Raw genomic sequence first — 57671 nt, forward strand, 5'->3', positions numbered from 1 at the left:
TTCCGCTTTGGCAAACTTTTACAAACCTTTTTTTGACATTTTTTTAACCTTTAGACTTAACTTGCTGATATAAGTAGTTTTGAAAGAAAAAGTTTTTTCAGGTTTTTTTACCACCCTTTTACCAAATCATGAAAAATCCGCAAAACAAGCGGCTATTTCTGTAGGGGATTTGAAAAATCAAAGGCAAACAGGGGATTTTGATACCGATTTTACCCTGATTTATCAATCCTATATATAAGTTATACCACAGAGATACGCTGAAATAACACAGAGACGCACAGTGTTTGCCTTATTTTTGACTTAAAGAGCCCGCAGAGCTTACTCTTGTTTTACTTTTTTACATTATATATGTAGCTCCTAGCCCCGATTGAAGCGGCATCCTGCCGACCCGCCGCGGCGAGGGAGGCAGATATAGCGGAAAGCGGGAAAATAGCTCCTTATATATAGATATAAAAAATCCCGCCGGAGCGGGATACTGTAAACCTATTATATAGATTATATTTTACTAAACTCTTCAATACACCGTTTTGCATAGGCTTTAATAATTGCTAAAACCTTCTTTTTAGCATCTGCATCTTTCTCAAGACCGTGTTTTTGCAAAAAAGAAACTGCGATACTCTCATATTCTTTTTGCAGTTCTGTTATAAAAGCTTCAAGCTTAGCACCACCTGCAGATATATAGGTATCATTATTAAATCTGGTTAAGAAATCTTTATGTACATCACGGCATGCTGCCTCTAAAAGGTCTTTTAGTTCGCTGAATTTTGAATTCATTATTGTTTACCCCTGTTTTGGTTAAATTGGAGGGCAAAATAAATTCACGATGTAAGAAAGAGAGTTATAAAATTCAACTTAATTTTAGCAAAATTCTTCACATAACCCTTTTAACAACGGAAATGTTACTTAAATAGAAATCCTACCATACTCATCCAGACAATTTCTAGCATACCCTTTAGCGATAGCTTTTATTCGTTTTAGTGCTTCAGGATTTGCATGAAGCTCATTTTCCCTAACAAAAGTAGCTTCAACCTGATCAAACTGTAATTGTATCAATTCAAGGAAAGTACCAAGCTTTCCCGGGCCTCCTTCGAGATAAACCGATTTGTATTGATTAGACAATTCATTAACCGCATTTTTACAAGCACAATCAAAACGCTTCTCTATATCTTCATAATCTAAAGCCATAATTCAAAATTTAACACCTTAAAGATACTATTTTAAGTAAATGTTAAAATAGCTCGTTAAGACATATTTAACAGGAAACCACAATGAATTCTTTTTTTATAAATTTATATAAACCAAATTAAGATGCTTGAACACTTCCCCTTCTACCTTATCATCATATTAATAATCATACTAATCATAATGCTAGCAAATCGCATTACGGTTGCCTACCCTGTATTATTAGTTATTACCGGCTTATTGATAAGTTTTGTACCAGGTATACCTGTATTAAAAATTGATCCGGAACTAATCTTTATTATTTTCCTTCCTCCTTTATTATACGAAGCCGCATGGGCAATATCATGGAAAGAACTATGGCGTTGGAGGAGGATAATATGCAGCTTTGCATTTGTAGTGGTGTTCCTGACCGCAATATCAGTCGCTGTAGTTGCCAACAGTTTCATACCGGGATTCTCACTAGCACTGGGATTCCTGCTTGGTGGTATCGTTTCGCCTCCCGATGCTGTCAGTGCCGGAGCTATACTTAAATTCATCAAAGGACCGAAAAGATTATCATCAATACTGGAAGGTGAAAGCCTGTTAAATGATGCTTCATCACTTATTATATTACGTTTTGCACTTATTGCTGTTGCTACTGGACAATTTATCTGGCAGGAAGCCGCGCTAAATTTTGTATGGATGGTAGTTGGGGGTACAGGAATTGGACTATTAACCGGACTAATCTTTAAAAAATTACATAAATACCTACCCACCGACGTAAACATGGATATCATATTAACGTTTGTTGCACCATATGCCATGTATATAGTTGCGGAAGAATTTCACTGTTCAGGAATTTTATCTGTCGTAAGCGGTGGATTGTTCCTCTCTTATTTCAGGCATCATTTCTTAACGGGATCGTCGAGGCTAAGTGCTGAAAATGTTTGGCAAAGCATAGTGTTTGTCTTAAACGGGCTGGTGTTTATGCTCATTGGACTTGACCTGCCTGAAATAGTTAACGCCTTAAAAACCGAAGGCATTGGTCTGTACCAAGCTACAGGTTACGGGCTGCTTATAACAGCAGTGTTGATTATTGGACGAATAATCGCCGCCTATGGAGCAGTTATTACAACCATAATTGCCAGCCACTTTATTACGGTTGCCGACAGGAATCCCGGATGGAAAGGTCCATTTATATTAGGATGGACAGGGATGCGCGGGGTAGTTTCGCTGGCAGCAGCATTATCAATACCATTGACACTAAGTGACGGATCTCCTTTTCCCCACAGGAACCTTATATTATATATAACCTTCGTAGTAATATTAGCAACCCTTTTAATACAAGGATTGACATTACCATATATCATAAAAAAACTTAGCCACACCGTTTACAACGACTATCGTCCGGAAGAAGAAACTGAAAATCATCTTCGCAAGGCCCTGGCAAAAATTTCTATGGAATATATAGAAGAGCATCATAAAGAAAAGCTTAATGATAGCCCGCATCTAAAACGTCTTAGCAGCCAGTGGGAAGTACAATTAAGCCTAAATGAAGAGGAATCTGCCATGCCGGAAGACATTAAAGCTATTTACACTAAAGTTCTTGACAAACAACGTAAGTTGTTATTAGAAAAGAACAAGAAGAAACAAGATATTGATGAGGAATTAATTCGAAAATACCTGCACTACATTGACCTGGAAGAAGAGAAGATGAAGTATAAGTAAGATTAGGCTTGTGAAACCTTTTCAAAGAATTCAATTTTCATGCCTCCCATCGATATAGAAGTAACCTTAGCAAGGATCTTACCTTTTTTCACTTTCTTATATAACTTTTCATCACGTGATATTGCTAGTTTTCCTTCTTCATTAATAACACCTTTTACAAACACCTGCACTTCAAAACGATTGACAGGTAAAACCATATCTAATTCGTCACCAACTTGTACTCCATAAATTTCTACCTTTTGTTGTAAATCTTTACTGTATTTGAGTTTAGACAAATCAGGCATCAAAACTCTTGCAAGTATCAGAATCGCCAGTACGATTATTACAGGAAATATCACAATTATAAGATTTGAAGATTTGAAGATTGTGAAAACAATCAAAAATAAAAAAGCCCTTCATTTCTGAAGGGCTCCTGACTTAGGGGTGAATGAGGGGTCTCGAACCCCCGACCTTCGGAACCACAATCCGACGCTCTAACCAACTGAGCTACAATCACCATCTGTTTTGCGAGTGCAAATATAGTACAGTCCTACGTTTTCAGCAAATTTATTTGCTACTTTTTTTTAAGATTTTTATATCAAATCCGCTAAACTGTTCACTGCCAAATACCTTTCAACCGTAAAACCTTCCGCATATTCTGTATTTATTAGTCTTCCAAGGTCGGCCGCACGGTAAAGAATGCTCTCTTTAAAGTTTTTTGTCGCTATCGGCGTAACCGGTTCGGTACTGTTTGGATCATAAAACTGGGACTTATATGCCATAAGCGATTCCACTTTTTTATCCATAAATCCGGTAACATCTACCACAAAATCGGGCGTAATGTTTTTCCACTGTATATAATGATACACCAATTTAGGCCTCCATTGCTCCTGCTTCTCCCCTTCAAGTTCGGTTTCAATTTTCCTCAATCCCGAAAGAAAACACGAATCACTTACAAGTTTACTGCCCTTACCATGATCAATATGACGATCATCAATCGCGTTGCATATCACAATTTCGGGGCGGTATTTACGTATCATCTTTATCACTTCAAGCTGATGCTTTTCATCATTAACGAAAAAGCCATCGCGCATACGAAGATTTTCCCTTATTGCAACACCCAAAACTTCTGCGGCATCAGCGGCTTCTTCATCCCTCAGTTCAGCAGAACCACGGGTTCCAAGTTCACCTCTGGTTAAATCCACAATCCCTATTTTTTTACCAAGGGATATTTCTTTGGCAATGGTGGCACCACAGCTTAACTCAACGTCGTCAGGATGTGCGCCAAATACAAGTATATCTAATTTCATTAATTTTAATTACTAAGTTTCAAAGTGGCAAAGTTACAAAGAATGTTTACCTGCTCCTTGAATTGTTACATTATTACATTAAAGTCATTGTTAAATTATCCTTCGCATTGTCATGCTCTTATTTACGGTCTCCATAAATTCTTTTTCAGGGTCGCTGTCTTTCGTTATACCGCAACCTACGAATAAATGAGCGGTATCGCCAACAACTTTCATACTGCGAAGATTTACAAACAGATCTGTTTTATGTTGTCCCGAATCAATATCTATATTTAATTCGCCCAAGTACCCTGAGTAATACTGCCTGTCATAACCTTCGTTCTCCAAAAGAAACGCTTTAGCCTCCTGTTTTGGTAGTCCGCATACAGCTGGCGTGGGATGCAGTGCTGAAATAATTCCCAGCAGGCTATCTGCATCTTTTACTTCAGCTGTGATATCGGTCTTAATGTGTACAATATTACCAGCCCTGAAAGTATAGGGCTCTGTTTTACGGATGTCACTGGTATAAGGCTGTACCGATTCCATTATATAGCCGGTAACAAACTGCTGTTCTTCCTTCTCCTTATTTTCCCATACTGCCTGCTCTCCTTCTTTGTAAAGCTGTGTTCCGGCAAGGGCAACAGTATGAAGCGTCCTGTTTTCTACTTTCAGCAATTGCTCGGGAGTTGCCCCCATCCATAATCCGCTTTCAGGATGAAAAAAACAATAGCGATATCCCATAGGGTACGCAGCTAATAGTTTTGAATAGACTGTGATTATATTATCTGTCATACCAATAGTTTCTGTTCTCGAAAGCACCAGTTTCTCAAAACTACCTGATTTGATTGCATCAACACTTTTGCTAACCAAAGCTTCAAAAGCAGCTTTAGCATTAGTATCGATTTCTGGTTGTTGAATTTCGCAAAGAACAAAACCTTCGGTTTTCAATTCAACTGAAAGCATATCAGATTCTGCCTCAGGAACAAAACATATTTTATCACCATCAAATGGTGCAAAAACAAATCCCTTCTGCGAATAATCGGTCAGGAAATGTGCGTTTGTATTATTCTGGAAAATTCCGGTTACGCTATTGCTACCGGGTTTGCAAAAAACAGCAAATGGATACCCTAATTCTAACTGGGACTTTATTTTTTGGAATAGATCGGTCATTAAAAGTGGATTTGTTATTTGTCAATTTGGTTATTCGAAACACAAATAACCAAATAACCGAATGAAACAAATTATCGCCTTCTCGGCATTATCATATTGGTCAGTTTACATAACGAAATCAGTCTTCCTTGTTCATCCGTTACTTTAATTTCCCATAAGTGAAGGCTTCTCCCCTGATGTATTATTCTTGCAGTTCCGGTAACAATTCCATCACGTTTGGCGCGAAGGTGATTGGCAGATATCTCAATCCCTCTAACTTCAGTTACTTCAGGATTTACGAACAATAGTGATGCGGCACTACCCACACTCTCCGCTAAGGCTACTGTAGCACCACCATGAAGCAATCCCATAGGCTGGTGCACACGTGAATTGACTGGCATTTTAGCTTCCAGAAATCCTTCCCCTGCATCAGTGAAAGTAATTTCAAGTGTTTCCATTAAGGTATTTTTACAGAAATCGTTGCACATTTTAAGTGCCTTTTCTTTATCGAATGACATAGTGTAGATTTAGATGCGTAAAATTACAAAAGAAGTCTGAAGTATGGAAGTCAGATGTCAGAAGCATTTTACATTCCGACTTCTACTACAAAAATAAATACTACATTCCTGCGTTAAGCTTACATTGCTTTTTAATATTTCAAATTAATGGCTACTTTTACCAAAAATTGTTAACGCTATGCGCTATTATTTACTTTTACTTTTTATTGGTTTTGGATTGTGTTTCACCTCTTGCCGTGAAGACTTCGAGTTTGAGCGAAGCAGTAACGCAAGTCTGGAATTTTCAAGGGATACAGTATATCTTGATACTGTGTTTACCAATATAGGGTCGAGCACCTACACCCTGAAAGTATATAACCGCAGCGATAAGGATATCAAGATACCTTCAATACACCTTGGTCAGAATAATGACTCCGACTACCGATTGATGGTTGATGGTGTTCCCGGAAAAGTCTTTAACGATGTAGAACTGCTTGCCAAAGACAGTATGTTCATTTTTGTTGAAACTACTATTGATTACAGTAAATATACTAACAGCGAAACTACTTTCCTTTATACTGACAACATTCAGTTTGAACACACTAACGGCACACAAAAAGTAGAACTTGTAACTTTAGTACAGGATGCGGTATTCATTAAACCTAACAGATCTCTGCCGGATAATATAAAAGAAAAGCTTAATCTTAGCGGATACTCAACCAACCTTGAAGGACATGAACTGACAACAGCAGATGAACTGCACTGGACAAATGAAAAGCCTTATGTTGTATATGGTTATGCGCTTGTACCAAATGGAAAAACCCTAACTGTCGACCCCGGAGCCAGAGTGCATTTTCATGCCGGTTCAGGACTTGTTGTAGACACTTCAGGAACCATAAACATTAATGGCGGACTTTCTTCGACAGAAGCATTGGAAAATGAAGTAATCTTTGAAGGAGACAGACTGGAACCTGAGTTCTCAGACGTCGCCGGACAATGGAATACACTTTGGATTTTTTCAGGAGAGAACAACTCCATTAACCATCTTACTCTTAAAAACGCTGCTGTAGGCATATTAATGGATGTACTGGATGATGTTCGTCCAAGGCTAACGATAAATAACTCCCAGATTTACAATTGTACAGATTTTGGAATATTAGCCAGACATGCCTATATCAACGGAGACAATCTTGTAGCAAACAACGCCGGACAGGCATCTGTAGCTTTAACACAAGGTGGAGATTACAATTTCAGGCAATGTACCTTTGCCAATTATTTTAACAGTTACAATCAGGTTCCTCTTCTTATCAATGACTACACCCAAACTGAAGATGCAGTACTTGTAAGTAATCTCGTTGCTAATTTTGATAATTGCATTCTTTATGGTTCCTCTAATCTTGGGCTATCTTTAGAACATAAATTCCCTCAGGATGTTACTTTTAAAACAAAATTCAATCACTGTTTGATTAAGGTAATAGATACATCCAACCAACTTAGAAGTAATCCGCTATACCCTTCTGATGGCAATGATCCGGAAAAAGCTTTATATACAGAATGTATCATTGCTAAAAGCTCAATCAACGATAAACCTGATTTCTTAGACCCTCAAAATAATATGCTTGGTATTGGTGAAGATTCAGCAGCAAATGGCACAGCTGATGCAGCAGTTGCAACAGTTGTAGGTACCGATATACTTGGGGTTTCAAGACAATCTCCTTATGACATAGGTGCTTACGAAAGTATTGTTTTCACAGAAGAATAATTTCGTACACTTTTTTTTCATATTTTTATGGTAACAAACAAAATACCAAACAATTATGAAAAAAATCTTACTCTCAATGTCAGTAATGGCATTATGCTTTACATCATGTAAAAAAGAAGTAAAAGTAGAAACAGAAATTACTACTACTGATACTGCAAAAGTAGTTACAGAAGAAGCTCCGGAAGCAGAAAAACCTATGGATTCGGTTGCAGAAATGGAAGCATGGCAAAAATACATGACTCCGGGCGAAGCGCATAAATTCCTTGCGGCAGATAACGGTTCATGGACTAACGAAATGACCTTTTGGCACGACGAAAACAGTAAACCCGAAAAAGCTACTTCAACTTCAGAAACTAAAATGATATTGGGTGGACGCTACCAGGAATCTAACTACAAAGGCAACATGATGGGAATGCCTTTTGAAGGCCGAAGCACTGTAGCCTACGATAATTCCACTAAAGAGTTTATCTCAACCTGGATCGACAACATGGGAACAGGTATGATGGTAATGAAAGGCGAAATGAGCCCTGACGGTAAATCGTTAGACTTTAAAGGAGAAATGGTAGACCCAACAAAAGAAAAAGCGGTTTGGTGCCGTGAACTGTTTACCGTTGTTGATGCCAACACTCGCAAGATGGAGATGTTCTGTATGAAAAATGGTAAACAACATAAGAACATGGAAATCATAATGAAGAGAAAATAATCTTCATCCATATAGTAAAAAAAATCCCGCAATTGCGGGATTTTTATTTTTTAATTGTCATGCGTAAGATTTTTTTGTATTTTAACCTTACTTAAACTTTACTAAACTATGAAAACAAATTTACGAATCTATGCATTGTGCATAGCCTACTCTGTATTGAGTAGTTTTGCCGTATCCTGCGACGGAGAAGATGGCATTAATGGTACAAACGGCAATAATGGTATTAATTCACTGGTTTCTACACAAATAGAATCAGCAGGATTAAATTGCGAAACCGGAGGACTTAAGGTCAATTACGGACTCGATAATAACAATAATGGTATACTCGACGATGCAGAAATCCAACACTTTGATTATGTATGTAATGGCGAAAACGCTACAGTTGATTTGGACAATCTTGTCCGATTACCTTTAGGATCGCCAGACATGAACGTATGCTCTACTACAGCATGGTATATCAGTCCCCACCAATCCTGGCATTTACAAAATTTCAACAAACATGACTATGCAAATGTTAAATCAATTTTATTCGTTCCATCATTGTCCACTCCTACTCCAGAAAATATAGTAACAGCCGAATTATATAATATTACCGATAATATTCCGATAGCTAATACTCAGCTTACTCATAATTCTGCTAATTATGTATTCAAGTATTCTGAAAACATTTATGACGCTTTGCCTGACCACACTATTACACTCGGCATCAGGTTAAAAAATAGTAAAAGTGGAGGAGCTACCTGTGGCACTACAGGAACATATTCTTACTTATACATACTTAGAGAATAAAAAAATCCCGCGATTGCGGGATTTTTTTTTAGCCTTATGTTCAAAACCATACTACTTAAACAGAAACAATCAAAATATTTAGACATTAAATTCAAAAAATGAACAATACAACCTTATTGTTACAAAATCAATATAAAACACATCATAATGTTATTTTATTTATAAAAATAGTTACTAATCAAATATATTATTTAAATACTGAATATCAGATATTTAACTAAAATTTAACAAAATATATCGTACTAAATTAAGCCCTTTTATTATACTTTTAAAGTAAACTAAATCTACTAAATTTATGAAAAAAAGACTTTTGCTTTTCATTATGCTACTAAGCATAGCAACATCAGCCTATAGCGCTGTTAATGCCGTAAATGACACCTTTACCGGAAACTTCTCATCTTTCGGATATTCATTTGCAACCACCGTAACTGCTAATGACATCTATAGTGGCACTGTAACAGTTACGCAGATATCTACTACACATCGGGGAATAAATCTTAGTGGTACTAATGTTACCGTAGCTGCCAACGTACCACCGGGTACCTACACGATTGTTTACCAACTTTGTGATAATGCTACCCCACAAAGTTGTGATACAGCAACAATAACAATAATTATAGAGCCAACTGTGGAGGCAGTGAATGATGAGACTGTAATAGCTTACAGCGTCTCATCTACCATTTTAGGAAATATTCATAGTAATGATATGCTTAATGGTTTACCTGCAACAACTTCAAATACTGACTTCACAGTATTAACCGCATTACCTGCAGGAATGACTTATAACGCTTCGGGAGTCTTTACATCAACAGGTGTTGCTCCGGGGAAATATGTGATCCAATATCAATTATGTGAAGCCGTAACGTTTCCGAATACTGCTATTAATTGTGATACTGCAACATTTACAATATATGTAACAACTCAGAACGGGCCATTAACAGCTACGAGAGCTAATAATACGGTAAAGTCTATAACAGTGCTAAATGATAACAGAATTGTGATTGCCGGTGATTTTACTTCATATGGAGGGACTGCAAAAAATAAAATTGCCGCACTAAATCATGCCGATTTATCACTTAATACTTCTTTTTCATCTACAGGTCCGGATTCTTCAACCGATAACATTCAGAGTATGGTAACCTTACCTTCAGGAGAGATTATAGTTGTAGGTAAATTTGCCGGATTTGGAGGTGTTACCTATGCAAGAGGAATTGCCCGAATAATGCCTAATGGCGCAACAGGGTCTATTATAGGAGTTGGTGTCGAAGCAGGTGCTACGATTTATGATATTGCATTACAATCTACCGGCCATATGATAATCGTAGGAGACTTCAACTTTTATGATGGCTTCCCGGCAAAAAACATCGCCAGGCTAAATCCTGATGGATCAATTGACACCAGTTTCTACGCGGGTTCTGTGAGTTTCAATGGCACTCCATATTCAGTAGCCGTACAAACCAGCACCAATAACATAATTGTTGGAGGAAGCTTTACAACTTACCAGGGTAATTCTGCTCCCGGCATTATCAGGCTGCTAGCAGGTGCCGTACAAGACCCATCATTTACTACTGGTCCGGGTATAGCCCCGGCTGGAAGTTACATAGATGAAGTTCTTGTAAGTGGTAATGATATTTTTATTGGAGGATCATTTGCCAGCTATGCCTCAATGCCTCGCAAAAACCTGGCTAAACTAACTTTTAATGGCGCTCCGGTAAGTTCTTTCGGATTTGCAACTGGTTTTTCAGCCCCAGTGAGAGCCTTGGCAATACAACAGGTTCCTTCATCATTTAGTGGTAACATTGGAAGTTATAATCTTTATGTAGGTGGTGAATTTACTTCATATAATGGTGTACCTGTTAATTACCTTACTTGCCTTAATGCCGTAAACGGACAGACAAATCCCCAATTCGACGGCGGATCTGAATTTAATAACTTTGTATATGCAATACAACCTGAAAAAAATGATTTAAAAATCCTTATCGGCGGTAGTTTTACAACCTACAATGGAACTTCTGCACAGCGTATTACAAGGATTTTCCCTGGCTATGGTGCTGGCAATACCGGTCAAAACCAAATGCGCCAGGCTTTGACCGATGAGCCCCTAACTACTAGCTCAATCACCATCTACCCTAACCCATCCGAAGGTTTATTTAATATTGACTTCAAAGGGTATGATGAGCAAAAATTTGATATAACTATCCATAATACTTTAGGTCAGTTGATATATCAGGGAACTGTAACCCCTGAAAATACAAACCAGATTGATCTTACCCGTTTTGAAAGCGGCAGTTATTATATAACACTGTTCAGCAGCAGCAAAACAATAAATAAGGTTGTTATAAAGAAATAATCTTTAATTTTAAAGTAAGAATCCCGCAATTGCGGGATTTTTTTTACCCCATACGTAATACAATTCCACTATCAAATAAGCAAATCTACAAATCACCAAATCAACCGTCATAAAGTTGCCTGTTTTAGAAAATTAGATTAATTTTGCACTCTCAACACGTAACTACAATTGTAATGATTCATTTCTTCGGAAACCAGACGAATACGGTTTTTGCAGTACAATCGCAAAACGAGCTTTCAACAGAAGACATTTCAAAACTAAACTGGCTTTTTGGCAACGCACATAAGATAGAAAAATCCGCCCTGACGGATTTTTTTGTTGGACCCCGCGCTACCATGATTACGCCATGGAGCACCAATGCCGTAGAGATCACCCAAAATATGGGAATCGCAGGTATTATCAGGATTGAGGAATTCATCAAATCAAGCGAAGAAGCTACTGATTTTGACCCGATGCTGTTCCAGAAATACAACGGCCTTAACCAGGATATTTACACTATCAACATACAGCCGGAGCCTATTATCGAGGTTACCGACATCGCTGCCTATAACGAAAAAGAAGGTTTGGCACTTAGCCCTGAAGAGGTTGAGTACCTTAACAACCTTTCGGCTAAACTTGGCAGAAAACTTACTGACTCTGAAGTATTCGGTTTCTCTCAGGTTAACTCTGAGCACTGCCGTCACAAGATCTTCAACGGTACGTTTGTAATTGACGGCGAAGAAAAACCATCTTCACTGTTCAAACTTATCAAAAAGACATCACAGGAAAATCCTAACGATATTGTTTCTGCTTACAAAGACAACGTAGCTTTCATCAAAGGGCCGCGTGTTAAGCAGTTCGCACCAAAATCGGCTGATAAGCCTGATTTTTACGAGGTAAAAGAATTTGATTCAGTTATCTCTATCAAAGCGGAAACACACAACTTCCCAACTACAGTTGAACCTTTCAATGGTGCTGCTACAGGTTCGGGAGGTGAGATCCGCGACAGGCTGGCTGGTGGACAGGGTTCACTTCCGTTAGCAGGTACAGCGGTGTACATGACATCATATTCAAGACTTGAAGAAAACCGTCCTTGGGAAAAAGGTATGGATGAGCGCAAATGGCTTTACCAAACCCCAATGGACATCCTTATAAAAGCATCTAACGGTGCTTCTGACTTTGGTAACAAATTCGGTCAACCGCTAATTACAGGTTCGGTACTTACTTTCGAGCACGAAGAAGATGCACGCAAACTTGGTTTCGACAAAGTGATCATGCTTGCCGGTGGTATCGGTTACGGTAAAGAGAGCCAATCGAAAAAACAAAAACCAAGCGTAGGCGACAAAGTTGTTATCCTTGGTGGAGAGAACTACCGTATTGGTATGGGTGGTGCTGCGGTATCATCTGCTGATACAGGAGCTTTCAGTTCGGGTATCGAGCTTAACGCAATTCAGCGTTCTAACCCTGAGATGCAGAAACGTGCTGCCAATGCCGTTCGCGGACTGGTAGAGAGCGACAACAACCCTATCGTTTCTATCCACGATCACGGTGCAGGAGGACATTTGAACTGTCTTTCTGAACTTGTAGAAGAAACAGGAGGAAAAATTGACTTAGACAAACTGCCGGTGGGTGACCCTACCCTTTCGGCTAAAGAAATAATAGGAAACGAGTCGCAGGAGCGTATGGGACTTGTGATTGGTCAGAAAGACATTGATACCCTTCAGCGTATTGCCGACCGTGAGCGTTCGCCAATGTATGCTGTAGGTGATGTTACAGGTGACCACAGGTTTACATTCGAATCGGCTACTACAGGTGCTAAACCAATGGATTTTGCCCTTGAAGATATGTTTGGCTCTTCGCCAAAAACTATCATGGCCGACAAAACCGTTGAGGCAAACTATGCTGATGCTGACTACTCTCAGCAAAACATTCACCAGTACCTAAATCAGGTTCTTCAGCTTGAAGCTGTTGCCTGTAAAGATTGGTTAACTAATAAAGTTGACCGTTGTGTGGGCGGACGTGTTGCGAAACAGCAAACTGCCGGACCTATCCAATTACCGCTAAACAACGTAGGTGTTATGGCGCTTGACTTTGAAGGTAAAGAAGGTATCGCAACTACTATAGGCCACTCGCCTGTTGCTGCCCTTGTTGATCCTGCTGCAGGTAGCCGTACCGCTATCGCAGAATCGTTAAGTAACATTATCTGGGCTCCGCTTAAAGATGGTCTGAAAAGCGTATCGCTTTCAGCTAACTGGATGTGGGCTTGTAAAAACGAAGGTGAGGACGCAAGACTTTACGAAGCTGTTGAAGCTTGTTCTGATTTCGCTATCGAGCTGGGTATTAACATCCCAACAGGTAAAGATTCCCTATCGATGAAACAGAAATACCCTAACGGCGATGTTATCGCTCCGGGTACTGTGATCATTTCGGCTGCAGGTAACTGTAACGACATTACTAAAGTAGTTGAGCCTGTTCTTAAAAAGAACGGCGGAAACATCTACCACATCAACCTTTCTGGTGATGCATACAAACTTGGTGGATCTTCTTTCAACCAGGTACTAAACAAAGTTGGTAATGACGTTCCGACAATTAAAGATGCGGCTTCATTCAAAAATACATTCAACGTTATCCAGGATCTTATCAAAGCTGGTAAAATTGCTGCAGGTCACGATATAGGCAGCGGTGGTCTTATCACTACCCTGCTTGAGATGAGTTTCCCTAACGTTAACCTTGGTGCTGAATACGACCTGACAGGTCTTAACGAGGCGGATACGGTTAAAGCTTTATTCGCAGAGAACATTGCTATCGTTATCCAGGCAGATGCTTCTATAGAGGCTGAGCTTACTAAAAACAATGTAGCATTCACTAAGATCGGTCAACCGAAAGAAGGCGCTGTGATCACTATCAAAAATGGTGATGCCAACCTTACTTTTGATGTTAACGAAACAAGAGATACATGGTTCAGGACTTCATACCTTCTTGACCAGAAACAATCAGGTAAACAAAAAGCACAGGAGCGTTACGACAACTATAAAAACCAACCGCTTCAGTACACTTTCCCAACTCATTTTGATGGTAAGAAAGTAGCAATTGACACCAGCAAGCCAAGGCCAAAAGCAGCAATCATCCGTGAGAAGGGTTCTAACTCTGAGCGTGAGATGGCAAACGCTATGTACCTTGCAGGTTTTGACGTAAAAGACGTTCACATGACCGACCTTATCTCAGGCCGTGAAACGCTTGAAGATATCCAGTTCATTGGTGCTGTTGGTGGTTTCTCTAACTCTGACGTACTTGGTTCGGCTAAAGGATGGGCTGGTGCTTTCCTTTACAACGAAAAAGCTAAGGCAGCACTTGAGAACTTCTTTAAACGTGAGGATACACTTTCAGTAGGTATCTGTAACGGATGTCAGCTGTTTGTTGAGCTTGAGCTTATCAACCCTGACCACGAAGTGAAACCTAAAATGCTTCACAACGACAGCCACAAACACGAGAGCGGATTTACTTCGGTAACTGTACAGGAGAACAACTCGGTAATGCTTTCTACATTAGCAGGCAGCACACTGGGTGTATGGATTTCTCACGGTGAAGGTAAATTCAACCTGCCATACAGCGAAGACAAATACAACGTAGTGGCTAAATACGGTTACACAGGCTATCCTGCAAACCCTAACGGTTCAAGCTTTGACATCGCTATGATGGCAAGCAACGACGGCCGCCATTTGGTTATGATGCCGCACATTGAGCGTTCTATGTTCCAGTGGAACTGGGCGTACTACCCTGAAGGACGTACTGACGAGGTTACCCCTTGGCATGAAGCCTTCGTTAATGCCCGTAAGTGGATTGAGAACAGATAATAGATTTTAGTATTGAGATACTAGATTTTAGATATAACGCCCCGCAGAGATGTGGGGCGTTTTTTGTTATATTTGATGAAAATTATTGTAAATGGCTGGAACAATTAAAACAAAAGACATTAAAATTCTTTGGTCTAGAGGGGCGGGGCGTTGCTCAATGAAAGAATGCAGACGTAAACTTACAATGGACAGTTCTAAAGAAACTGAAAGTTTTGCCCTAGGAGAAATGTGTCATATAATTGGCGAGACAAATTCAGACAAATCACCTCGAGGACTTAGTTCTATGCCTGAAGAGAATAGAAATAATTATTCTAACTTAATCCTTTTATGCTCACATCATCATACTGAAATAGATAAAAACATTAAGGATTGGCCTGTCGAAATTTTACATCAGATAAAAGATGAACATGAATTATGGGTTGAAGAAACCTTATCTCAAAAAAAAATTACCCCCTCTGAACTTGTCTATTCTAATATAATAGACAATATAAACATTAAACTTCAACTAGATTTATATAACTGGTTCATATCAAATGCTGTTAGAAATATTGTTTACACCAATTTTATAGAAACATCAGATTATTTTGAAGAAAGATTGATTGCAATAGATTGGCCAAATACAGATGTTAATCTTGAAACATCAATCATTGATCTAATGAAATCATTCACTGAATATATAACTCATTATTTGAAATACTCAACACCTATTGAACCTGACTTTAAGTTTTATAGAGAAGATACAACATATAAAAAAATATTTCCGAATCCTGACTATCACACAATTAGTGATAGAAATCAATTATGGATAAGAAAGAACTTTTTTCTACTACAGAAATTTGTTTATAATCTTAATCTTTTTACAAAAGAAGTAAGGAAAGAATTTAATCCATTTTTCCATCTAAAACGTGGTAAATTTTTAATTATAGACGAATTTGGCATGTATGGTGGTGGTGAGTCATATATGTTATTACCCAAACTAGAGACTATTAATAGCCATTTAGAAACCATTAATACTGAAATAAAGGATTTTGAAAATAATAATCCAAAGTTTATATAGCTACCACCTAACATTAGTTTCCATTAGTGCTTAGACCTAAAATACCTTTCCCCAATGAAAATAGCCATTACAGGAGCACACCGGGTAGGAAAAACAACTTTGGCAGAAAAGCTACTGGAACATTTTCCTGAGTATGAGTTAAGGCCTGAGCCCTATTATGAGTTGGAAGAATTAGGCTATGAATTTTCCGAAACTCCAAACATTGATGACTTTGCTGAACAACTCAACTATTCTATAAAGCAGATTACAGCTAGTAGTGATAATGTGATTTTTGACCGATGCCCTATTGATATTATGGCATACTTAGAGGCCCTTGATGGAATTCAGTACATCAATTCGATGTATGATAAGGCTGAAAGTGCTATGGAAGATATTGACCTTATCATCTTTGTTCCGATAGAGGAACCGGATATTATCACATATCAAAAATCAGATTACCCTGAACTAAGAGATACAGTAAATGAAATCCTCAAAGAGTCCGTTTATGATTTTGGAATTGAAGTTATAGAAGTCAAAGGATCTTTACCGGAACGAATTAGTCAGGTGCTGGCTAAAATAACTTAACCTGTATATAACAGAATGCCCCGCATTACAGCGGGGCGTTCTGTTTTGGATATTAGGATAAAAGCCTTCTGTTGTTTGGCAACCAATACATAATAAGAAATATAATGTAAACAAAGGTTACTATAACCGCACTGATCATCATTATTGACGATCCCGATATCATACCATTGTCAGGCATTAATGCATTCATATAACCTGACATTAATACTGCAGTATATATCTGAATAGCAATTAATGCTATTTGTGCCAATGTATACAGATAAAGCCCCTTAAGTTTTTTTCTTAACATTAGTATTCCGGCTGTCAGCTTTGCTATAGCTACAGCTAAACCTGAATATCCAATGACTTTCATTCCGTCAATTGGTAAATGTGAATCTTTAATAAGTGAAACAGTACCTGATATTATACTAAACACAGCCACTACTATAGTTATACCACACAATACCTTAAGGAAGGTGTCATTATACTTTGGCTTTGAATCAAACTCTTCAAAACCTACTGTTTGAGGTATATTACAGGCATAGCAGTAAGTCGCATCATTGGCCAGCATATTACCACAGTGGTTACATTGTTTCATTATAATTGTTTTAGTTAATAGGTTAAAAATAGAATTTCTATTTTGATAACGAAAATATTCTTACAGACAAATATTTTTATACAATTAACCTAAACATATTTACTGTAAATTCGCCATCGAAATTTACTAACCCAAAAAAAATGAAACTAAAAACACTACCAGGAATTATTATGCTTATAGCCTTATCCCTTACAATGGCTAATTGCAAAACTACCGTTCATACACACAAGACGACTCAAAAAACAAAAGTACCACCGGGAAAAGCTAAAAAAGCTGCCGGAGCAAAAAGCGCAAAAGCATATACTCCCGGACACAATAAACATTAAAATCAAAAGCCTGCAAATGCAGGCTTTTTAGTTTTGTTTTTCCCTGATATATTTTGCTACATCTACCATTGTAGCTACCCATATTTCTTTTTCTCTTTTCTTAAGGTATTCTAGTAATTTAGTGTGTTCTTCTTCGCTAACATTTAGAGGATGCTCCCCTCCCACTCCGTGAAACAGGAATACTATGAAAGAACCTTGTTTTTCAGCTTCCTCAATCTGACGGATCATTTGTGCCGCAGTAGTATCTGATTGTCCAAATGCTGTTATATTATTCAGGTTTACATCCTGTAACTTCACATAAGTAGAATTTACGCCCCTAGCCCCTGCAAAATCATCTTTAACCAAATCATAGAAATAGGTATCACCAATCTTCATATCCCCACAGGGAAAAGCAAATGTGCGTTCCTTTTTTCCGTCTATTGCATACAATAGCGCATTGGTAGCTTTAATTTCATTTACAGCCCTGCTTACGGTATATTTAGACAGGTCAGCTTCAGCCGGCACCCACTCCCTGCCAGTCATTGAACCATCACAAGGATGATTAAAAGTATGATTACCCAGTTCGTGCCCTTTTTTAGCTGCTTTTCGCCAATCATCTATCCTGTTTACTACATTTGGAGAACTGCCAATTAGGTAAAACGTACCTTTAAGGTTGTATTTATCAAGCATAGGGATAACTTTATCAAGATGAATATTAAGCGCATCATCATAAGTTAAAACAACGGCACATTTCTTTCCATTCCAATTTTTAGTCTGTTGGGCATTTACTGCACAAAAAATAAATAGAGCTATACTAGCGAATAAATGTTTAAAATTTTTAAAGAGCATATAACAGTATTAGATTTTAAAAGTAAATAATTTAAAAAATTAATGCTGATATTATTTGCTCAAAGTCAAATTGTAAATATCAAACAAACCTCCAAATATCTATCATTTAGTAAAATTCATACGATAGAAATTTAAAATTTAAGTATCTGTTATTAAGAGAAATCCTTAAATTTGCAGCGTTATTACTCTAATGCCGACAACTCCCTTATTGAATAATTTTGCTACAAATTATTTGATAGTCAGCTTGCCCCATATTCATTTCTGTAATGACAGAAAATAATTTTTAATACATCAATCAAAATCGTGAAACAACCGCTTTTAATGGTTGTACTATCTTTTTGTATTTTTTCACAGTACACCTTTGCCCAGGAAGTGGCAACAGAGCCTGAAAAATACACCGCACACAATAAAGGGAAGTTCTTCTTTTACTGGGGAGGAAACCGCGAAAGTTACACAAAATCCGATCTGCATTTTAAAGGCGATGGCTACAACTTTACAGTTGAGAACGCTGTTGCTGATGACAAACCTAAAGGATGGCATATAGACTATGTTAATCCGGGGAGAATGACAATCCCTCAGACCAATCTGAAAGTAGGTTACTTTATTAGCGACCATTACAACATTTCAATCGGAGTAGACCACATGAAATATGTAATGAGAACCGGACAGACAGCCAATATTAATGGTACAATCAATTTACCCGAAAGTCATCCGGGACACGTGTATAACGGAACTTACAACAATACTCCCACTCAACTTGCCGAAGATTTCCTAGATTTTGAACACACTGACGGTCTGAACTACATCAATGCAGAATTTGCACGTGTTGACGATATTTCTAAACTATTCCGAATAGGAAATACTGACAAATTTCAGGTTAATATTACCGAAGGCGTAGGTGGTGGTATACTGTACCCAAGAACAAACGCAAAAGTACTGGGAATGCCAAGAAATGATGAATTTCATGTTGCCGGTTATGGTTTCTCTGCCAAAGCCGGATTAAATCTTACTTTCTTCAAACACTTCTTTGTAACAGGTGAACTTAAAGGTGGGTATATTGATATGTATGATGTCCGTACTACTCATGACGGACCGGACAGAGCGCATCACCATTTTGGTTTTCTTCAAAGGATAATTGCTGTTGGTGGTATCTTTAGGGTATAACAAAACATATTATATAAGAAACGCCCCGCATTGCTGTGGGGCGTTTTGTTGTTATGCCATTTTTAATTATAGTTCTTGATCGCTTCAACCGGGGCAAGAATATTGTAATCTTTCCATATTGCCGGATCATATTTTGAGATGTAATTAATGTCGTATTTTTCGGTTTCGGTCACGCTTCCAAACTGATCACCGCTTAAAGACTCATTATTAATGATAAATAGTTCCTCAGTAGACTGTTGATCAACTTCTGCTAAAATATCTATCTTAAGCATCTTATCCTCCTCTTTCTTATCAACCTTATTTTTAGTAAGTTTCATAGGACGATTCATATACATGTAATTGTTCTTTTGCTCTTTAACAAAATTTACAGCATATTGACCTTTTTCATTTTTAGCAAAAGTTGTGTTTACCTTTAAACGGTCCTCCACTACTTTTACGCCCAAAATCAGTTTTAAATTTAGTTTACTTGAGGTCTTTCCATCTACAAGATTATATTGCATTTTTACCACAGCAAAATCCTCTGCATTTACATAAATTTTTCCATAGTAACGCGCAGAACCTTTTAAAGGTTTAAAGTCTATGATATAAACCGTTGCATCGTCAATAGGTGCATAACCTTCAATTGTATAGGTATAACGTTTAAATTCAGTTAGAAAATCAAGTTCATCATTTTCATAAAATCTGTTAAGCGTATTAGCCAGCGATTTAACCCTGTTTTTAAGAGATGAAGTCTTAATATCTTCCTTTTTATCTTTTGAAAGATCGCTAACCTTCATTGAATCATCAACTGTAAACCAACCGCTGACAACTTTATATGTAGAACTCGGATCAATATGCTTTTTTAGAACCTCCATTATTTTTTTGGTCTGTCCTCCCGAAACATCCTTTTCCTTATTCTTCAGCTCCACGGCTTTTTCTACTACAAGTTTTGAAGATTTATCCTGTTGGTATAAATAACCGTATGATTCTGAAAAATCCTGAGAACGTTTCCCTTTTGATTTTTCCATTGTAGTCTGAATATCTTTATTCAGGTCTTTTAAGGTAGACTTATCAATTAATGATGATTTAACCAGTTCAAACTCACTATTTATCAACTTATTATCATTGGAAGATCTAAGGAAGAAAGTTTGCTTTGTAGGACCCGATACATAATTATTTGGTGCATTTTTTATCACTTCAGTAAGTATCTGGGTTGCGGACATTTTTTTCACAACCACCTCGTCAAGTTCATTAATCTGAATTGGCATAGTATAAGTACCTCCCGTAAAATCAGATACAGCTACGGCAATGGTTTTATAACCTATGGAAGAAAATACTACCTTATCGGCAGTACCTTTTTTAGACAAATCAATGGTAAAGGCTCCTTCGGCATTACTTACTACGCCATAGTCGGGACCAAGCTGAATCGAAACGTATTCAATTGGCTGCTGTTGCTCGTCAACAACTTTAGCAGTAACAATTTGTGCTGTTCCATTAAGGGTAAATAGCAATAAGGTTAAAAAAGAATAGATTATTGTTTTCATAAAAATGGTTTGTATTGGTGAATTTATAGTAAAACGATTAGGTTTAGTTTTTGTAACAGCTTATTTAAAAACAATGCATGCATAGCATTGTTATACATTGAATGACTGGCTAAAAATACATTTTATCCTGACATTTTAACACTGTTGTGTATAATTCTGCATCAAAAAAGATGATTATGAGAGTATTATAATTTTATTAATTTATTTTTCAATAATTTGTAACTTTAGGTGTAGATATATATTTTTTTCATAATTTGCAGGAACAAACATTAAATAACGTATGACTACTATAACACGCCTGTTCGATTTTCCTTACTATCAACTGGAGAAATACAACCTGCCGGATGCGCTGGTTACCAAGTATGGCAATGAGTGGGTAAAAACCTCAACTCAGGAATATATCGATAAAGCAAATGCCTTCTCTCGGGGATTGCTTCGCCTTGGCGTAAAGAAAAATGATAAAATAGCTGTTATCTCGTCTAATAACAGAACCGAATGGCATATCGCCGATATTGGCATTCTACAGACGGGAGCGCAAAATGTACCTATCTATCCTACTATCAGTGAAGAGGATATAGAATACATCCTTAATCATTCAGCATCGATTTATTGTATCGTATCGGATGAGGAGCTTTACAACAAAATAACTTCGGTAAAAAATAATGTTCCTAATCTAAAAGAAATTTATTCTTTTAACGATGTAAAAGGCTGTAAAAGCTGGAACGAAATACTTGACCTTGGTAAAGATGATTCTAACCAAAGCGAAGTAAATGCAATAAAAGACGCCATTACAGAAGATGAACTTGCAACGGTTATCTATACATCAGGTACTACAGGCCGTCCTAAAGGCGTAATGCTTTCTCACAAGAACATTGTTTCCGACGTACTGATGAGTGGCGACAGAGTTCCGTTTGAAGCGGGTAAAAGCAGAGCTTTAAGCTTTCTCCCTATTTGTCACATCTATGAGCGTATGATATTGTATCTATACCAATATTATGGTGTATCTACTTATTTCGCTGAATCTATAGAAAAGGTAAGCGACAACATTAAAGAAGCACAGCCTTATGTAATTACTGCTGTACCAAGGCTTCTTGAAAAAGTATACGATAAGATCATTGCTAAAGGAACAGAGTTAACGGGTATCAAACGTAAACTATTCTTTTGGGCTGTTGAAGTTGGCCTTCAATATGAGCCGTATGGTGCGAATGGCCCATGGTATGGTTTAAAGTTATGGCTTGCCCGTAAACTGATCTTCTCTAAATGGAAAGCAGGACTTGGAGGCAATCTGTCGCTTATGGTATCTGGAAGTGCTGCGATTCAGCCAAGGCTTGCCAGGGTATTTGCTGCTGCAGAAATCCCGGTTATGGAGGGATACGGACTTACCGAGACTTCTCCCGTTATTGCTGTAAACGATCAGCGCAATAACGGATTCAAAATAGGCACTGTGGGTAAACCGCTTAACGGTGTTGAAGTTAAAATTGCCGAAGATGGCGAAATCCTTTGTAAAGGACCTAACGTAATGATGGGCTACCTTAATGCGCCGGATAAAACTGCCGAAGTTATGACCGACGGTTATTTCCACACTGGAGACATAGGCATTATTGATGCAGATGGCTTCCTGAAAATTACGGACAGGAAAAAAGAAATGTTCAAGACATCAGGCGGTAAATATATTGCACCTCAGCTTATTGAGAACGCCATGAAACAATCACGTTTCATTGAGCAGATAATGGTTGTAGGTGATGGCGAAAAAATGCCTGGTGCATTCATTCAGCCGGACTTTGAATTTTTGAAGCAATGGGCTTCCCGAAAAGGCCTTTCTCTTGGCAGTAACGAGGATATTGCAAACAACAAAGAAGTTCATGACAGGATACAGGAAGAGGTAGACGGCATCAATAAGAAATTCGGGCACTGGGAACAGATCAAGAAATTTGAGATCACCCCGGAAATATGGAGCGTTGATGGTGGTGAACTTACTCCTACCCTAAAACTGAAACGTAAAGCCGTTAAAGAAAAGTACCAAAAACTGTACGATAAAATATACGACGGTTCTTCAAAATAATATGAAACTCCCCTGTAAAACGGGGAGTTTTTTATTTTAATTTTACCTCATGATTAATGCCTCACTACCTTCAGACCGTTATAAGCACTTCCTCCAAACCATCATAAGAAACAATGAACTTTGGACACTTATAAACAACGATGGTAGTTTTGCGTTGTTTGAGGTAAACAATACCATCGTCTTTTCACTTTGGCCGGATGAAGCATCAATTGAAAGCAATCTTACGCCCGACTGGACAGATTATATTCCTTTTAAAATTGACTTCAATGCTCTTGAAGAAACTGTATTACCAATAATAAGGCAGAATAATTACCTTATCAATATTTATCCTGTTGAAGGCAGGATTGGACATGTAGTATCGTTGAATGATTTCGTAACCGACCTCAACACTCAATACAAACATTGATATTGGCAGAGTACTTGATTTATTATTTTCTGATAAAATATATTTTGCACCACCTTAACAAACAATTATGACAAAAATACTATCTGCACTAGCCATAGTACTATTATTCGCTAGCTGTAATTCAACTGAATTACAAACAAATGAAGAGATTAGCAAAAGTATCAGAGAATCATTTAAAACTAAAAATGACAGTATCGCATTAACTCTGAGAAACAACAATGAAGGAGCTTATTACCTTTTGGGTTCTGAAGATTTTTACAGAAAGCTTAAAAAAAATATTGAAGCTCTAAAATATATTTATTGGGATCCTAAAATAAATTCAGCTCCAATTGTAATGGACGAATTTTATGTTAAGACCGATGGAATCAAGAATCACAAACTACATTCTGACAAATACAGTTATACGCTAAGTTTTGCAAACAAGCTTAATGAATCTTACGTGTCTATTTTAAAAATACATGCTAACGAACAACAACATTACCTCATTGGAATTGTATACAATCGTATTGGTGAAAAATGGAAAATAGAACGGATAATCCCTGTAAACTATTCTTTTTTTGACCACAACGCAGATGATTTGTATAAAACAGCGAAGAAAAAAGAAACAAAAGGTTTTACGATAGATGCCTACGTATTTGCTAACGGGGCTATGAATCTTACAAAAAGCGGTGGGAAAGATTTTGTATTTGATATAGCCTCAGAAATTGAAGATTATCAAAACAAACTATTCAAAAAAATACAAATTACTCATGGTAAATTTCCTTTGGACATATTAGGAAAAGATCAGAATCCACAACTTAGGGGATTTGACATGGCCTTTTATAAAAATAGCTTATATACAACAGTACATTACAATAGCTGGACTCCTTTTAATGATGAAGTCGCAATGAAAACTGAATATGAAACCGTAAAAAATTTTATGACACTAAACTTTCCTGATCTTGACAAAAAACAGCCATATGTGTTTTACAGAGCTTTTAGTCAACGTCTTGGAAATAACAATAGTATCTATGGATTTGTTGCAGAAAATAATAAAAGTTTATCACAAAAAAAATAGCTTCCTCTTTATTAATCTTCCTTTCGAAAGATATCATCAATTTATAATTTACAAGCATCACTCCCTCACTAATGGGAGTTTTTTATTGCCATATTCTTCAAAATAAATTCATATATTTACTAGTATCACATAAAAAAGACTGACGTTTTTAATTAACTATAAAAATTTATAAATTTAATATGCATGCATAATAAATTTTTTGTACATTTGAAAAACAATAACCTATGAAAGACAAAACAATAGACTACGTACTGAGGGCAACATGGCAGGCAGTTTCAAGAATGTATAACGAAGAAGCCTCAAAATATGGCGCCAGCATGTCGGTCGGGTTTGCGTTGCTTTCCATAGATAAAGAGAACGGAATACCATCTACAGCCTTAGGACCACAGATGGGAATGGAGCCTACAAGCCTTACCCGTACCCTTAAATCGATGGAAGATAAAGGCCTTATAGTACGAAAGAAAAATCCGGTAGACGGTCGCGGTGTACTGATACACCTAACCAAACTGGGTAAAGAGAAAAGAGAGCTTTCGCGCGACAGGGTACTTAAATTCAATGAAGTGATCAAGCAGCACGTATCTCAGGAGAAGCTGGATAACTTTATGGAAGTAGCGGAAATCATAAACGAGCTGATATCAGAGAAACTGATATTTACTCCAGAAAATGAACCAACTGAATAACAAACAAACGCGGAGGTTTGGACTATAGCCGGGCATCCGCCTTAAAAAACTATAAAAAACAAATAAATGAAACGCACTATTAAGAAGGCGGCCGTAATAGGCTCCGGCGTTATGGGATCGGCAATTGCCTGCCATTTCGCAAATATAGGTGTTGAAGTACTTTTGCTGGATATTCCGCCAAGAGAACTTACCGAAGCTGAACAAAAAAAAGGGCTTACGCTGGAAAGCAAAGCCGTAAGAAACAGGATAGTTAACGACCACCTTGCTAACTCCCTGAAATCAAAACCCTCTCCTATTTACCACCAAAAGTTTGCCGACAGGATCAAAACAGGTAATACAGAGGATGACATGGCAAAAATTGCCGAAGCCGACTGGATTATTGAAGTTGTTGTAGAACGACTTGACATTAAACAAAAAGTGTTTGAACAGGTAGAAAAGTACCGCAAGCCGGGAACACTTATCACATCGAATACTTCGGGTATTCCAATCCAGTTTATGAGCGAGGGCCGCAGCGAAGATTTTCAGAAACACTTCTGCGGAACACACTTCTTTAACCCTCCTCGTTATTTAAAACTTTTCGAAATCATACCGGGTCCGCAAACTTCTCAGGAAGTACTGGACTTCTTAAATAATTATGGCGAGCAATTCCTTGGTAAGACATCGGTTGTAGCCAAAGATACTCCTGCTTTTATTGGTAACCGTATTGGTATCTATGGTATCATGAGCCTTTTCCATCAGGTGAAGGAAATGGGCCTTACCGTTGAAGAAGTTGATAAACTTACAGGTCCGGTTATCGGGCGACCTAAGTCGGCTACTTTCCGTACCGTTGATGTAGTAGGTCTTGATACGCTGGTACACGTTGCCAACGGTATCTATGAGAACTGCCCTAATGATGAAGTTCACGAACTATTCAAACTTCCTGCTTTCATCGACACCATGATGAATAACAAATGGCTGGGCAGCAAAACAGGACAGGGCTTCTATAAAAAGGTTGACAAAGATATCCTTACACTTGACCTTGATACTTTAGAGTACCGTGCAGGCAAGAAAGCGTCTTTTGCAACCCTAGAACTTACTAAAACTATAGAAAAGCCTATAGACCGCTTTAAAGTACTTATTAAAGGTACTGATAAAGCAGGTGAATTCTACCGTAAGAACTTTGCAGGTACTTTCTCTTATGTATCGAACCGTGTTCCGGAAATTACAGACGATCTATACAAAATAGATGATGCCATGAAAGCCGGTTTTGGCTGGGAAAATGGTCCGTTTGAGATTTGGGATGCTGTAGGTGTTGAAAAAGGTCTTGAGCTTATTCAGGCTGAAGGACTTACTGTTGCTCCTTGGGTTAACGAAATGCTGGCAAGCGGAAACACCAGTTTCTACACTATCAAAGACGGAGCTACTTACTACTATGATATAGCTTCTAAATCACAGAAAAAAGTGCCGGGTCAGGATGCGTTCATTATTCTGAACAACATCCGCGAAAGCAAAAAAATATGGAGCAACAGCGAATCTATCATCCAGGATCTTGGAGATGGAATCATCAATCTGGAATTCCGCTCTAAAATGAATACTATTGGTGGAGGTGTGCTTCAGGGCATCAACAAAGCCATAGATCTTGCCGAAAAAGAATATGACGGACTTGTTATAGGCAACCAGGCCGCCAATTTCTCTGTAGGTGCTAACATCGGAATGATCTTTATGATGGCGGTTGAACAGGAATATGATGAGCTTAACATGGCTATCAAAATGTTCCAGGATACGATGATGCGTGTACGCTATTCGTCTATTCCGGTAGTTGTTGCACCTCATGGTATGACCCTTGGTGGTGGCTGTGAAATGAGCATGCACGCCGATAAGGTTGTTGCTGCGGCTGAAACCTACATCGGGCTTGTAGAATTCGGTGTTGGTGTTATTCCCGGCGGTGGAGGTTCTAAAGAAATGGCATTAAGAGCATCTGACCTTTTCCGTAAAAACGATGTTGAGCTTAATACACTTCAAGAGCACTTCCTTACAGTAGCAATGGCTAAAGTATCTACCTCAGCTTATGAAGCGTTTGACCTTGGTATCCTTCAAAAAGGTAAAGATATTGTTGTTGTAAACAAAGACAGACAGATAGCTGAAGCTAAAAAACACGCTAAGCTTCTTGCCGAAGCGGGTTACACTGCCCCTATTCGCAGAAAAGATGTAAAGGTACTGGGTAAACAGGCTCTGGGTATGTTCTTAGTAGGAACCGACAGTATGGAAGCAGGGCATTACATATCTGAACATGATAAGAAAATTGCCAATAAACTGGCCTATGTAATGGCAGGGGGTGACCTTTCTGAGCCTACACTGGTTACAGAGCAATATCTACTTGACCTTGAAAGAGAAGCATTCTTATCGCTTTGTGGGGAAAGAAAAACCCTTGAAAGAATTCAGTTTATGTTAACCAAAGGTAAGCCTTTAAGGAATTAAAGCCCCCTAACCCCCAAAGGGGGAATTAGAGGAATTGGATTCCGTTCTTGAACTTTTTGCATATAATAATAAAATCCTATTTACCCCTAATAGGAGTTCCCCCTTTGGGGGCTAGGGGGCCGATATGAAAACAGCATATATAGTTAAAGCCTACCGTACTGCGGTAGGAAAAGCTCCAAAGGGAGTATTTAGGTTCAAGCGACCTGACGAACTGGCCGCTGAAACCATACAGTTCATGATGAATGAGCTGCCTGATTTCGACAAAGCACGTATTGATGACGTGATGGTAGGTAATGCCATGCCGGAAGCTGAACAGGGACTTAATGTAGCCCGTCTTATTTCCCTAATGGGACTTAAGGTAAATGATGTTCCGGGAGTTACTGTAAACCGTTATTGTGCATCAGGACTAGAGACTATTGCTATGGCTACAGCCAAAATACAATCAGGCATGGCCGATTGTATCATTGCCGGTGGTGCAGAAAGCATGAGTTATATACCAATGGGTGGTTACAAGCCGGTTCCTGATTATAAAGCTGCCAAAGACGGCCACGAAGATTACTACTGGGGAATGGGACTTACAGCTGAGGCTGTTGCAAAACAGTTTAATGTAAGCCGTGAAGACCAGGACCAATTTGGTTTTAATTCACATCAAAAAGCAATAAAAGCTCAGGCTGAAGGCAAATTTGACAAACAAATTGTACCTATCACTGTAGAGCAGACCTACATAGATGAAAATGGCAAAAAAGCCACTAAATCATATACTGTAACGAAAGATGAAGGCCCAAGAGCAGATACTTCAGTAGAAGCATTATCCAAACTACGACCAGTATTTGCTGCAGATGGTAGCGTTACCGCAGGTACCTCATCGCAAATGAGTGATGGAGCAGCCTTTGTAATGGTGATGTCTGAAGAAATGGTAAAAGAACTTAACCTGGAGCCAATAGCGCGTATGGTGAGCTATGCTGCAGCAGGTGTAGAGCCAAGAATCATGGGTATCGGACCGGTAAAAGCTATTCCGAAAGCCCTTCAAATGGCAGGACTTCAGTTAAACGATATAGAGCTTTTCGAACTTAATGAGGCTTTTGCTTCACAGTCATTGGCAGTAATACGCGAGTTAGGCATTAACCCTGACATTGTAAACGTAAACGGTGGTGCCATTGCCCTTGGTCACCCTCTGGGATGTACCGGAGCGAAACTATCAGTTCAGTTATTTGATGAAATGAAACGCAGAGGCAACAAATATGGTGTAGTAACCATGTGTGTGGGTACCGGACAGGGTGCTGCGGGGGTTTACGAAATTCTTTAAGATACCAACTTACAAACAATAAATAAAACATTAACGAAATGAGTGAACTTGCAAGAGGTGGTCAATTCCTCGTAAAGGAAACCAAAAGCGAAGACATCTTCACACCGGAAGATTTTTCGGAAGAGCAGATAATGATGCGTGACACGGTTAAAGAATTTGTTGACCGTGAGATATGGCCTAATAAAGACCGTTTTGAGAAAAAAGATTATGCGTTAACTGAAGAAAGTATGCGTAAAGCCGGCGAGCTTGGCTTTCTGGGTGTTGCTGTACCGGAAGAGTATGGCGGACTTGGTATGGGCTTTGTTTCTACTATGCTGGTATGTGATTACATCTCAGGTGCTACAGGATCGTTCTCTACGGCTTTCGGAGCACATACAGGTATTGGTACTATGCCTATTACACTTTATGGTACTGAAGAGCAAAAACTTAAATATGTCCCAAAATTAGCTTCAGGTGAATGGTTTGGCGCTTACTGCCTTACTGAACCGGGTGCAGGATCTGATGCTAACTCTGGTAAGACCAAAGCTGTACTTTCTGAAGATGGTACGCACTATAAAATCACAGGGCAGAAAATGTGGATATCAAACGCAGGCTTCTGCAGCGTATTCATAGTATTTGCCAGAATTGAAGACGATAAGAATATTACAGGTTTCATCGTAGAGAATGATCCTTCAAACGGAATTTCTCTTGGTGAAGAAGAACATAAACTTGGTATTCGTGCTTCTTCTACCCGTCAGGTTTTCTTTAACGAGACCAAAGTACCGGTAGAGAACATGTTATCTGAAAGAGGTAATGGATTCAAGATTGCCATGAATGCGCTTAACGTAGGCCGTATTAAACTTGCTGCCGCCTGTCTTGATGCACAAAGAAGAACTATATCCGGTGCAGCAAAATATGCAAACGAGCGTATTCAATTTAACACTCCTATTGCAAGTTTTGGTGCTATCCGTTCAAAACTGGCTGAAATGGCTACCAGTGTATACGCCGGAGAAAGTGCTTCTTACAGGGCTGCTAAAAACATCCAGGATCGTATTGAGGCACGTGTTGCCAATGGCGAATCACATCAGGATGCTGAACTTAAAGGTGTAGAGGAATTTGCAATTGAATGTTCAATCCTTAAAGTAGCTGTTTCTGAAGACGTACAAAACTGTACTGATGAAGGCATCCAGATCTTTGGTGGTATGGGCTTCTCTGAAGACACCCCAATGGAAAGCGCATGGAGAGATGCGAGGATTGCACGTATCTATGAAGGTACCAACGAAATTAACCGTATGCTATCAGTAGGTATGCTTGTTAAAAAAGCGATGAAAGGCCATGTTGACCTTTTAGGACCTGCTATGAAGGTAGCAGAGGAACTTATGGGAATACCATCATTTGACACTCCTGATTACTCAGAACTTTTCGCTGAAGAGAAAGAAATGATTGCTAAGCTAAAAAAAGCATTTCTTATGGTTGCAGGTTCAGCAGTACAGAAATATGGCCCTGCACTTGATGAGCATCAACAATTATTAATGGCAGCCTCAGATATCCTTATCGAGATATACATGGCTGAATCTGTTATCCTTCGTACTGAGAAACTTGCTAAAAAACAAGGAGCAGACAATGTAAAAGAACAAATCGCTATGGCTCAGCTATATCTTTACAAAGCTGTTGACATCGTAAACATTAAAGGTAAAGAAGGTATTGCTTCTTTCTCTGAAGGTGACGAGCAACGCATGATGATGATGGGACTTAAGCGTTATACAAAATACAACAATATGCCTAACGTAGTGGCTTTAAGAGAAACCATTGCGGCAAAAATTGTAAGCGAAGGTGCTTACCCTTATTAACAATTTCAGTTTTTAGTTTGTTTTAACCCTGCTTCGGCAGGGTTTTGTTTTAACCCGATTTTATAAAATCACTGCACGATTTCGTATCACATTATTCAATAAGACAGGTTATTTTTGATTAAATGGGTTATATATTCATTTACTTACAAGCCTTTATTTTTTTAGCAGCGAGTATTAATGGGGGCATGATACTCGTTGAAAAGCCTGCTTACTTTGAGCAGGCTTTTTTACATATAAAAAAACCCGCAATACTAAAAATGTATTGCGGGTTGCATCCTGGCGTATAAATTAGTCTAATGGTGGTCTGCTTCTTATCAGATTGATTGCAATCATTACTATTGCCACTACAAGTAACAGGTGTATGAGAGCACTTGCGGTATGATAAGCAAAGCTTCCCAATGCCCAAACAATGATCAATACAACGGCGATTATATACAATAGATTTTTCATAGCATTACATTTTAAGGCTATTTAATAGCATCAACTTTCTCTTTCGTTAATTTGGCATGTTCCAAATGTGTCCTTAATGCAGGAAGCAAATTAGCGGCCCACATTCTCACACTTGCTTCTTTTGCCTTTTCTGAGGCTTTCTCCATCTTCTCGATCATTTTTTCATGACCTTCTACCATTTTGTCGGCATAAGCTTTATCAAAATCATGACCGTTCTTATCATTTAGCTCTTTATAAGCCTCCTGCCCTTTTTCAGTTAAAGATGCCGGTAATGATACATTCATTTTTGTCGCAGCAGCTTTCAGTTCTTCTAAAGACTTAGTATGTGCATCAACCATCATTTTACCCAATGCTTTTACATCATTGTTGGTACTTTTAGTCAACGCCAGCTTACCAAGCTCAATTTCTTTCATGTCTACTTCAGCAGCAGCTACAAGATAATCAGAATCTTCCTCTTTTGCCTCATTCACGTCATCAAATTTTGCCTCGTTTTCATCTTCGGCAACTTCTTTAGTATCTTCTTGTTTTGATTCATTCTTACACGATTGTACTCCAAGAGATAATAGTAAAACAGCAGCTCCCAGAGCCGTTTTGGCAAATAACGATGTCTTTTTCATAATAGGTTAGTTTTGTATTATTAAATGTTTCTATTACGAAAGTAGTACTTATAAAAAAGCCTTGCTGTTAGCGTTATCACAATAAGTGTTAGCGAAATACTAAAACACAATTAACGGTCAAAACTAAATAGCTCAAGGTCTTTATTGGGTTTACCAAGAATTAGGTCAGTTATTATTTCAGCAGCAATAAGACTGAAAGTAATACCATTTCCTCCAAAGCCCAGAGCAAAATAACTGTTTGGCAATCTGTCATAAGGACCAATATAGGGTAATCCATCTTTTGTAGATCCGAAAGTACCTGTCCACGAAAATTCCGGTTTAAATTTCAGATGCGGAAAAAGCTTATTCACATCAGAGGCCAACTGTTTTGTTTTCTTGTTAATGAGCTTATCCCTTTTTGCGGGATTACTAAAATTCTCATCCCTGCCTCCTACCAGCACTCGATTATCAGGTGTAGTACGCAGGTATAGATATGGATTAGCAGTATTCCAAATCAAGACATCGTCTTTCCAAAAGTCGCGTTCATTATACTGTTCACTTACCACAGCATAAGTAGATAACAAATCGACTATTTTTTTGTCAATAAAATCAACAACCTCATATCCTGTTGCATAAACAAGTTTCTTAGCTTTTAGTGTATATCCTGATTCTGTTTTAAGGACAACGCCCTTTTTTGAATGTTTAATATCTGTTATCTCAGTGCGATCGTAAATATCATTATCATACTCATGCTGAAGCAGACAATGTGTTAGCATATAAGCATTAGTTTGTGCTGCCTGATCAGATAAAATTGCCCCATAAGCTTTAAAACCATATTCTTTTTCCAGTTCATAGGCTTCGAGATAACGGACTTTAAATCCGACATCCTTTCGGGCTTCATATTCTTTCTTAAGCCATGAAACATCTTTTTTAAATGTAGCGTAATAAAGACTTTTCTTTTTCTCAAAATATTTCACCCCTCTGTCTTTAGTTATTTTACCTAGCTTATCAATAGCCTCTCCGCATAATTTATAAGCCCTTTCAGCTTTTTCCTTTCCTATCATTTCCGTTAGCTTATAGAGAGGAACGTCAATTTCATATTGCAACAACGAAGTGCTAGCACTGGTACTGCCTAACCCAATAGTCCGTGCATCCACGGTAACACAATTTATTCCGGCATTGATAAGATAGTAACGGACCAACGCGCCTGATATACCTGCACCAATAATTACAACTTCAGTATCAATATCATGATCAAGTTTTGGATATGTAAATGGTAGTCCATCTTTAATGAGCCAAAAAGGGTAACCTGCTTTTAATGTCATAGTTAAAGCGTTTTATTATAAAGTTATCGCTTTTAGTCAATGTTAATTTAATCGGAAATAAAATATAGGATTTATTTAACTGTTGCCAAGTGAGTTAAAAATTGCATAGTTTTGCAGTATAATTTTTAAAAATGATAAACCCCTCTGCAAGTGGCTGGATTGACAAGTTTTTTGCACAGCTAAAGAACAAGCTTCCTGTTTATGCTAACTCCCACGATTTTTACAGATCGGTAAGGGATTCCGGGTTTATATACGGCCATGTTGTATCATTCAGCAATATTGATTCTAAAGAAACTAAAGGCTGGATTACAGAAGAACTAACCAAAGTTGCCCTTCTGAATACTCTTTACGACGTTTACAGACTGGTTGAAAAAAATGATGACCATAAAAGCTTCATTGAAAAAGCTATCCCTTTCTATAAAGAAATGACTCCTGAAGGCTTTGATTTCTTTAAAAAAGTGTTACCTGCTTCTTCGCAAAGCCACCAATTGGAAGAGATACTGGACGAGCGCATCAAGACCAATGATAACATCATCAGCCGTAATTTTTCGCATATCCTTACCAATGCGCTTCTCTTTATGGATGTGCTGGCTTTTCGCCAATATCTTATCAACGAAGAGATACCACAAAAGTATCTGAGAAAGCTGGAAGAAATTGTAATGAGTATTGTTGCGCTTGCTCTTAAAGCAAAAGACAAGAGATCGGAATATGATGAATTACTAATAAAATTATTTGAGTCCTCTGTTCGCTATACTAAATTCTCAAAAATAAATACCGAAGAGCTTGATAAACTCGAGCTTGATTATTTCGCATCAAAACCGGAAAAGAATTATCTGCTCGATATGGCCGGTATGGCGATTTGGAGTGATGGCAAAGCCCAGGAAACCGAAATTGATTTTCTTTTCAAACTTGCTGCCCAAATGGGCATGAGTGAAGATATTGCTGCCGAAAGTATAGCAGCATTTGACCTATTCATTAAAAATAACCGAAAAGAGATACCCTTCTTCAGGTATTCTAATCCTGTTAAACATTTTTATGACCATGCATCACAATCAGTAATACTGCTGATAAACCGCAATAAAAACCGACTTATTAAAGAGCTTTCAAACAATGGTGAACTGATGCTGTTACTTACGCATTCCACCCATCGTAGCCTTGACGAAAGGGAAAAGAAAAAAATTAAGAAGCAGTTATTAGAAATATGTAAAACAGTACCATCACTTACTATTTTTTTACTGCCGGGAGGAAGTTTACTGTTGCCCTTACTTATTAAATTCATACCACAGTTACTGCCAACGGTTTTCAATGAAAATCTGGAAACAGATACCGAATAAAAAAAGCCATCGCTAACGCTGATGGCTTTGACTATGAACAAATAACGGGAATTTAAAATTTAAGCTGGCTTACCTTATCTAACTCTGTATTATCACAGAAGTTAACATCAAGGTCTTTTACAACACCGGTATCAAGTCCATAAACCCATCCGTGAAGACAAAGCTCCTGGCCGTTTCTCCAGGCATTCTGAACAATTGAAGTTTTAGCCAAATCTAAAACCTGTTCTTTTACATTGATTTCAACAAAAGTATTGAACCTTGATGTTTCATCAATTATTGAATCAAGGTACTGACGGTGGTGTCTGTATACATCTTTAATATGCCTGATCCAGTTATCAATAAGCCCGATAGAATCGTTACCCATTGCTGCCTTTACACCTCCACATCCGTAATGGCCACATACAATAACATGTTTAACCTTAAGTACGTTTACAGCATAATCAAGTACGCTTAGCATGTTCATGTCTGTATGAACTACCATATTAGCGATATTCCTGTGAACGAATACCTCTCCCGGTTGTGCTCCAATAACCTCATTCGCAGGAACACGGCTGTCTGAACAACCAATCCATAACAATGGTGGCGATTGTCCTTTAGCCAGCTTGGCAAAATATTCCGGGTCGTCTTTTAATTTGGTCTCAGACCATATTTTATTATTATCTAAAATCTTTTTGTAAAAATCTGAATGCGAATGTGACATGATTAATCTTATATTATTTTGAGCCCTATAAGGCATTTATTTTATAGTTTCTAATTTTTTAACCTTGTGTTCTACAAACACGTTTTGTTTACCCCAATCGGTATTCTCTAATTCATAAGCCTCTTTAAAACCAACAAGCTTAACCTTTATATTTTTTTCTTTAGATTTAACATCTCTGAATTCTTGTATAAGATCCAGAACATCATGTGCTATATATACAGTATCAGATGCATCAATCACCACTTTGGAACACTCAGGAATTTCATTAAGAGTCGTTTTTATCGCTGCCTTATTAAGGAATGAAACTTCCTGTGCCAGGTCGATATGAATTATATCACCTTCTATATAATCATCTTTTCTAAAGTTATATGCCCTTTTAAGGTTACCTCTCAATACAAATATGATACTTATAATCATACCCAATGCTACACCTTTGAGTAAATCGGTAAATACTACTGCTAAAAGCGTTGCAATAAAAGGTACAAATTGGTATTTACCCTTGTGCCAAAAATGCATTATTGTTGCAGGTTTCGCCAATCTGTACCCCACAACTAAAAGTACAGCAGCCAATGTAGCCAAAGGAATTTTGTTAAGTATTACCGGAATGGAAAGCACACAAATCAATAACAAGATACCATGAATTATGGTGGAAGTTTTTGATTTTGCTCCTGCATTGGCGTTTGCAGAAGAACGCACCACTACAGATGTCATCGGCAAACCACCTATTAATGCACTCATCATATTTCCGATCCCCTGAGCCTTAAGCTCAACATTGGTATCAGTGTAACGCTTTTGTACATCCATCCTGTCAGAAGCCTCAATACATAAAAGTGTTTCAATTGATGCAACAACAGTGATTGTAGCAGCTGTTATCCATACCTGAGGATTGCTGATACCGGTAAAATCAGGTGTAACAATTATATTCTTGAGATCTTCAAATGACTGCGGAACAGGAAGCTTTACCAAATGTGCCTCCGCAATAGCTAATTTGCTGCCTGTTCTCATAAATATCTCATTCAGAATAATACCCACTATTACGGCAACCAGCGCTCCGGGAACAAGCTTAAGCTTTTTGAGGAAAGGAAACTTATCCCATGATATTAAGATAATCAGTGAAACAATAGTAATTATTATAGCTCCTAAATGAAAGTAATCCAGTGCCCCTAAAATTGCTGAAAAGGTATTATTACCATCAGGCTCTAAAAAGGCTTCATCACCTTCAAAATCAGCATCAAATCCTACTGCATGAGGCAGTTGCTTCAGGATAATGATAACACCAATACCTGCAAGCATACCTTCTATAACATTTGATGGAAAATAATTTGAAATGCTCCCTGCCCGTATAAATCCTAAAATTAACTGGAAAACACCTGCAAGAAAAACACTTAATAGAAACATTTCGAATGAGCCAAGTGTAGAAATCGCTGTCAATACAATGGCAGTTAGCCCGGCAGCCGGACCCGAAACACTAATATGGGATTTACTAATAACTCCCACAACAATACCTCCGATGATACCCGCAATAATACCTGATAATGGCGGTGCACCGGAAGCCAGAGCAATACCCAAACATAATGGTAATGCTACCAAAAATACCACAAGACCCGATGGAAAATCGGCCTTAAGGCTCCCAAAAAAATCTTTATTTTTTGTCATAACCGATAAATATATAATTCAATTACATGCTCGTTGGCATACACAGCCGAGCGCCCCTACAAAAGGGATATAAAAATTGGATTATACTAAATCGGGAGGTGGTGAGTGAACTTCTCGTGATACATTATCAAGTTCCTCATCATTTTTGGTTTTTATAATAACAGCCTTTTTGAAAGCTGTAAAAAAAGTAAGCCGCAACTCCATACAACAGGGTGCGGCTATAACTTCTTTTATTTCTTTTTGTATTTCTTCTTCATTCAAACTGTAAACCATAGAAATGTCTGCATCATCCTTTAGCATACTCACAATAGTAGGAATTGCCAAAAATGACAAAAAGAGAAAAAGTACTATGTTTACAACAAATTTCATTCTGAGCAAAGATATACTTTTTAACAGCAAAATTCACGCCAAATTTAACATAACTTTTAAATTTGTTCCTCACTCCATGCTTTCATCATCCACATGGTTTTTTCCTGTTCTTTAATGAAGTCGCTCATCATAGAATTGGTACCTTCATCATTAATCTTTCCAGACTCTTCAAGAATAACTCTTTCAATCTTTAAAAGGTCAGCTATTGACTCCATAATAAGATTTACGGCCTCACTATCTAACGAAATATTTTTACCTACTGTCAGCTTATTATTCTTGATATAATCTTCAAAAGTATGCAGCGGTACTCCTCCCAGAGTAAGAACACGCTCGGCGATCATATCAATTTTAAGCTGTGCATCATTGTAAAGCTCTTCAAACTTAACATGAAGGTCAAAAAATCTCTTTCCGCGGATGTTCCAGTGAATCCCTCTAAGATTTTGGTAGTATACCTGAAAATTAGAAAGCAGTATATTAAGTTCTGCAGCAATTACTTCAGTTTCCTTCACCGGTAGTCCCAGAATGTTTGTCTCTTTGGTTTGTTTCTTAGTCGCCATAATTATATTGTTTCTGTTAGTTACTGTAAGTTTTGTACGATAAAAGTAGAGTAAATTTAGCCATTTAAAAGATAGGAAATATCAATAGTTTTTATAATTTTATCATAAAAATCTATACTATGACAATTACCCAACTCTACTATGTGCTTGCCGTCGCCGAACATAAAAATTTTACGCTTGCAGCAGAAAAATGCTTTGTAACGCAGCCTACACTTAGTATGCAGATTCAAAAACTAGAAGAAGAACTTGACATCCAAATATTTGACCGTAGCAAAAAACCGATCCAGCTAACTGATGTAGGTGAAAAAATAGTACAGCAGGCAAAGAATATTGTAAATGAGTCAGGGCGAATTAAAGATATTGTAGACCAGCAGAAAGGTTACATTGGTGGCGACTTTAAAATTGGTATTATACCTACAGTTATGCCAACACTTTTACCAATGTTTATGACTAATTTCATAAACAAATACCCAAAGGTTAATCTTATAATTGAAGAGCATAATACTAACGAGATAATAAAAAGGCTTAAAAATGGTCAGCTTGATGCCGCCATTGCTGCTACTCCGCTCGATGAGGAATCACTTAAAGAGATAGTATTATACTATGAACCATTTGTAGCCTACGTACCGCAAAACAATCCGGCGTATAATAAAAAAGAATTTGATGTAGAAGACCTTGAAGCTAACCTAAATAATTTATTATTGCTTCAGGACGGACATTGCTTCCGTAATAATATCCTGAACATCTGCAAGGCAACAACATTAAATCATGATAATCACTTCCAGATTGAAAGCGGTAGTTTTGAAACTATGGTAAAACTTGCAGATGAAGGACTGGGAATGACACTGCTTCCATACCTTCACACTCTAGACATGGACGAGAAGCACCAGGAAAAACTGCGTCAGTTCAAAGATCCAAGGCCTTCACGTGAAGTAAGCCTTATTTACTCTAAAAAAGAACTTAAACTGCATATCATAGAAGCTCTGCGCACCACAATAGCAGGTGTTGTAAAAGGAGCCATTACGTTCCAGAATGTAGAAATAAGCAGTCCTCTGCAAAAAAAGCTAAACTAATACAGACAGACATAAAAAAAGGAGCCTCTAAGGGCTCCTTTATATTTTATTGCTGTACATGAATCAGACAGGCTTTTAATTCAGGTTTTTCTGTCGTGAATGTATTAAGCCATTCAATCAATTGCTCTATTTCGTAAGGTAAAAGTACTTTTATAGCTTTTTCAACTTCCTTACAAAAAAGTATAGGATCAAAGCTTACGCTTTCCAGGATCTTTTGTGTATAGCTAAACATAGGTCTAGTCATAGTGCTGAAATTCTTTTAATTTTAGTTAGCTGTGGTAAGAACGATTATGTAAAAGTAGTAAAATATTTTCATCGAAAACGAAATAGTTTTCAACAATTCAGCTTTTAACTTTTGGATACTTCAATTTATTAACACTTTTTTAACCTTTAAAAGCAATCAGCATTTCTCTTTTACCGGGTGGTCCCTGAACTTTTTTCACACTGAATCCTGCTGACTGCATAGCCTTTTTAATAACTGTTCTGCACGCATAAGTTACTAGTATGCCTTTGTCTTTTAATGCGGTATACATTTTAGCAAAAATTTCTTCACTCCACAATTCTGGTTGGGTAGGATACCCAAAAGCATCAAAATAGATCAGGTCAAAAACACTTTTGTCATTTATATCCTCAAAGCGTTGCTGCCTTTTTGTTAATGTAAACTTTTCAGAAAGTTTAACAGGCACACCCCAATCTGCCGAATGCAAAGTATTAAATACTTCCTGCCTATCATTAGCATTAAGCTGGCTTACATAATTAAGCTGAAGGGCTTCCTCCTGTAAAACAGGATAAGCCTCAACTCCTGTATAATCTACCTCCTGTCCTGTTTTAAGTGTTTCGAGGTAAGTGATAAAGCAGTTTAACCCCGTTCCGAAGCCTATTTCTAAAATAGAAACAGGCTTGCCTTCTGTTAAAGCAAGCCCGTTTTTTATGAATACATGATACGCCTCCTGGATAGCACCATACCTTGAATGATAATTCTCATCCATATCCGGTACATATATGGTAACCGATCCGTCGTTCGTAATTACAATTTCTCTTTTCAATTATTTGATATAAAGTTTTTTGATGCGGGGTATTGGCCCTTCACATTTCTGCTCATGGCAGGCAACACATGATGACACCGCATCATTAAAATGTTTTTTAGCATTTAGCGAATCTTTATAGATAAGCTCCTGCGCCTTCAGGAATTTGCCGGCCTGCTCCTTAAAAAAAGCATCGTTGTCTTTTTCGTCGGTCATTACCGATACATGTATCTTTAAAAAGTGCTTAGGGAAATTACCAATGGTATCACCATTTACAATACGTTCTTTAAGCCTTTGGTTGTCAACATACATCTGCTCCATCAAAGCTGCCATTTCAGACATCTCATACATTTTGAACTCCTTTTCTTTTTTGGCAGGAGCACATTTCTCATCATCGGTCTTTACAGTTTCAGCTTTCTTTTGGCATGATGCAAAAGTAATTGATGCAACAACAACAATCAACAATAGTTTTTTCATTATTTACTAATTAGCACACCATCGGCCATAAATTTATACTCGATCTTTGGCTCGGTGATTTTAGCAATAGCCTCATCAGACTCTCCACCATCTTTTGCATAATGCCTAAGCTGAGCTACCGAAGTTTCGCTCACGAATGCTTTACCACTCACTATAGCTTCCTGATCAGTAGCATTAAGAGGTACGAAAAAGGCATAATCCTTAAACTTAACGAATGATTCTTTACCGCCCGGAAGTGCCATAGACATCCAACAGCCTTTTTTCTGGCATACGGCATTGATCTTCGATTTGAATTTTACATTAACCGTATCACCCGGTTTAAGCGACTTATATTTTTTAATCATTTCTTCTTTAGAAATGGCTTTATCCGCAAGTATTTTATCACCAAAAGAAGCATAATCAACTTTAACTGCCGTTTCAGATTTAACCGCTTTTATTTCCTCAGCCGGTTCTGCATTCGCACTTTGAGCCGCTTCTGAATTTTCTTCGGTAGTTGCTGGTGCAGCCTCAACCTGATCGGTAATCGTTGTTATGGTATCATTTGATGCTGATTCGATAGCTGCCTCCGACTCTTTATTCTTTTGGCAGGCTGCCAGTACAAGTACCGCTGCGGCCATGAAAAGTGATTTCTTCATTATTTAACGAAAATTTGGTTTTATGTTACAAAATTATACAGATTCTTTAACCTTGCAAGTGCATACTTATAATTTCGTCATTTTATTACACTTTCTTTCAACGATTTAATTATTCGTATCTCAAAATTATTCAAAACGAAACCTTCAACTTGTTTTTTTAGTAAATTTGCAATTAATGCGACCTAAACATTTAAACCAACACGAAAACGAATTTTAATGAGTAATAACGCTACTGACAGCATTATAATCAACAAAGCAGAGACATCAAAAATTGGTTCTGTAGATTTTGAAAATTTATCTTTTGGCAACACATTTACAGACCATATGCTAGTATGTGATTTTAGGAATGGCCAATGGGAAACTCCTGAAATTAAACCTTACGCACCTTTTCTCATAGATCCTTCTGCTAAAGTTTTTCATTACGGACAGGCAATCTTTGAAGGTATGAAAGCCTACAAGGATGAGCATGATGACGTATGGCTTTTCAGACCTGATCAAAACTTTGACCGTTTCAACAAATCTGCTGTAAGGCTTGCCATGCCGGAAGTACCTGAAGAGGTTTTTATTGGCGGACTTAAAAAAATACTGGAAATAGAGAAAGAATGGGTTAAAAAAGGTAAAGGTAACTCTCTTTATATCCGGCCGTTTATGATTGCGATAGGACCGGGAGTAATTGCTGCACCTTCTACTCAATACCGTTTCATGATTATACTTTCACCTGCTAAATCATACTACTCAGGTGAAGTAAAAGTTATCATCGCCGAACATTACAGCCGTGCCGCCAATGGTGGTATTGGTGCTGCTAAAGCTGCCGGTAACTATTCGGCACAGTTCTACCCCACTAAACTGGCGAACGAAGCAGGCTTCCAGCAAATTATCTGGACAGACGACGCTACACATACCAAACTTGAAGAAGCGGGTACTATGAACGTATTCTTCAGGATAAACGATACATTATATACAGCACCAACAAGCGAAAGGATCCTTGATGGCGTAACCCGTAAGAGCCTTATAGAGCTTGCGGCTCGTGAGAACATTAAGGTAGAAGTACGTTCGGTACTGGTAGCTGAACTTATCGAAGCTGCTGAAAATGGTACTTTAAAAGAAATATTTGGAGCGGGAACAGCCGCGGTAGTAAACCCTATCGTTGGCTTTAGCTATCAGGATAAATATTATGAGCTACCAAAACAGGAAAATTCAATAGCATTAGACCTTAAAGAAAAACTAAATAACATTCAATACAAACTTGCCGAAGATACCTTTGGGTGGACGGTTAAGGTGTAACGAGTTTCGGGTTCCGGGTTTCGGGTTCTCACTCAGCCATACAAAAAAGAGGGTGCTTAAGTTTTAAGCACCCTCTTTTCGTTCCAATTGGCAACTCGAAACCCAAAACTCAAAACCCCAAACCTACTTCAGTATTTCCTCAAAGTTTGGTTTAAAGTAGTTAGGACCTTTCATTACCTTTCCGTCTTCACGGTATATGGGCTTTCCGTCAGCACCAAGCTTACTCATGTTACTGCGTTGTATCTCATCAAATACCTCTTCTATTTTGTGTTGAAGGCCATGCTCAATAATAGTCCCGCAAAGTATATATAGCATATCGCCAAGGGCATCGGCAATCTCAACGATATCATCATTCTGAACAGCCTCCAGATACTCCTCGTTCTCTTCTTTCATAAGGTTAAAACGAAGCATATTCACTGCCTCACCAAGTGTACCTCTTGGCGATTCGCTGCTACCAAGCCCAAAAGCATCATGGAATTGCTTTACCGCATCTAATTGTTTTTTCATTTTTTCTAAAATTTGTGATCTAAAAATAGCTAAAAATACTCCCCTGATGTTGTACCTTTGCGAAAAAGATTTCAACATGTTTACAACCGGCCAGTTGGTTTTTGCAGTACTGTTTTTTATCGCATTTGTTATCACCATGGTAGTTATGTACCGTAAAGACCTAATAACACATAAAAAATACTATAAGGGTACCTATAAGATACTTTTAGGCTTTCTTAGTTTTATTGCAATATTATTTATACTAAAGATTTTTCTTAAAAAATAATGTTAATTTTATAACTTCAAAAATCCCCACTAATGGGGATTTTTTTTTACTTTCCGTTTAGCATATTTGCATTTAATAACAATCAATAAATACACACACCATGGAGAATGAAAACTTAACAAAAGACAAAACGTACACATTAAACTCGTTTAGCAGTTATTTTAATGATAATGAACTTTATTTAAAAATCTTATTGCCGCAAAACGATGAATCCAATCCATATATTTTCAGGTCGTTTGATGTTTCACAAATAATAAACGGAAAGCAATGCAATGCAATTTTTGTGTACATGAGAAAAACAAATGACAATGGGGATGATCTTTCACCTAGTGATGATGACATATGTGAATGCAATTGCATCTGCGAATACGGTCAGCTGACACAACTAAACGCACTACCAAATTTTTCTGCTTTTGACCCATCATCAAAAGATGGACTTGTAATTGTTTATCACGACACAAATTCAAACACCGCTTATCAGGAAACATGCGCTGAAAAAGCATTTGATATGATACCATCATTACGTACAGAAATAATGGCAAGTGGTAATCACCAAACTGAACTTAACTTAATGGGAGATACTCCCAAAAAAACGGGAATGAGTACAGTTCCTAAATTTTAATTATGATAAAGCCTTTTCCGAGATTATTATTATTCCTGCTAATAAACTTATTTATTAGCAGGGCTTTTTGTCAATCCTATTCTAAAGATTTGATTAACATCAAATCCTTAATCGAACAAAATGAGTATGAAGCCGCATTCAAAAGCCTAAAAACTATTAAAGAATCGACTCTTTCAAAATCGGATAAGGCTTTATTTTATTATATAAAAGCTCAGGAATTATCGTTTAATTCGAAAATTAATGAGGCTTACCAGTACTATTTAAAATCAAAAAAAGCATACCTGTCTATTGATAGCATAGATAGGGCAATGGATATAAATCTCAAAATTTATAATGTTATTACTGGAGAAGAAAATTATAGTAATATTTATAAAAAATACTTTGATGAATACATTGCATATGCACATAAAAAAGGTGATTCTTCAAGAATTGCTATAAGTTATGTAATATTAGGAGAAAATGATTTTGACAATAATCATCCAAGAGAAAGTCTTAAAAATTTCAAGAAAGCCATAGCTATTTTCAATAAAATCAGTAACAAGAAAGCAGCAAATCAACTATGCTCTAACATAGCGGCAATTTACAATGAACAACTTCATAAACCTGATTCAGCATTATATTACCTTGATAAGGAGCTTGAAGGCATAAAACTTAATGGCACAGTAGAAAATTTATGCTATAATTACATGAATCATGCCGCTTCATATTACTATTTAGGCAATCATATAAAAGCTATTGAATATCTTAAAATGGCTGATAATTTACCTCTGAGTAAATTTAAAAACAAGACGAATCAACAAATTTATGAGTTTTTATATAAAAATTATGATGCCATTCGCGATTATAGTAATGCCTACAAATACCTGCAATTAAATAAACAGTTCAGCGATAGTTTAAATATAGTAGAGCAAAACATAGCTATCAACAACCTTGACAAAAAGTACAGGACTAAAGAAAGAGAGCTTGAGAATACCATTTTAAAAGGTAAAGTAAAAACCAGCAAAATTTTAATCTATTCTATTATCATATTGCTTATTGCCATAATTGCAATTGCAGCCCTGATAATAAAGAATTCCCGAAGAAGGGAAAAAATATCAAAACAGGAAAAGCTTATCGAACAGCAGAAGTTTGAAAAAGCTATGAAAGAATACGAGCTTAACAGTATTGACATGATACTTGAAGGCCAGGACAAGGAACGTCAGCGTATAGCTAATGACCTTCATGACAATCTTGGCAGTATGCTCGCTACATTAAAACTAAACTTTGAAAACCTAAGGATTCGGAAAAAGGAGCTTCGTGAAGAAGAAAACAAACTTTACGAACGTACCGACGAACTTATTGAAGAAGCCTACCAAAAAGTCCGCCGTATTGCCCACGCTAAAAATGCAGGGGTTTTTGCCAGCGAAGGTCTTATTCCGGCTATACAGAAACTAGCTGAAAAAATATCCATCCCGGGCAAAATCCAGCTTCAGGTAATTCCGTTTGGTTTTGCTGACAGACTGGAAAATTCATTGGAAATCGCTATCTTTAGAACGGTGCAGGAACTTTCGACCAATATAATAAAACACTCTCAGGCAACTGAGGCTACCATTCACCTTACCGATCATGGCGACAGCATAAACATCATGATAGAAGACAATGGTGTAGGCTTTGACAGCTCCAAAATAAACCTTGATGATGCCGACGGTATGGGACTGGCAAACATCACGAAAAAGATTAACCAATTAGGTGGTAGTGTAGAAATTGATTCAACTCCGGGCAAAGGAACAACAATAATAATAGATATACCTGTAGACAATGATTAACGTAGTAATAGCAGAAGACCATCAGTCACTTATAGACGGTATCAAGCTTTTTCTTGAATATGAAGAAGACATACAGGTTGTTGGCGAAGCTAACGATGGCGAAAAGCTTATTGAAATAGTAAGGCTTAGAAAACCCGATGTGGTGCTAACAGACATCCGTATGCCTAAAATGGATGGCATTAACGCAACCATTCAGATAAAAAAAGATTTTCCAAACATGAGGGTTATTGCCTTTAGCATGTTTGAACAGGATGAAGCGGTTACTAAAATGCAGGAAGCGGGCGCTTCCGGTTATATCATGAAAAACTCATCGCTTAAAACAGTTGTCACTGCCATTAGGACAGTGATGGATGGCGAAGAATATTTTGACGCCATACTCAAGAATACCAATATAAAAAAGACAGAACAGGACGTACCCTTAAGCAAACGCGAAATGGAAATTGTTAAGCTTATCGGCGAAGGCAAAACCTCACAAGATATTGCGGATATTCTTTTTATAGGCAAAACAACAGTAGACACTCACAGAAAGAACATTCTCAAGAAACTGAGCCTTCAGGGAAAAAGCGAACTCCTTCGCTATTCGATGGAGAAAAAATATGACTTTTAGTAAGTAATTTTTTAAAAAAATACCCTCTTATGGGTATTTTTTCGTTTTAGGTTTATCCTCAAATTTGTAGTGTTACCATATACAACACATAAAATATAGGGGGCTATGGAAAAACCAAATAAAATAACCGCACTTTTTTACCGCATCTTTCGCCGCAAAAAAAGCGCTTTCGCAAAACAGCGTCGCCTGTTAAGAGGAGATTATAATATCTTTTAATTTTATTCTGAAGAATATCAATTAAATTTTTACAATCATCTGCTCTGGTTTCGTAAAAAACATATCGAAACTCATAAAAAATACCAATAAATAGGTATTTTTTTATTTTACACTATACCCTAAATTTGATTTTTGACACTCTAATTCAGACACTAAGAGCTAAATAAGGTTCTTTAGGAGAATTAAGGTTCAAAAAAAGCGCACACCTAAAACCAATTTATATTTATTAACAACCAAAACAATTTAAACCATGGAAAGAAAAAACTTTTTCTTGAATCCTGACACCAAAATGGCAGTAGCTTTACTGGCTTTCTTTGGTCTCTTTCTATCATGCAACAGCAATGATGACAACAACAATCAGGTTACTGAAGAGCCTGAACTTGTAGGACAACCGGGAAACCCGCGTTTTAACCTAAAGTTTACCAATGAAGATAACGTAGACCTTGATTTGCACGTAATAACTCCGGACGGAACAGAGATTTCTTACCTGAATCCTTTTGGACAGGGCGGCGAACTGGATGTAGACTGCTTATGCGAAGACTGCCCACAGGGACCTAATGAAAATATTTTCTGGGAAGCAGGTACAGCTCCAACAGGAACTTATAAATACTGGATTGAGTACTACGATACTTGTGGCAATGGAGGTAGTACATCTTCAGATTACACATTAAGAGTTGTAAGGAATGGTGAAGTTCTGGAAACCAAAACAGGAACTTTATCATCAGGCATGACACAACAATGGACACATAATCAGCAATAAAACTCAGATTACAGATTATGACAAAAATACATTTGAAAAGTTTTTTAAGACACTGTTTAAAACGTAAGAATTTTTCATAATCCTAAGATAAAATCTAACTTAGAAACACTCGTACGCGAGTGTTTTCTGTTTATAAGAGATTTGCAAAAAAATGGCACATTGTTTGTTTAAGACAATATTAACACACATTTTTTTATTAAATTACAAATCATTTAATCAATAAAACACATGAAAAAATTTACCTACAAATTCATCCTAGCTGCCGCTTTAGGACTGACACTATCAAACTGCGGAAGCCAGAAGGTAACACGCGTAGATGAACAAAGCGTAACCGACCTTAGCGGACGTTGGAACGAAACCGATTCAAGACTTACTGCCGAGGCTATTACTGCCGATCTAATGGCACATTCATGGTACAGCACTTATGCTTCGGAAAACGGAGGAAAAAAACCGGTTATCATCGTTGGCCTTATTACAAATAAATCACACGAACATATCGAATCGGAAACTTTCTCTAAAGACATCGAAAAAGCGATCATCAATTCAGGAAGAATGAAACTGGTTCAGGCCGGAGCTAAACGTGAGGAGATTCGTGCTGAAAGAGCTGATCAGCAAAACTTTGCTTCACAATCTACCATGAAAAAATTTGGTCTTGAGAACGGTGCTGATTTCATGCTACAAGGAACTATCAACTCTATCGTTGACTCTAACAAAAAAGAAAAAACAGTTTACTACCAGATTGACCTTGAACTTACCAACATTCAGACTAATGAAAAAGTTTGGATAGGTGACAAAAAGATCAAAAAGTACATCAAGTAATTCCTGAGTAATTTTTATGCTACTTAAGAATACTGTTTCTGCTATTTCTAAAACAGCTGCTGTGCTCCTACTGACCGGCCTGTATTCCTGTGGCACTTACAATACGAAGACTACGTTAGAATCTGACCTTTATAACGGACAATTTAAAAAAGCCGTTAATGAGATTGAAACCAATAAATTCCTGAATAAAGACAGGAACAGGTTGCTATATCTTATGGAAAAAGGAAAGATGGAACATCTGCTCGGCAATTACAGGGCAAGCAACCTGCTCTTTGAGAAGGCATACATCATGATTGATGATAAGATACGCTCAAATGCCGGACAAGTTGTTGCTGCCAAGCTCACAAACCCAATGGCGGAGCCTTACAAGGGTGAAGATTTTGAAAAGGTGACCATTCATTATTATATGGCACTCAATTATTTTCATCTTGGACTGCCTAACGAAGCTCTTGTTGAAGCCAAGAGGATTGACATTAAGCTGCTTGAACTTAATGAGAAATACAAAGACAATAAGAACAAGTATAGTCGTGATGCCTTTTCGCAAATATTGCAGGGACTCATATATGAAAGTACAGGGGACATAAACAATGCGTTTATAGCTTACAGGAATGCTGCCGAAATATATGATACGGATGGCGGAAATTTCTTTGGTATTGCTATGCCTGAGCAACTGAAGTACGATTTGGCACGCACAGCAAAACAAATGGGTTTTATAGATGACTATAACCGTTATCTTAAAAAATACAACCTTCAGCCAATTGAGCTGCCAAAAACAGGTGCTAACGGCTCATTAGTACAGCCGGATCCTGCGGTGCCTTCGGGAGAAGCTATTATCTTTTGGGAGAATGGCCTCGCTCCTGCCAAAGACCAGATAATACTAACCTACTCGGCTGCAAATTATTGGTTTTATGCCTCGTATATGGAAGATGGTAAGCTGGTAGATTTCTTTTTGCCAATCCCGATGGGCTTTAATGTAGGTACTGTAAATGCAATTGCTATCCCAAAATACAGGAAAAGGGAGAGTTTTTACAGCAGGGCATCAATACTTGTAAACGACAGGGAATTACCTCTAGAAACCGGACAGGACTTTTATCCTATTGCCAAACAATGTCTGAAAGACAGGATGCTACGTGAAGTGGTAGACATAGTAGCCCGTTTTGCTGCCAAGAAAGCAGCAAGTGCAGGTTTGGCCGCTTTAGGTAAAAGTATGCTGGGCGACGACGGCGAAGATATTTTCAGGCTTGGCGGTGATATAGCAGGAGCTGCAACCGAAAAAGCAGACACCAGAAACTGGCAATCACTACCCGGTACTATTGGTTATGCACGTGTACCCTTGCAAGAAGGCGAAAATAAATTTACGATAAAAAAATATGGACCTAATGGCGTGGTAGATACAGACGTAATTACCATACCGTATAAAAAAGGACTACAGATTGTAAACTATTTTGACCTTGGAAGGACTCAGGTTAATCCTGATAAACCTGTCGAGCAGCCTGTTACAACAGAATCAGATGAAAAGACAGGCGCTACAATAAATACAGAAACACCCATAAAACCATAAGGTATGAAAAAGCTATTGTCAATACTTTTACTGTTTGCCTGCATTTCGATTTTTGCTCAGGATAATACCGGATGGGATGACTGGCAAAAAACCAGTTGCTACTCTAAAATATCCTACAGACTGAAAACTGAAGAGAAACGTGGTGAACAATACCACTGGAAATTACAGTTCAAAAGCGATTATCGCGAAGTAATCTCTTTTAATTACCATGTTACCGACAAATTGCAGGAATATAATATCACTACGCACAGGAAAACTATGAATCCCGGGAAGATAAGTGAAGAAATAGACATCTATACTGCAGAAAGTGACATCTTTCTTTTAGTAGACAAAGTAAGTCTCTCTCCTTATCCTGACGATTTCTTAGAATGCGATCATTAATATAAAAGCCTCCGTTTCAGGAGGCTTTTTTTGTATTTCGTCGTGTTTTTCCGAACTTTAAAAGATAATTGGTTTGTTAAAATAAATTGTCATAATTTTACAACAAACTTAAAGTTTTCTGTACATGAAAATTGTTAAATATGTGTTTCTCCTACTGCTTCTGTCAGTAGTTGCGGTTACCGTTTTTATAGCAACCCAGGATGGGAAATATGACATCAAAAAAGAAGGCGTAATAAAAGTACCTAAAATGGTGCTTTACAACTATATAAACGAATACAAAAACTGGGAAAACCTGGGAATTCTTACCGGCAGTGATACCACTGCTGTATATACCTATTCTGAAAACTCATCAGGTAATGGCGCTACGATGTCATGGAAAAAAGACAGAAGCACCGGAAAAGTACAAACCGTTAAACTGGTAGAAAATGATTCTATCATTCAGAAGGCTGTAATTGATGGCCTGAATTCTGATATAGCCTGGAATTTTAAAGACACCCTTAAAAACACCAAAGTAACCATTCGTATGCGTGGAGACCTTAGTTTTATGGAAAAGGCAAATGCTTTCCTTCGTGGTGGCGGAAATGTAAACAAGGTTATGGAAACTTCTCTGGATAACGGCCTTAAAAACCTAAACTCATTCCTTGTAAATGAACTTGCTAAAAATGAAGTAGAAGTTAAAGGACTAGTTAATAAAACAGGAGCATTTTACATTGGACATGCAGTTACTTCTAAAATAGAAGATATTAATAAAAAATCGGCTGAAACCTTTCCTAAGCTCCTTAACTTCATGAAAAAGAACAAAATTGTGAAGAAAGGTTCTCCGTTCATCCTTTACAGGAATTACAACAAAACAGAGGGTACAGCATCATATGTAATTTGTATCCCTATCAAAGAAGAGATGTTCACATCTCCGGGTAGCGAGTATGAAGGTGGAAAATATACCGAATTTAAAGCCTTAAAAACAACATTGAAAGGTGATTATTCCCACCTGCCGAAGGCTTGGGATGCTGCTCACAAATATATCACAGAGAAAGCACTGGAAGAAAACACAACTGGTACTTATATCGAGCTTTACAGCAAAGGCGTACTAAAATCTAAGCGCCCATCAGAATGGATAACGGATCTTTATGTTCCAATTGGGCCTCCTACTATCCTTCCTGTAACAGATTCAATTCAGGCACCTGCCGTACAACAGGCAACCGTAGCTCCTGTAACAACAGGAGTACGCGCACCAAGAGCTGCAACGGGAACTTTTGCTAAACCGGCTACAGGTACGAAACCGGCGGGGACAACAGGAAAGCCAGTCTTGACACCGGGAACAGGAACAACTACCAAACCGGCACCAAAACCTGCTGCTACAAAACCAGCTTCGTCAACGCAGAAGCCGGCAACCCAAACAACGACTACACCATAAAAAATATCGCTATAAAAAATGCCCTTCTTTCGAAGGGCATTTTTTTATTTATTACCGTGACCTATAAGGTACTTGACTACTGTTTCAGCGGAATGTAATCCGAAGACTGCGGGAATCCAGCTGTTGGTTCCAAAGAATGATTTTTTGAAATTAGAGCCGTCCGTCATTTTAAGGCTTGTCTGGTCAGGATATTCAATAGAGTAAACCACTTTTACTCCTTTTGATATCCCTTCTTTCTTAAGGCGTTTACGTACCGTTTTTGCCAACGGGCAGTATTCTGTCTTGCTGATATCGGCAACACGCACCTTACCGGCCTCATATTTGCCTCCTGCACCCATATTACTGATGATCTTAACCTTTTGACGTCTTGCCGAGATTAAGAGGTTCAATTTAGGCGTAATACTGTCAATACAGTCAAGTACGTAGTCATACTCAGGCGTAACCAGTTCGTAAGCACGTTCCGGAGAAAGGAATTCCTGTACACGTATCAGGTTCAGTTCCGGATTGATATCCATAAGCCTGTCACCAACGATAGTTACCTTTGGCTGCCCCACTGTAGAATGCAATGCCGGTAACTGGCGGTTGATGTTCGTGATATCTACCACGTCACCATCCACAATAGTCATATTACCCACTCCTGCCCTTGCAAGGAACTCAGCCGCAAAGGAACCAACGCCTCCAAGGCCAACCACCATTACGTGTGCATTCTTTAATCTTTCCAGTCCTTCTTTTTTAAAAAGGAGCTCTGCCCTTTCTCTCCAATCAGCCATTCTTAAAAACGGTTTTAAAATTAGTGCTTACTATATCTTTTAAATCTTCAATATCAATATTTCTTGCTGTCGCAGCTTTAGCATATACTTCAGTAATGCTCTCTTCTACCATATCAGTCTCTAAAAAGAACCTGTCAGCAGGGACTTCAGCAAATACAGCCGACAATTCAGGATTACGCAGCAGGTACTTGCCAAACGACAAATAAAACCCATTATCCAGCAATTGCTTCGCAACCTGAATGTTCTTAGAGAACCCATGAACGATCATCGGCACGCCTGGTTTAATGCGGTTATGCACTTCTATCAGTTCCTGAAACGCAGCAACAAGGTGCAAAATTACGGGTTTTTGATGTTTTTTCGCTAATAGTAAGTGTTTTTCAAACACTTCTATCTGAAAATCGAGCGGTTTTTCGATGCGTTTATCCAATCCGCATTCGCCAATGGCAAGACAACCGGGTAATGAAAGTCGATTTTCTATAATAGCCAAATGCTCATACACCTTCTCTTCATCAATATGCCACGGATGAATCCCCGTAGAAAAAAACGGTACATCAATATCTTCGTATGGATAACGATTTACGATATCGAAGATGTTGGTATCGCTTGACAATTTATGGGTATGTAGGTTGTAGAGCATCGGAATTTTAATTAGTATGCAAGATACTATATTTAACCACAAAGCTCACCAAGAAGAAATCACAAAGAACACAAAGCTTTGTGAACCTTGTGAAATAACATAGTGTTCTTGGTGGTTAAAAACAAAACACCCTACACTTTTCAGTATAGGGCGTTATATATTTAGATTTTAGATTCTTCCTTCGTCAGAATGACAAATCATTACGAAATCACTCCGCTGCCAATAAGCTCATCGCCTATGTGCCATGCGGCAAATTGTCCTTCGGTAATGGCCGATTGCGGTTCTTCAAACGAAATGTACATTCCGTTATCAAACTTGTGAAGCGTAGCTTTCTGTAATGGCTGACGGTAACGTATACGTACCATCACATCCATAGTTTCGCCATCTTTCAGGGCAAGATCTTCACGTACCCAGTGTATCTCATCCTCCTGAATGAACAATGCCTTACGGAAAAGTCCGGGGTGGTTGTGCCCCTGACCGGTATAAATAGCGTTGGTTTCTATATCCGTAGCGATAATGAAAAGTGCTTCTTTAGTACCCCCTACATTTAGGCCTTTACGCTGTCCTATGGTAAAGTAATGCGCACCCTGGTGCTTACCAACCACTTTACCCATTTCGGGTTTGTAATCGATGTTTTTAGCTTCGTAGGCTAGTTGCTCTTTAACCGTCGTGAACTCAGGTGCAGCTTCATTATATGTTGCAACATCAGCATTCACTTCATAAATAAGCCCCTCTTTCGGTTGAAGCTGTTGTTGAAGGAATTCCGGCAATCTTACTTTACCTATAAAACAAAGTCCCTGCGAGTCTTTTTTCTCAGCAGTAACCAATTCCATTTTTGCAGCTATTTCACGTACCTGTGGTTTTGTAAGCTCACCTATTGGGAACAACGCTTTAGAAAGCTGCTCCTGCGAAAGCTGGCAAAGGAAGTACGACTGGTCTTTGTTTCCATCAACACCGGCAAGAAGCTGGTATGTTTCTCTACCATCTTTTTCAATCGTTCCTTTACGGCAATAGTGACCTGTAGCCACATAATCTGCACCGAGGCTAAGGGCAATCTTCATAAAAACGTCAAACTTAATTTCGCGGTTACAAAGTACATCAGGATTTGGCGTCCTGCCCTTTTCATATTCATTGAACATATAATCAACTATACGTTCTTTATATTGTTCGCTAAGGTCTACCGTCTGGAATGGTATTCCTAGCTTTTCGGCAACCAGTAATGCATCGTTGCTGTCTTCCAGCCACGGGCATTCGTTAGATATCGTTACGCTGTCATCATGCCAGTTCTTCATGAAGAGACCTATGACTTCGTAGCCCTGCTCCATAAGCAGGTAGGCTGCAACGCTCGAATCTACACCTCCTGAAAGCCCTACTACTACACGTTTCATTTTAATTCCTTTCTTAAAAAATTTCTGCAAAAGTACGACAAAAATTAGTTTTTGCGCTCTTTGCGTGCCAACTGTACTTTTTTGTTGGTCATATCTTCTTCCCTAACCTTCTTACCTTTTTCAAAAAACTCCCACTTACCGGTCTTGATATTATTGGCAAATTGTCCTTTGCTTACAACCTCACCATGAGCATTCCTAAAGGTTGCAGGGCCATCCATCTTATCATTTTTATAGGTCGATTCTTCAAGTACAATACCTTTTTCGGTATATTGTTTATAAGCACCCTGCTTTACTCCATTTGCATAGGCAACTTCTTCAGCCAAAGCACCATTAGCAAAATATACTTTTCGCACTCCGTTTATCTTTCCGTTTACATAAGGCTCAGTTGAAAGTAATTTCTCCGTTTTGGCATCATAGAACTTCCATTCGCCTTCGCGTAATTTATTCACTTCTTTACCCTCGCTCACCTTTTTACCTTTTTCATCAAAAAAAGTAGTTACACACGAACCATCCGCTGCAAACACTCTTGTTGCTGCAAGTGTTGAAGTCTTATTATCCTCATAGAATTTGAAAGTTCCTGTTTCTTTACCATGATCAAAAGTACCTTCATAACGGGCACGTTTTGATTTTTCATAAGTTCCTTTCCAAAGGCCGTGACGTTTACCGGCAGCATCCGTCTGGTTTAGACTCTGTGCAAATGAAACTGCACTAATAAGCAATAAGGCTACTAAAGCTGAAACCCTGTTTATCATATAATGATTGTTGTTTTTTTATTAATCGAATTTAAGCTCTTTTTATTATATCTAAAAGTGAGCCAAAGAAAAAAAGCACCTGCCGCGGCAGATGCTTTTGTATTATTTTTTATTTCTCTGCTGAAGCTTTTGTTGCTCTTGTGCCTGCTCCATCATTTCCTGCATCTTTTTCTGGAAACGACCTTGTTTCTTAGGCTTGGTCTTGTTTTCCTGAATCTGAGCATGAATCTTATCATCTTTCACAATGTAATTCTTGATTACAAGCATGATACCTATTGTGATAAGGTTAGAGATAAAGTAGTACAAACTCAATCCTGATGCATAGTTATTAAAGAATATAAGCATCATTACCGGAGAGATGTAAATCATTACTTTCATCAGTTTGCTCATATCCGGCATACCTTCCTGAGGAGGTGCAGCCATAGACTGGTCGCCTGTTGTCATCTTCATGTAGAAGAAAATCGCTACCGATGCCAATATAGGGAACAAACTCACGTGATCTCCATAGAAAGGAACGTAGAATGGCAGGTGATAAACTGAATCGTATGATGAAAGGTCGGTTGCCCAAAGGAAACTTTGCTGTCTAAGATCAAAGAACGACGGGAAGAACTGGAATAGCGCATAGAATACCGGAATCTGCATTAGTGCCGGCAAACATCCTGCCATTGGGTTTACACCCGCACTATTGTACAGCTTCATAGTTTCCTGCTGTTTCTTCATCGGATCTTTTTTATACTTCTCGTTAAGCTCTGCAATCTCAGGACGAAGTACTTTCATCTTAGCCTGAGAAAGGTACGACTTATAAGTAACCGGAGACATAGCGATTCTTACCAGTATTGTAAAGATGATGATTGCCATACCATAAGGAAGGAAACCACTTAATAATGTAAATACAGGTATGAATATATAACGGTTGATCCACCCGAAGATACCCCAACCTAAAGGAATAATCTCGTCAAGGTTTTTATTATAGTCGTCAAGAGTTTTATAATCCGCAGGACCATAATACATATTCATGTTATAGCTTAGCTCACCACCTTTAAACTCAAGAGGCATTTTAGCCGTTAATTTTTTAGTGAACAGTGTATCAACTTTCTCATCCTTAACAAGGTTTTCAGAAGTCATCTGAGCCTTTTTGAAAGGAGTATCCGTTAAAAGGATTGAAGTAAAGAAGTGCTGTTTGAAAGCAATGTAAGACACATCTTCAGCTGTCGCATCATCAAGTTTAGAACCTTCACTTAAAGAGTTATCCTTACCTCCTTCATATTCATAAACCACTTTAGTGTAACGGTTCTCATAGCTAACACTTTTCTCGTTACGGTACGTTTTCATCATCCACTCCAAATCCATCGGCTTAGAAGTGTCAACAATCTGAGCAAGTCCCTGAGAACGGATTGAGAAATCCATCATGTAATCGTTAGGCTTAAGCACATAACGATACTCTAAAAACTGATTAGCACCAGCCTTAAGACGCATTGTAAGCACATCGGCATCACCTTCTTTAGAAAGTGAAGGCTCAAAATACATATCTTTTGTATTCAGTATGCGGTTATCCTGAGTTTTAAATTGCAGGTTCAGGTTAGCGTTATTGTTTTTAATAAGCTCTACCTGTTGTCCTGAACTTTTAGTCAGTCTTGTAAAATCGTTTACGATTGCTTCCTGAATATAACCACCTTTATTAGCTATTTTAAGCGTAAGCAGTTTACTTTTAAGCTCCGTCACTGTATTTTTAGCTGATGGAAGCGAAGCACTGTAAGCGAATGCACCTAATGAACCGTTAAGCTTAGCAATCTTAACAGAGTCAGTTGCTGTTGAATCATTAATAATGGAAGCTGTTTTAGCTTCTTCAGCTGCTTTTTTTGCCTGAGCTTTTTGTACCTGCTCTTTTTTAGCTTTTTCCTGAAATTCTTTTTCTTTTTCAGCAGTATTGTTATAGATCATCCATAACATCAGCGCTGCTATCAAACCAAAACCGACTATCGTTTTTAAGTCTAATCTTTTTTCTTCCATTATAAAATAATATTTCGCTTTTACCGGTTTACCGGATCTTTATATTGAATACCTTATGGTATTACTTAGTTGCTTTTTTTCTTAACCGCTGCCTTAACAAAGTTTACAAAAAGAGGGTGCGGATTTGCTACGGTACTCTTATACTCAGGGTGGTATTGCACCCCGATAAAGAATGGGTGGTTATCCAGCTCAATAATCTCAACAAGTCCGGTATCAGGGTTAACTCCCGATGTTTTAAGACCTGCCTTTTGAAGATCGCTCTTATATGCACTGTTAAACTCATAACGGTGACGGTGACGCTCCTGAATTTCAGCAACTCCATCATATATTTTGCTTGCAAGTGTTCCTTCTTCAAGGGAACATTTCCATGCTCCAAGACGCATTGTACCTCCTTTGTCGGTAATGGTCTTTTGTTCTTCCATGATATTGATAACCGGGTGTGGTGTGTTCTCATTCATTTCTGTTGAGTTAGCGTCTTTCCATCCCAGTACATTTCTTGAATACTCAATAACAGCCATTTGCATACCCAGACAAATTCCGAAGAAAGGAATATTGTTTTCTCTGGCATAACGCACGGTCTCTACTTTACCTTCAATACCTCGT

At 38.0% G+C, this 57671-nt stretch carries 56 protein-coding genes and 1 tRNA gene (1 of these 57 running past the window's edge); 29 read left to right on the forward strand and 28 right to left on the reverse strand.

Annotation, left to right across the window (positions count from 1 at the left end; all coding sequences use genetic code 11):
- The first annotated feature begins 79 nt into the window (after nt 1-79).
- Nucleotides 80-238, forward strand: coding sequence for a hypothetical protein (locus ACFSR3_RS02215; protein ID WP_379819533.1), 159 nt, complete (start codon nt 80-82; stop codon nt 236-238).
- A gap of 257 nt (nt 239-495) precedes the next feature.
- On the opposite strand, the gene ACFSR3_RS02220 is transcribed toward ACFSR3_RS02215, so the two are convergent.
- The gene (locus tag ACFSR3_RS02220) at nt 496-774 is read right to left on the reverse strand and encodes a hypothetical protein (RefSeq protein ID WP_379819534.1); all 279 of its coding nucleotides are present in this window, start codon (nt 772-774) and stop codon (nt 496-498) included.
- Nucleotides 775-903: 129 nt separating this feature from the next.
- Complete coding sequence (locus tag ACFSR3_RS02225; protein WP_379819535.1) at nt 904-1185, reverse strand: hypothetical protein; 282 nt, start codon at nt 1183-1185, stop codon at nt 904-906.
- A 123-nt stretch (nt 1186-1308) separates the two neighbouring features.
- Between ACFSR3_RS02225 and ACFSR3_RS02230 the strand changes: the two genes are divergently transcribed.
- Complete coding sequence (locus ACFSR3_RS02230) at nt 1309-2889, forward strand: Na+/H+ antiporter (protein ID WP_379819536.1); 1581 nt, start codon at nt 1309-1311, stop codon at nt 2887-2889.
- Nucleotides 2890-2891: 2 nt separating this feature from the next.
- On the opposite strand, the gene ACFSR3_RS02235 is transcribed toward ACFSR3_RS02230, so the two are convergent.
- The 5 genes from ACFSR3_RS02235 to ACFSR3_RS02255 all read right to left on the reverse strand — a co-directional run bounded on the left by ACFSR3_RS02235 (nt 2892) and on the right by ACFSR3_RS02255 (nt 5821).
- Nucleotides 2892-3227, reverse strand: a complete 336-nt coding sequence (locus tag ACFSR3_RS02235; RefSeq protein ID WP_379819537.1) for a hypothetical protein — start codon at nt 3225-3227, stop codon at nt 2892-2894.
- Nucleotides 3228-3310: 83 nt separating this feature from the next.
- Nucleotides 3311-3386: transfer RNA gene (locus ACFSR3_RS02240), tRNA-His, on the reverse strand.
- A gap of 75 nt (nt 3387-3461) precedes the next feature.
- Nucleotides 3462-4178 carry a bacillithiol biosynthesis deacetylase BshB1 gene (gene bshB1 / locus ACFSR3_RS02245; RefSeq protein WP_379819538.1) on the reverse strand — a complete coding sequence of 239 codons (717 nt, stop codon included), beginning with the start codon at nt 4176-4178 and terminating at the stop codon, nt 3462-3464.
- Nucleotides 4179-4268: 90 nt separating this feature from the next.
- Nucleotides 4269-5324, reverse strand: coding sequence for an isochorismate synthase (locus tag ACFSR3_RS02250; RefSeq protein ID WP_379819539.1), 1056 nt, complete (start codon nt 5322-5324; stop codon nt 4269-4271).
- Nucleotides 5325-5395: 71 nt separating this feature from the next.
- Entirely contained in the window at nt 5396-5821 is a 426-nt protein-coding gene (locus ACFSR3_RS02255) for a PaaI family thioesterase (protein WP_114758899.1), read from the reverse strand.
- A 178-nt stretch (nt 5822-5999) separates the two neighbouring features.
- Between ACFSR3_RS02255 and ACFSR3_RS02260 the strand changes: the two genes are divergently transcribed.
- The 7 genes from ACFSR3_RS02260 to ACFSR3_RS02290 all read left to right on the forward strand — a co-directional run bounded on the left by ACFSR3_RS02260 (nt 6000) and on the right by ACFSR3_RS02290 (nt 16858).
- A complete protein-coding gene (locus ACFSR3_RS02260) occupies nt 6000-7562 on the forward strand; it encodes a hypothetical protein (protein ID WP_379819540.1) in 1563 nt (520 codons plus the stop codon).
- A 55-nt stretch (nt 7563-7617) separates the two neighbouring features.
- Nucleotides 7618-8265 carry a DUF1579 domain-containing protein gene (locus ACFSR3_RS02265; RefSeq protein ID WP_379819541.1) on the forward strand — a complete coding sequence of 216 codons (648 nt, stop codon included), beginning with the start codon at nt 7618-7620 and terminating at the stop codon, nt 8263-8265.
- 108 nt (nt 8266-8373) lie between these two features.
- The gene (locus tag ACFSR3_RS02270; protein ID WP_379819542.1) at nt 8374-9054 is read left to right on the forward strand and encodes a DUF7151 family protein; all 681 of its coding nucleotides are present in this window, start codon (nt 8374-8376) and stop codon (nt 9052-9054) included.
- A 295-nt stretch (nt 9055-9349) separates the two neighbouring features.
- Nucleotides 9350-11404, forward strand: coding sequence for a T9SS type A sorting domain-containing protein (locus ACFSR3_RS02275; protein ID WP_379819543.1), 2055 nt, complete (start codon nt 9350-9352; stop codon nt 11402-11404).
- Between the two features lie 173 nt (nt 11405-11577).
- The gene (gene purL / locus ACFSR3_RS02280; RefSeq protein WP_379819544.1) at nt 11578-15237 is read left to right on the forward strand and encodes a phosphoribosylformylglycinamidine synthase; all 3660 of its coding nucleotides are present in this window, start codon (nt 11578-11580) and stop codon (nt 15235-15237) included.
- 91 nt (nt 15238-15328) lie between these two features.
- Nucleotides 15329-16294 (forward strand): HNH endonuclease, encoded by a 966-nt coding sequence (locus ACFSR3_RS02285; protein ID WP_379819545.1) that lies wholly within the window; start codon nt 15329-15331, stop codon nt 16292-16294.
- Between the two features lie 54 nt (nt 16295-16348).
- A complete protein-coding gene (locus ACFSR3_RS02290; protein WP_379819546.1) occupies nt 16349-16858 on the forward strand; it encodes an ATP/GTP-binding protein in 510 nt (169 codons plus the stop codon).
- Nucleotides 16859-16910: 52 nt separating this feature from the next.
- Here ACFSR3_RS02290 and ACFSR3_RS02295 read toward each other — a convergent pair whose 3' ends face one another.
- A complete protein-coding gene (locus tag ACFSR3_RS02295; RefSeq protein WP_379819547.1) occupies nt 16911-17435 on the reverse strand; it encodes a hypothetical protein in 525 nt (174 codons plus the stop codon).
- A gap of 140 nt (nt 17436-17575) precedes the next feature.
- Between ACFSR3_RS02295 and ACFSR3_RS02300 the strand changes: the two genes are divergently transcribed.
- Nucleotides 17576-17761 carry a hypothetical protein gene (locus ACFSR3_RS02300; protein WP_114758888.1) on the forward strand — a complete coding sequence of 62 codons (186 nt, stop codon included), beginning with the start codon at nt 17576-17578 and terminating at the stop codon, nt 17759-17761.
- 27 nt (nt 17762-17788) lie between these two features.
- Here ACFSR3_RS02300 and ACFSR3_RS02305 read toward each other — a convergent pair whose 3' ends face one another.
- A complete protein-coding gene (locus ACFSR3_RS02305) occupies nt 17789-18589 on the reverse strand; it encodes a polysaccharide deacetylase family protein (RefSeq protein WP_379819548.1) in 801 nt (266 codons plus the stop codon).
- A gap of 321 nt (nt 18590-18910) precedes the next feature.
- Here ACFSR3_RS02305 and ACFSR3_RS02310 point away from each other — a divergent pair, with 321 nt between their 5' ends.
- Complete coding sequence (locus ACFSR3_RS02310) at nt 18911-19753, forward strand: hypothetical protein (RefSeq protein ID WP_379819549.1); 843 nt, start codon at nt 18911-18913, stop codon at nt 19751-19753.
- A 62-nt stretch (nt 19754-19815) separates the two neighbouring features.
- Here the strand turns inward: ACFSR3_RS02310 and ACFSR3_RS02315 are convergent, their stop codons facing one another.
- Nucleotides 19816-21276: a carboxypeptidase-like regulatory domain-containing protein gene (locus ACFSR3_RS02315; RefSeq protein WP_379819550.1), complete on the reverse strand. Its 1461-nt coding sequence runs from the start codon at nt 21274-21276 to the stop codon at nt 19816-19818.
- 280 nt (nt 21277-21556) lie between these two features.
- Here ACFSR3_RS02315 and ACFSR3_RS02320 point away from each other — a divergent pair, with 280 nt between their 5' ends.
- The 7 genes from ACFSR3_RS02320 (at nt 21557) to ACFSR3_RS02350 (ending at nt 31073) form a co-directional block, all read left to right on the forward strand.
- The gene (locus ACFSR3_RS02320) at nt 21557-23338 is read left to right on the forward strand and encodes an AMP-dependent synthetase/ligase (protein ID WP_379819551.1); all 1782 of its coding nucleotides are present in this window, start codon (nt 21557-21559) and stop codon (nt 23336-23338) included.
- A gap of 49 nt (nt 23339-23387) precedes the next feature.
- Nucleotides 23388-23744 (forward strand): DUF2750 domain-containing protein, encoded by a 357-nt coding sequence (locus tag ACFSR3_RS02325; protein WP_379819552.1) that lies wholly within the window; start codon nt 23388-23390, stop codon nt 23742-23744.
- Between the two features lie 67 nt (nt 23745-23811).
- Nucleotides 23812-24801, forward strand: a complete 990-nt coding sequence (locus tag ACFSR3_RS02330) for a hypothetical protein (RefSeq protein WP_379819553.1) — start codon at nt 23812-23814, stop codon at nt 24799-24801.
- A 224-nt stretch (nt 24802-25025) separates the two neighbouring features.
- The gene (locus ACFSR3_RS02335) at nt 25026-25481 is read left to right on the forward strand and encodes a MarR family winged helix-turn-helix transcriptional regulator (RefSeq protein WP_114758881.1); all 456 of its coding nucleotides are present in this window, start codon (nt 25026-25028) and stop codon (nt 25479-25481) included.
- A 66-nt stretch (nt 25482-25547) separates the two neighbouring features.
- Nucleotides 25548-27938, forward strand: coding sequence for a 3-hydroxyacyl-CoA dehydrogenase/enoyl-CoA hydratase family protein (locus tag ACFSR3_RS02340; protein WP_379819554.1), 2391 nt, complete (start codon nt 25548-25550; stop codon nt 27936-27938).
- 124 nt (nt 27939-28062) lie between these two features.
- Nucleotides 28063-29244, forward strand: a complete 1182-nt coding sequence (locus tag ACFSR3_RS02345; RefSeq protein WP_379819555.1) for an acetyl-CoA C-acyltransferase — start codon at nt 28063-28065, stop codon at nt 29242-29244.
- Between the two features lie 38 nt (nt 29245-29282).
- Nucleotides 29283-31073, forward strand: a complete 1791-nt coding sequence (locus tag ACFSR3_RS02350; RefSeq protein WP_379819556.1) for an acyl-CoA dehydrogenase family protein — start codon at nt 29283-29285, stop codon at nt 31071-31073.
- Nucleotides 31074-31361: 288 nt separating this feature from the next.
- Here the strand turns inward: ACFSR3_RS02350 and ACFSR3_RS02355 are convergent, their stop codons facing one another.
- The 3 genes from ACFSR3_RS02355 to ACFSR3_RS02365 all read right to left on the reverse strand — a co-directional run bounded on the left by ACFSR3_RS02355 (nt 31362) and on the right by ACFSR3_RS02365 (nt 33444).
- The gene (locus tag ACFSR3_RS02355) at nt 31362-31523 is read right to left on the reverse strand and encodes a lmo0937 family membrane protein (RefSeq protein ID WP_114758877.1); all 162 of its coding nucleotides are present in this window, start codon (nt 31521-31523) and stop codon (nt 31362-31364) included.
- A gap of 17 nt (nt 31524-31540) precedes the next feature.
- Complete coding sequence (locus tag ACFSR3_RS02360; RefSeq protein ID WP_114758876.1) at nt 31541-32140, reverse strand: DUF4142 domain-containing protein; 600 nt, start codon at nt 32138-32140, stop codon at nt 31541-31543.
- Nucleotides 32141-32250: 110 nt separating this feature from the next.
- A complete protein-coding gene (locus ACFSR3_RS02365; protein WP_379819557.1) occupies nt 32251-33444 on the reverse strand; it encodes an NAD(P)/FAD-dependent oxidoreductase in 1194 nt (397 codons plus the stop codon).
- A 131-nt stretch (nt 33445-33575) separates the two neighbouring features.
- On the opposite strand from ACFSR3_RS02365, the gene ACFSR3_RS02370 reads away from it, so the two are divergent.
- Complete coding sequence (locus tag ACFSR3_RS02370) at nt 33576-34778, forward strand: LETM1-related biofilm-associated protein (RefSeq protein WP_379819558.1); 1203 nt, start codon at nt 33576-33578, stop codon at nt 34776-34778.
- A gap of 52 nt (nt 34779-34830) precedes the next feature.
- Here the strand turns inward: ACFSR3_RS02370 and can are convergent, their stop codons facing one another.
- From can to ACFSR3_RS02390, 4 genes are all read right to left on the reverse strand, one after another.
- Nucleotides 34831-35478, reverse strand: coding sequence for a carbonate dehydratase (can, locus tag ACFSR3_RS02375; protein ID WP_114758873.1), 648 nt, complete (start codon nt 35476-35478; stop codon nt 34831-34833).
- Nucleotides 35479-35514: 36 nt separating this feature from the next.
- Entirely contained in the window at nt 35515-37134 is a 1620-nt protein-coding gene (locus tag ACFSR3_RS02380; RefSeq protein WP_379819559.1) for a SulP family inorganic anion transporter, read from the reverse strand.
- An 81-nt stretch (nt 37135-37215) separates the two neighbouring features.
- A complete protein-coding gene (locus tag ACFSR3_RS02385) occupies nt 37216-37503 on the reverse strand; it encodes a hypothetical protein (RefSeq protein WP_379819560.1) in 288 nt (95 codons plus the stop codon).
- A gap of 56 nt (nt 37504-37559) precedes the next feature.
- Complete coding sequence (locus ACFSR3_RS02390; RefSeq protein ID WP_114758870.1) at nt 37560-38060, reverse strand: Dps family protein; 501 nt, start codon at nt 38058-38060, stop codon at nt 37560-37562.
- A gap of 119 nt (nt 38061-38179) precedes the next feature.
- Here ACFSR3_RS02390 and ACFSR3_RS02395 point away from each other — a divergent pair, with 119 nt between their 5' ends.
- Entirely contained in the window at nt 38180-39133 is a 954-nt protein-coding gene (locus ACFSR3_RS02395; RefSeq protein ID WP_114758869.1) for a LysR substrate-binding domain-containing protein, read from the forward strand.
- A gap of 46 nt (nt 39134-39179) precedes the next feature.
- Here the strand turns inward: ACFSR3_RS02395 and ACFSR3_RS02400 are convergent, their stop codons facing one another.
- The 4 genes from ACFSR3_RS02400 to ACFSR3_RS02415 form a co-directional block, all read right to left on the reverse strand.
- Nucleotides 39180-39377, reverse strand: coding sequence for a hypothetical protein (locus ACFSR3_RS02400; protein ID WP_114758868.1), 198 nt, complete (start codon nt 39375-39377; stop codon nt 39180-39182).
- Between the two features lie 139 nt (nt 39378-39516).
- Nucleotides 39517-40179 (reverse strand): tRNA (5-methylaminomethyl-2-thiouridine)(34)-methyltransferase MnmD, encoded by a 663-nt coding sequence (gene mnmD, locus ACFSR3_RS02405; protein ID WP_379819561.1) that lies wholly within the window; start codon nt 40177-40179, stop codon nt 39517-39519.
- On the reverse strand, nt 40180-40635 hold the full coding sequence (locus ACFSR3_RS02410; protein WP_379819562.1) for a hypothetical protein: 456 nt from the start codon (nt 40633-40635) through the stop codon (nt 40180-40182).
- On the reverse strand, nt 40635-41270 hold the full coding sequence (locus ACFSR3_RS02415; RefSeq protein ID WP_379819563.1) for a DUF4920 domain-containing protein: 636 nt from the start codon (nt 41268-41270) through the stop codon (nt 40635-40637). The genes ACFSR3_RS02410 and ACFSR3_RS02415 overlap by 1 nt, the downstream gene beginning before the upstream one ends.
- A 216-nt stretch (nt 41271-41486) precedes the next feature.
- Between ACFSR3_RS02415 and ACFSR3_RS02420 the strand changes: the two genes are divergently transcribed.
- On the forward strand, nt 41487-42554 hold the full coding sequence (locus tag ACFSR3_RS02420) for a branched-chain amino acid aminotransferase (RefSeq protein WP_379819564.1): 1068 nt from the start codon (nt 41487-41489) through the stop codon (nt 42552-42554).
- A 123-nt stretch (nt 42555-42677) separates the two neighbouring features.
- On the opposite strand, the gene ACFSR3_RS02425 is transcribed toward ACFSR3_RS02420, so the two are convergent.
- The gene (locus ACFSR3_RS02425) at nt 42678-43061 is read right to left on the reverse strand and encodes a pyrophosphohydrolase domain-containing protein (protein ID WP_169521347.1); all 384 of its coding nucleotides are present in this window, start codon (nt 43059-43061) and stop codon (nt 42678-42680) included.
- A 365-nt stretch (nt 43062-43426) separates the two neighbouring features.
- On the opposite strand from ACFSR3_RS02425, the gene ACFSR3_RS02430 reads away from it, so the two are divergent.
- From ACFSR3_RS02430 to ACFSR3_RS02465, 8 genes are all read left to right on the forward strand, one after another.
- Nucleotides 43427-43948 (forward strand): hypothetical protein, encoded by a 522-nt coding sequence (locus tag ACFSR3_RS02430; RefSeq protein ID WP_379819565.1) that lies wholly within the window; start codon nt 43427-43429, stop codon nt 43946-43948.
- Between the two features lie 89 nt (nt 43949-44037).
- Complete coding sequence (locus ACFSR3_RS02435; protein ID WP_379819566.1) at nt 44038-45753, forward strand: ATP-binding protein; 1716 nt, start codon at nt 44038-44040, stop codon at nt 45751-45753.
- Nucleotides 45746-46360: a response regulator gene (locus ACFSR3_RS02440; RefSeq protein WP_379819567.1), complete on the forward strand. Its 615-nt coding sequence runs from the start codon at nt 45746-45748 to the stop codon at nt 46358-46360. The genes ACFSR3_RS02435 and ACFSR3_RS02440 overlap by 8 nt, the downstream gene beginning before the upstream one ends.
- Before the next feature lie 466 nt (nt 46361-46826).
- The gene (locus ACFSR3_RS02445; RefSeq protein ID WP_379819568.1) at nt 46827-47336 is read left to right on the forward strand and encodes a YfaP family protein; all 510 of its coding nucleotides are present in this window, start codon (nt 46827-46829) and stop codon (nt 47334-47336) included.
- A gap of 228 nt (nt 47337-47564) precedes the next feature.
- Nucleotides 47565-48155, forward strand: coding sequence for a penicillin-binding protein activator LpoB (locus tag ACFSR3_RS02450; protein ID WP_379819569.1), 591 nt, complete (start codon nt 47565-47567; stop codon nt 48153-48155).
- 16 nt (nt 48156-48171) lie between these two features.
- Nucleotides 48172-49716: a COG3014 family protein gene (locus tag ACFSR3_RS02455; protein WP_379819570.1), complete on the forward strand. Its 1545-nt coding sequence runs from the start codon at nt 48172-48174 to the stop codon at nt 49714-49716.
- 3 nt (nt 49717-49719) lie between these two features.
- Complete coding sequence (locus ACFSR3_RS02460) at nt 49720-50097, forward strand: hypothetical protein (protein ID WP_379819571.1); 378 nt, start codon at nt 49720-49722, stop codon at nt 50095-50097.
- A gap of 124 nt (nt 50098-50221) precedes the next feature.
- Nucleotides 50222-51511: an effector binding domain-containing protein gene (locus ACFSR3_RS02465; RefSeq protein WP_379819572.1), complete on the forward strand. Its 1290-nt coding sequence runs from the start codon at nt 50222-50224 to the stop codon at nt 51509-51511.
- Between the two features lie 44 nt (nt 51512-51555).
- Here ACFSR3_RS02465 and ACFSR3_RS02470 read toward each other — a convergent pair whose 3' ends face one another.
- From ACFSR3_RS02470 to ACFSR3_RS02495, 6 genes are all read right to left on the reverse strand, one after another.
- Nucleotides 51556-52281 (reverse strand): tRNA threonylcarbamoyladenosine dehydratase, encoded by a 726-nt coding sequence (locus ACFSR3_RS02470; RefSeq protein WP_379819573.1) that lies wholly within the window; start codon nt 52279-52281, stop codon nt 51556-51558.
- On the reverse strand, nt 52274-52918 hold the full coding sequence (locus tag ACFSR3_RS02475) for a TatD family hydrolase (protein ID WP_379819575.1): 645 nt from the start codon (nt 52916-52918) through the stop codon (nt 52274-52276). The genes ACFSR3_RS02470 and ACFSR3_RS02475 overlap by 8 nt, the downstream gene beginning before the upstream one ends.
- A 200-nt stretch (nt 52919-53118) precedes the next feature.
- A complete protein-coding gene (mnmA, locus tag ACFSR3_RS02480; protein ID WP_379819576.1) occupies nt 53119-54306 on the reverse strand; it encodes a tRNA 2-thiouridine(34) synthase MnmA in 1188 nt (395 codons plus the stop codon).
- A 44-nt stretch (nt 54307-54350) separates the two neighbouring features.
- Nucleotides 54351-55058 carry a toxin-antitoxin system YwqK family antitoxin gene (locus ACFSR3_RS02485; protein WP_379819577.1) on the reverse strand — a complete coding sequence of 236 codons (708 nt, stop codon included), beginning with the start codon at nt 55056-55058 and terminating at the stop codon, nt 54351-54353.
- A 102-nt stretch (nt 55059-55160) separates the two neighbouring features.
- On the reverse strand, nt 55161-57068 hold the full coding sequence (gene yidC / locus ACFSR3_RS02490; RefSeq protein WP_379819578.1) for a membrane protein insertase YidC: 1908 nt from the start codon (nt 57066-57068) through the stop codon (nt 55161-55163).
- Between the two features lie 65 nt (nt 57069-57133).
- Nucleotides 57134-57671: the final stretch of a CTP synthase gene (locus ACFSR3_RS02495; protein ID WP_379819579.1), read on the reverse strand. The gene runs 1079 nt beyond the window's last position; the window shows 538 of its 1617 coding nt (coding positions 1080-1617); the start codon falls outside the window, past its right edge — the gene reads right to left on this strand; the stop codon is at nt 57134-57136.

Origin of the sequence: Flavobacterium suzhouense (genome assembly GCF_042684765.1) — a bacterium.
Taxonomy (GTDB): domain Bacteria; phylum Bacteroidota; class Bacteroidia; order Flavobacteriales; family Flavobacteriaceae; genus Flavobacterium; species Flavobacterium suzhouense.

Excerpts from the sequence above, each read along its gene's own strand:
- ACFSR3_RS02355 (WP_114758877.1), bottom strand. The coding sequence starts at position 31,523 with ATGAAAAATCTATTGTATATAATCGCCGTTGTATTGATCATTGTTTGG.
- ACFSR3_RS02325 (WP_379819552.1), top strand. The coding sequence starts at position 23,388 with ATGATTAATGCCTCACTACCTTCAGACCGTTATAAGCACTTCCTCCAA.
- ACFSR3_RS02275 (WP_379819543.1), top strand. The coding sequence starts at position 9,350 with ATGAAAAAAAGACTTTTGCTTTTCATTATGCTACTAAGCATAGCAACA.
- ACFSR3_RS02290 (WP_379819546.1), top strand. The coding sequence starts at position 16,349 with ATGAAAATAGCCATTACAGGAGCACACCGGGTAGGAAAAACAACTTTG.
- ACFSR3_RS02370 (WP_379819558.1), top strand. The coding sequence starts at position 33,576 with ATGATAAACCCCTCTGCAAGTGGCTGGATTGACAAGTTTTTTGCACAG.
- ACFSR3_RS02305 (WP_379819548.1), bottom strand. The coding sequence starts at position 18,589 with ATGCTCTTTAAAAATTTTAAACATTTATTCGCTAGTATAGCTCTATTT.
- ACFSR3_RS02365 (WP_379819557.1), bottom strand. The coding sequence starts at position 33,444 with ATGACATTAAAAGCAGGTTACCCTTTTTGGCTCATTAAAGATGGACTA.
- ACFSR3_RS02345 (WP_379819555.1), top strand. The coding sequence starts at position 28,063 with ATGAAAACAGCATATATAGTTAAAGCCTACCGTACTGCGGTAGGAAAA.
- ACFSR3_RS02400 (WP_114758868.1), bottom strand. The coding sequence starts at position 39,377 with ATGACTAGACCTATGTTTAGCTATACACAAAAGATCCTGGAAAGCGTA.
- ACFSR3_RS02300 (WP_114758888.1), top strand. The coding sequence starts at position 17,576 with ATGAAACTAAAAACACTACCAGGAATTATTATGCTTATAGCCTTATCC.
- ACFSR3_RS02360 (WP_114758876.1), bottom strand. The coding sequence starts at position 32,140 with ATGAAAAAGACATCGTTATTTGCCAAAACGGCTCTGGGAGCTGCTGTT.
- ACFSR3_RS02420 (WP_379819564.1), top strand. The coding sequence starts at position 41,487 with ATGAGTAATAACGCTACTGACAGCATTATAATCAACAAAGCAGAGACA.
- ACFSR3_RS02315 (WP_379819550.1), bottom strand. The coding sequence starts at position 21,276 with ATGAAAACAATAATCTATTCTTTTTTAACCTTATTGCTATTTACCCTT.
- ACFSR3_RS02460 (WP_379819571.1), top strand. The coding sequence starts at position 49,720 with ATGAAAAAGCTATTGTCAATACTTTTACTGTTTGCCTGCATTTCGATT.
- mnmA (WP_379819576.1), bottom strand. The coding sequence starts at position 54,306 with ATGAAACGTGTAGTAGTAGGGCTTTCAGGAGGTGTAGATTCGAGCGTT.
- ACFSR3_RS02335 (WP_114758881.1), top strand. The coding sequence starts at position 25,026 with ATGAAAGACAAAACAATAGACTACGTACTGAGGGCAACATGGCAGGCA.
- ACFSR3_RS02260 (WP_379819540.1), top strand. The coding sequence starts at position 6,000 with ATGCGCTATTATTTACTTTTACTTTTTATTGGTTTTGGATTGTGTTTC.
- ACFSR3_RS02320 (WP_379819551.1), top strand. The coding sequence starts at position 21,557 with ATGACTACTATAACACGCCTGTTCGATTTTCCTTACTATCAACTGGAG.
- yidC (WP_379819578.1), bottom strand. The coding sequence starts at position 57,068 with ATGGAAGAAAAAAGATTAGACTTAAAAACGATAGTCGGTTTTGGTTTG.
- ACFSR3_RS02350 (WP_379819556.1), top strand. The coding sequence starts at position 29,283 with ATGAGTGAACTTGCAAGAGGTGGTCAATTCCTCGTAAAGGAAACCAAA.
- ACFSR3_RS02225 (WP_379819535.1), bottom strand. The coding sequence starts at position 1,185 with ATGGCTTTAGATTATGAAGATATAGAGAAGCGTTTTGATTGTGCTTGT.
- ACFSR3_RS02220 (WP_379819534.1), bottom strand. The coding sequence starts at position 774 with ATGAATTCAAAATTCAGCGAACTAAAAGACCTTTTAGAGGCAGCATGC.
- ACFSR3_RS02415 (WP_379819563.1), bottom strand. The coding sequence starts at position 41,270 with ATGAAGAAATCACTTTTCATGGCCGCAGCGGTACTTGTACTGGCAGCC.
- ACFSR3_RS02230 (WP_379819536.1), top strand. The coding sequence starts at position 1,309 with ATGCTTGAACACTTCCCCTTCTACCTTATCATCATATTAATAATCATA.
- ACFSR3_RS02475 (WP_379819575.1), bottom strand. The coding sequence starts at position 52,918 with ATGCTCTACAACCTACATACCCATAAATTGTCAAGCGATACCAACATC.
- ACFSR3_RS02430 (WP_379819565.1), top strand. The coding sequence starts at position 43,427 with ATGGAGAATGAAAACTTAACAAAAGACAAAACGTACACATTAAACTCG.
- purL (WP_379819544.1), top strand. The coding sequence starts at position 11,578 with ATGATTCATTTCTTCGGAAACCAGACGAATACGGTTTTTGCAGTACAA.
- ACFSR3_RS02410 (WP_379819562.1), bottom strand. The coding sequence starts at position 40,635 with ATGAAAAAACTATTGTTGATTGTTGTTGTTGCATCAATTACTTTTGCA.
- ACFSR3_RS02450 (WP_379819569.1), top strand. The coding sequence starts at position 47,565 with ATGAAAAAATTTACCTACAAATTCATCCTAGCTGCCGCTTTAGGACTG.
- ACFSR3_RS02255 (WP_114758899.1), bottom strand. The coding sequence starts at position 5,821 with ATGTCATTCGATAAAGAAAAGGCACTTAAAATGTGCAACGATTTCTGT.
- ACFSR3_RS02270 (WP_379819542.1), top strand. The coding sequence starts at position 8,374 with ATGAAAACAAATTTACGAATCTATGCATTGTGCATAGCCTACTCTGTA.
- ACFSR3_RS02285 (WP_379819545.1), top strand. The coding sequence starts at position 15,329 with ATGGCTGGAACAATTAAAACAAAAGACATTAAAATTCTTTGGTCTAGA.
- ACFSR3_RS02385 (WP_379819560.1), bottom strand. The coding sequence starts at position 37,503 with ATGAAATTTGTTGTAAACATAGTACTTTTTCTCTTTTTGTCATTTTTG.
- ACFSR3_RS02445 (WP_379819568.1), top strand. The coding sequence starts at position 46,827 with ATGGAAAGAAAAAACTTTTTCTTGAATCCTGACACCAAAATGGCAGTA.
- ACFSR3_RS02265 (WP_379819541.1), top strand. The coding sequence starts at position 7,618 with ATGAAAAAAATCTTACTCTCAATGTCAGTAATGGCATTATGCTTTACA.
- ACFSR3_RS02390 (WP_114758870.1), bottom strand. The coding sequence starts at position 38,060 with ATGGCGACTAAGAAACAAACCAAAGAGACAAACATTCTGGGACTACCG.
- can (WP_114758873.1), bottom strand. The coding sequence starts at position 35,478 with ATGTCACATTCGCATTCAGATTTTTACAAAAAGATTTTAGATAATAAT.
- ACFSR3_RS02465 (WP_379819572.1), top strand. The coding sequence starts at position 50,222 with ATGAAAATTGTTAAATATGTGTTTCTCCTACTGCTTCTGTCAGTAGTT.
- ACFSR3_RS02455 (WP_379819570.1), top strand. The coding sequence starts at position 48,172 with ATGCTACTTAAGAATACTGTTTCTGCTATTTCTAAAACAGCTGCTGTG.
- ACFSR3_RS02380 (WP_379819559.1), bottom strand. The coding sequence starts at position 37,134 with ATGACAAAAAATAAAGATTTTTTTGGGAGCCTTAAGGCCGATTTTCCA.
- ACFSR3_RS02310 (WP_379819549.1), top strand. The coding sequence starts at position 18,911 with ATGGTTGTACTATCTTTTTGTATTTTTTCACAGTACACCTTTGCCCAG.
- bshB1 (WP_379819538.1), bottom strand. The coding sequence starts at position 4,178 with ATGAAATTAGATATACTTGTATTTGGCGCACATCCTGACGACGTTGAG.
- ACFSR3_RS02395 (WP_114758869.1), top strand. The coding sequence starts at position 38,180 with ATGACAATTACCCAACTCTACTATGTGCTTGCCGTCGCCGAACATAAA.
- ACFSR3_RS02295 (WP_379819547.1), bottom strand. The coding sequence starts at position 17,435 with ATGAAACAATGTAACCACTGTGGTAATATGCTGGCCAATGATGCGACT.
- ACFSR3_RS02330 (WP_379819553.1), top strand. The coding sequence starts at position 23,812 with ATGACAAAAATACTATCTGCACTAGCCATAGTACTATTATTCGCTAGC.
- ACFSR3_RS02340 (WP_379819554.1), top strand. The coding sequence starts at position 25,548 with ATGAAACGCACTATTAAGAAGGCGGCCGTAATAGGCTCCGGCGTTATG.
- ACFSR3_RS02425 (WP_169521347.1), bottom strand. The coding sequence starts at position 43,061 with ATGAAAAAACAATTAGATGCGGTAAAGCAATTCCATGATGCTTTTGGG.
- ACFSR3_RS02470 (WP_379819573.1), bottom strand. The coding sequence starts at position 52,281 with ATGGCTGATTGGAGAGAAAGGGCAGAGCTCCTTTTTAAAAAAGAAGGA.
- ACFSR3_RS02485 (WP_379819577.1), bottom strand. The coding sequence starts at position 55,058 with ATGATAAACAGGGTTTCAGCTTTAGTAGCCTTATTGCTTATTAGTGCA.
- ACFSR3_RS02250 (WP_379819539.1), bottom strand. The coding sequence starts at position 5,324 with ATGACCGATCTATTCCAAAAAATAAAGTCCCAGTTAGAATTAGGGTAT.
- ACFSR3_RS02440 (WP_379819567.1), top strand. The coding sequence starts at position 45,746 with ATGATTAACGTAGTAATAGCAGAAGACCATCAGTCACTTATAGACGGT.